At 63.6% G+C, this 57671-nt stretch carries 49 protein-coding genes, 1 pseudogene and 1 riboswitch (2 of these 51 only partly in view); of the genes and pseudogenes, 21 read left to right on the forward strand and 29 right to left on the reverse strand.

Annotated features, from left to right (window positions below; genetic code table 11):
- Positions 1 to 158 carry the 5' portion of an alpha/beta hydrolase gene (locus ACBG85_RS05405; protein ID WP_338927678.1) on the reverse strand. It extends 781 nt beyond the left edge of the window, so the window shows 158 of its 939 coding nt (coding positions 1–158); the start codon lies at positions 156 to 158; its stop codon lies off the left edge, out of view.
- Between the two features lie 58 nt (positions 159 to 216).
- On the opposite strand from ACBG85_RS05405, the gene ACBG85_RS05410 reads away from it, so the two are divergent.
- From ACBG85_RS05410 to ACBG85_RS05430, 5 genes are all read left to right on the forward strand, one after another.
- Complete coding sequence (locus ACBG85_RS05410; RefSeq protein WP_082920542.1) at positions 217 to 825, forward strand: TetR/AcrR family transcriptional regulator; 609 nt, start codon at positions 217 to 219, stop codon at positions 823 to 825.
- Between the two features lie 6 nt (positions 826 to 831).
- Positions 832 to 979, forward strand: a riboswitch (cobalamin riboswitch).
- A gap of 115 nt (positions 980 to 1094) precedes the next feature.
- On the forward strand, positions 1095 to 2102 hold the full coding sequence (locus ACBG85_RS05415) for an iron ABC transporter permease (RefSeq protein WP_064074161.1): 1008 nt from the start codon (positions 1095 to 1097) through the stop codon (positions 2100 to 2102).
- Complete coding sequence (locus ACBG85_RS05420; protein ID WP_081557424.1) at positions 2099 to 2917, forward strand: ABC transporter ATP-binding protein; 819 nt, start codon at positions 2099 to 2101, stop codon at positions 2915 to 2917. Before ACBG85_RS05415 ends, ACBG85_RS05420 begins: the two co-directional genes overlap by 4 nt.
- Positions 2914 to 3975, forward strand: a complete 1062-nt coding sequence (locus ACBG85_RS05425; RefSeq protein WP_083058421.1) for an ABC transporter substrate-binding protein — start codon at positions 2914 to 2916, stop codon at positions 3973 to 3975. Before ACBG85_RS05420 ends, ACBG85_RS05425 begins: the two co-directional genes overlap by 4 nt.
- Positions 3972 to 4673 (forward strand): (2Fe-2S) ferredoxin domain-containing protein, encoded by a 702-nt coding sequence (locus ACBG85_RS05430; protein ID WP_338927679.1) that lies wholly within the window; start codon positions 3972 to 3974, stop codon positions 4671 to 4673. Before ACBG85_RS05425 ends, ACBG85_RS05430 begins: the two co-directional genes overlap by 4 nt.
- A 330-nt stretch (positions 4674 to 5003) precedes the next feature.
- Here ACBG85_RS05430 and ACBG85_RS05435 read toward each other — a convergent pair whose 3' ends face one another.
- The 5 genes from ACBG85_RS05435 to ACBG85_RS05455 all read right to left on the reverse strand — a co-directional run bounded on the left by ACBG85_RS05435 (position 5004) and on the right by ACBG85_RS05455 (position 10614).
- Positions 5004 to 6449 (reverse strand): aldehyde dehydrogenase, encoded by a 1446-nt coding sequence (locus tag ACBG85_RS05435; protein WP_003945530.1) that lies wholly within the window; start codon positions 6447 to 6449, stop codon positions 5004 to 5006.
- Positions 6450 to 6453: 4 nt separating this feature from the next.
- Positions 6454 to 7623 carry a hypothetical protein gene (locus ACBG85_RS05440; RefSeq protein ID WP_058039148.1) on the reverse strand — a complete coding sequence of 390 codons (1170 nt, stop codon included), beginning with the start codon at positions 7621 to 7623 and terminating at the stop codon, positions 6454 to 6456.
- A gap of 1 nt (position 7624) precedes the next feature.
- The gene (locus ACBG85_RS05445; protein WP_172827105.1) at positions 7625 to 8818 is read right to left on the reverse strand and encodes a phosphotransferase family protein; all 1194 of its coding nucleotides are present in this window, start codon (positions 8816 to 8818) and stop codon (positions 7625 to 7627) included.
- Positions 8819 to 8951: 133 nt separating this feature from the next.
- Positions 8952 to 9839 carry an ROK family protein gene (locus tag ACBG85_RS05450; RefSeq protein WP_007734524.1) on the reverse strand — a complete coding sequence of 296 codons (888 nt, stop codon included), beginning with the start codon at positions 9837 to 9839 and terminating at the stop codon, positions 8952 to 8954.
- Between the two features lie 4 nt (positions 9840 to 9843).
- Positions 9844 to 10614, reverse strand: coding sequence for a bifunctional 2-polyprenyl-6-hydroxyphenol methylase/3-demethylubiquinol 3-O-methyltransferase UbiG (locus ACBG85_RS05455; protein ID WP_003945692.1), 771 nt, complete (start codon positions 10612 to 10614; stop codon positions 9844 to 9846).
- A gap of 173 nt (positions 10615 to 10787) precedes the next feature.
- Between ACBG85_RS05455 and ACBG85_RS05460 the strand changes: the two genes are divergently transcribed.
- Positions 10788 to 12002 (forward strand): glycosyltransferase family 4 protein, encoded by a 1215-nt coding sequence (locus ACBG85_RS05460; protein ID WP_058039147.1) that lies wholly within the window; start codon positions 10788 to 10790, stop codon positions 12000 to 12002.
- Here the strand turns inward: ACBG85_RS05460 and ACBG85_RS05465 are convergent.
- Positions 11949 to 13688 carry a hypothetical protein gene (locus ACBG85_RS05465; protein ID WP_209448368.1) on the reverse strand — a complete coding sequence of 580 codons (1740 nt, stop codon included), beginning with the start codon at positions 13686 to 13688 and terminating at the stop codon, positions 11949 to 11951. The two genes, ACBG85_RS05460 and ACBG85_RS05465, sit on opposite strands and share 54 nt — an antisense overlap.
- Positions 13689 to 13721: 33 nt before the next feature.
- On the opposite strand from ACBG85_RS05465, the gene ACBG85_RS05470 reads away from it, so the two are divergent.
- Positions 13722 to 14948 carry a lipopolysaccharide biosynthesis protein gene (locus ACBG85_RS05470; protein WP_007734534.1) on the forward strand — a complete coding sequence of 409 codons (1227 nt, stop codon included), beginning with the start codon at positions 13722 to 13724 and terminating at the stop codon, positions 14946 to 14948.
- Here the strand turns inward: ACBG85_RS05470 and ACBG85_RS05475 are convergent.
- The gene (locus ACBG85_RS05475) at positions 14929 to 15885 is read right to left on the reverse strand and encodes an ABC transporter substrate-binding protein (protein WP_058039145.1); all 957 of its coding nucleotides are present in this window, start codon (positions 15883 to 15885) and stop codon (positions 14929 to 14931) included. The genes ACBG85_RS05470 and ACBG85_RS05475 overlap by 20 nt on opposite strands.
- Before the next feature lie 169 nt (positions 15886 to 16054).
- Positions 16055 to 17188: a DUF3068 domain-containing protein gene (locus ACBG85_RS05480; protein WP_209448369.1), complete on the reverse strand. Its 1134-nt coding sequence runs from the start codon at positions 17186 to 17188 to the stop codon at positions 16055 to 16057.
- Positions 17189 to 17404: 216 nt separating this feature from the next.
- On the opposite strand from ACBG85_RS05480, the pseudogene ACBG85_RS05485 reads away from it, so the two are divergent.
- Positions 17405 to 18454 (forward strand): annotated as a pseudogene (locus tag ACBG85_RS05485) (acyltransferase family protein); the annotation flags it as partial.
- 23 nt (positions 18455 to 18477) lie between these two features.
- On the opposite strand, the gene ACBG85_RS05490 reads toward ACBG85_RS05485, so the two are convergent.
- From ACBG85_RS05490 to ACBG85_RS05505, 4 genes are all read right to left on the reverse strand, one after another.
- Positions 18478 to 22812, reverse strand: coding sequence for an alpha-(1->3)-arabinofuranosyltransferase (locus ACBG85_RS05490; RefSeq protein ID WP_165638670.1), 4335 nt, complete (start codon positions 22810 to 22812; stop codon positions 18478 to 18480).
- Positions 22813 to 22855: 43 nt separating this feature from the next.
- The gene (locus tag ACBG85_RS05495; RefSeq protein ID WP_003945488.1) at positions 22856 to 23029 is read right to left on the reverse strand and encodes a DUF2613 domain-containing protein; all 174 of its coding nucleotides are present in this window, start codon (positions 23027 to 23029) and stop codon (positions 22856 to 22858) included.
- Positions 23030 to 23158: 129 nt separating this feature from the next.
- Positions 23159 to 24247, reverse strand: coding sequence for an isochorismate synthase (locus ACBG85_RS05500; protein WP_338927680.1), 1089 nt, complete (start codon positions 24245 to 24247; stop codon positions 23159 to 23161).
- A gap of 45 nt (positions 24248 to 24292) precedes the next feature.
- Positions 24293 to 24760, reverse strand: coding sequence for a universal stress protein (locus ACBG85_RS05505; RefSeq protein ID WP_003945900.1), 468 nt, complete (start codon positions 24758 to 24760; stop codon positions 24293 to 24295).
- A gap of 101 nt (positions 24761 to 24861) precedes the next feature.
- On the opposite strand from ACBG85_RS05505, the gene ACBG85_RS05510 reads away from it, so the two are divergent.
- Positions 24862 to 26040 (forward strand): glycoside hydrolase family 3 N-terminal domain-containing protein, encoded by a 1179-nt coding sequence (locus ACBG85_RS05510; RefSeq protein WP_058039141.1) that lies wholly within the window; start codon positions 24862 to 24864, stop codon positions 26038 to 26040.
- Between the two features lie 72 nt (positions 26041 to 26112).
- On the forward strand, positions 26113 to 26712 hold the full coding sequence (locus ACBG85_RS05515; RefSeq protein WP_003945885.1) for a TetR/AcrR family transcriptional regulator: 600 nt from the start codon (positions 26113 to 26115) through the stop codon (positions 26710 to 26712).
- 100 nt (positions 26713 to 26812) lie between these two features.
- On the opposite strand, the gene ACBG85_RS05520 is transcribed toward ACBG85_RS05515, so the two are convergent.
- On the reverse strand, positions 26813 to 27676 hold the full coding sequence (locus tag ACBG85_RS05520; protein ID WP_063314950.1) for a MaoC/PaaZ C-terminal domain-containing protein: 864 nt from the start codon (positions 27674 to 27676) through the stop codon (positions 26813 to 26815).
- Positions 27676 to 29022, reverse strand: a complete 1347-nt coding sequence (locus ACBG85_RS05525) for a 3-oxoacyl-ACP reductase (RefSeq protein WP_003945596.1) — start codon at positions 29020 to 29022, stop codon at positions 27676 to 27678. Before ACBG85_RS05525 ends, ACBG85_RS05520 begins: the two co-directional genes overlap by 1 nt.
- Positions 29023 to 29152: 130 nt before the next feature.
- Between ACBG85_RS05525 and ACBG85_RS05530 the strand changes: the two genes are divergently transcribed.
- Both ACBG85_RS05530 and ACBG85_RS05535 read left to right on the forward strand, forming a co-directional pair.
- On the forward strand, positions 29153 to 30508 hold the full coding sequence (locus ACBG85_RS05530) for an acetyl-CoA C-acetyltransferase (protein WP_003945465.1): 1356 nt from the start codon (positions 29153 to 29155) through the stop codon (positions 30506 to 30508).
- Between the two features lie 294 nt (positions 30509 to 30802).
- A complete protein-coding gene (locus ACBG85_RS05535) occupies positions 30803 to 33025 on the forward strand; it encodes a VanW family protein (protein ID WP_338927681.1) in 2223 nt (740 codons plus the stop codon).
- 4 nt (positions 33026 to 33029) lie between these two features.
- Here the strand turns inward: ACBG85_RS05535 and ACBG85_RS05540 are convergent, their stop codons facing one another.
- The 3 genes from ACBG85_RS05540 to ACBG85_RS05550 all read right to left on the reverse strand — a co-directional run bounded on the left by ACBG85_RS05540 (position 33030) and on the right by ACBG85_RS05550 (position 34829).
- Positions 33030 to 34013 (reverse strand): LLM class F420-dependent oxidoreductase, encoded by a 984-nt coding sequence (locus tag ACBG85_RS05540; RefSeq protein ID WP_218694785.1) that lies wholly within the window; start codon positions 34011 to 34013, stop codon positions 33030 to 33032.
- Positions 34014 to 34098: 85 nt separating this feature from the next.
- Positions 34099 to 34587 (reverse strand): hypothetical protein, encoded by a 489-nt coding sequence (locus ACBG85_RS05545; protein ID WP_218694783.1) that lies wholly within the window; start codon positions 34585 to 34587, stop codon positions 34099 to 34101.
- Positions 34584 to 34829, reverse strand: coding sequence for a helix-turn-helix transcriptional regulator (locus ACBG85_RS05550; RefSeq protein WP_054826520.1), 246 nt, complete (start codon positions 34827 to 34829; stop codon positions 34584 to 34586). The genes ACBG85_RS05545 and ACBG85_RS05550 overlap by 4 nt, the downstream gene beginning before the upstream one ends.
- A gap of 65 nt (positions 34830 to 34894) precedes the next feature.
- On the opposite strand from ACBG85_RS05550, the gene ACBG85_RS05555 reads away from it, so the two are divergent.
- Together ACBG85_RS05555 and ACBG85_RS05560 are read left to right on the forward strand one after the other, a co-directional pair.
- A complete protein-coding gene (locus tag ACBG85_RS05555; RefSeq protein ID WP_218694781.1) occupies positions 34895 to 35473 on the forward strand; it encodes a nucleotidyltransferase family protein in 579 nt (192 codons plus the stop codon).
- 878 nt (positions 35474 to 36351) lie between these two features.
- Positions 36352 to 36888, forward strand: a complete 537-nt coding sequence (locus ACBG85_RS05560) for a hypothetical protein (protein WP_054781872.1) — start codon at positions 36352 to 36354, stop codon at positions 36886 to 36888.
- 1434 nt (positions 36889 to 38322) lie between these two features.
- Here ACBG85_RS05560 and ACBG85_RS05565 read toward each other — a convergent pair.
- A complete protein-coding gene (locus ACBG85_RS05565; protein ID WP_081557432.1) occupies positions 38323 to 40335 on the reverse strand; it encodes a YhgE/Pip domain-containing protein in 2013 nt (670 codons plus the stop codon).
- A 5-nt stretch (positions 40336 to 40340) separates the two neighbouring features.
- Entirely contained in the window at positions 40341 to 41063 is a 723-nt protein-coding gene (locus ACBG85_RS05570; RefSeq protein WP_081557433.1) for an ATP-binding cassette domain-containing protein, read from the reverse strand.
- Positions 41064 to 41242: 179 nt separating this feature from the next.
- Between ACBG85_RS05570 and ACBG85_RS05575 the strand changes: the two genes are divergently transcribed.
- Positions 41243 to 41875, forward strand: coding sequence for a hypothetical protein (locus ACBG85_RS05575; RefSeq protein WP_230359540.1), 633 nt, complete (start codon positions 41243 to 41245; stop codon positions 41873 to 41875).
- Positions 41876 to 41960: 85 nt separating this feature from the next.
- On the opposite strand, the gene ACBG85_RS05580 is transcribed toward ACBG85_RS05575, so the two are convergent.
- From ACBG85_RS05580 to ACBG85_RS05595, 4 genes are all read right to left on the reverse strand, one after another.
- Entirely contained in the window at positions 41961 to 43796 is a 1836-nt protein-coding gene (locus tag ACBG85_RS05580; RefSeq protein ID WP_007734578.1) for an acyl-CoA dehydrogenase, read from the reverse strand.
- Between the two features lie 89 nt (positions 43797 to 43885).
- Entirely contained in the window at positions 43886 to 44518 is a 633-nt protein-coding gene (locus tag ACBG85_RS05585; RefSeq protein WP_063314945.1) for a bifunctional 2-polyprenyl-6-hydroxyphenol methylase/3-demethylubiquinol 3-O-methyltransferase UbiG, read from the reverse strand.
- A gap of 21 nt (positions 44519 to 44539) precedes the next feature.
- Positions 44540 to 47023, reverse strand: coding sequence for an FtsX-like permease family protein (locus ACBG85_RS05590; RefSeq protein ID WP_218694779.1), 2484 nt, complete (start codon positions 47021 to 47023; stop codon positions 44540 to 44542).
- Entirely contained in the window at positions 47023 to 47805 is a 783-nt protein-coding gene (locus ACBG85_RS05595; RefSeq protein WP_042452563.1) for an ABC transporter ATP-binding protein, read from the reverse strand. Before ACBG85_RS05595 ends, ACBG85_RS05590 begins: the two co-directional genes overlap by 1 nt.
- Positions 47806 to 47914: 109 nt before the next feature.
- Between ACBG85_RS05595 and ACBG85_RS05600 the strand changes: the two genes are divergently transcribed.
- The 4 genes from ACBG85_RS05600 (at position 47915) to murJ (ending at position 52698) form a co-directional block, all read left to right on the forward strand.
- The gene (locus ACBG85_RS05600) at positions 47915 to 49153 is read left to right on the forward strand and encodes a sensor histidine kinase (RefSeq protein ID WP_179090776.1); all 1239 of its coding nucleotides are present in this window, start codon (positions 47915 to 47917) and stop codon (positions 49151 to 49153) included.
- Positions 49141 to 49782, forward strand: a complete 642-nt coding sequence (locus tag ACBG85_RS05605; RefSeq protein ID WP_003945784.1) for a response regulator transcription factor — start codon at positions 49141 to 49143, stop codon at positions 49780 to 49782. Before ACBG85_RS05600 ends, ACBG85_RS05605 begins: the two co-directional genes overlap by 13 nt.
- A 161-nt stretch (positions 49783 to 49943) precedes the next feature.
- Positions 49944 to 50972 carry a beta-ketoacyl-ACP synthase III gene (locus ACBG85_RS05610; protein ID WP_003945837.1) on the forward strand — a complete coding sequence of 343 codons (1029 nt, stop codon included), beginning with the start codon at positions 49944 to 49946 and terminating at the stop codon, positions 50970 to 50972.
- A 97-nt stretch (positions 50973 to 51069) separates the two neighbouring features.
- On the forward strand, positions 51070 to 52698 hold the full coding sequence (gene murJ, locus ACBG85_RS05615; RefSeq protein WP_234550669.1) for a murein biosynthesis integral membrane protein MurJ: 1629 nt from the start codon (positions 51070 to 51072) through the stop codon (positions 52696 to 52698).
- On the opposite strand, the gene ACBG85_RS05620 is transcribed toward murJ, so the two are convergent.
- The 3 genes from ACBG85_RS05620 to ACBG85_RS05630 all read right to left on the reverse strand — a co-directional run bounded on the left by ACBG85_RS05620 (position 52684) and on the right by ACBG85_RS05630 (position 55954).
- Positions 52684 to 53838, reverse strand: a complete 1155-nt coding sequence (locus ACBG85_RS05620; protein WP_042452555.1) for an alkaline phosphatase family protein — start codon at positions 53836 to 53838, stop codon at positions 52684 to 52686. The two genes, murJ and ACBG85_RS05620, sit on opposite strands and share 15 nt — an antisense overlap.
- 135 nt (positions 53839 to 53973) lie before the next feature.
- Positions 53974 to 54747, reverse strand: coding sequence for a VOC family protein (locus ACBG85_RS05625; RefSeq protein ID WP_372026504.1), 774 nt, complete (start codon positions 54745 to 54747; stop codon positions 53974 to 53976).
- Positions 54748 to 55009: 262 nt separating this feature from the next.
- Positions 55010 to 55954, reverse strand: a complete 945-nt coding sequence (locus ACBG85_RS05630; protein ID WP_047269548.1) for an alpha/beta fold hydrolase — start codon at positions 55952 to 55954, stop codon at positions 55010 to 55012.
- Positions 55955 to 56098: 144 nt separating this feature from the next.
- Between ACBG85_RS05630 and ACBG85_RS05635 the strand changes: the two genes are divergently transcribed.
- Positions 56099 to 56311, forward strand: a complete 213-nt coding sequence (locus ACBG85_RS05635; protein WP_223304495.1) for a hypothetical protein — start codon at positions 56099 to 56101, stop codon at positions 56309 to 56311.
- Here the strand turns inward: ACBG85_RS05635 and ACBG85_RS05640 are convergent.
- A complete protein-coding gene (locus ACBG85_RS05640; protein ID WP_042452547.1) occupies positions 56293 to 57054 on the reverse strand; it encodes an SDR family NAD(P)-dependent oxidoreductase in 762 nt (253 codons plus the stop codon). The genes ACBG85_RS05635 and ACBG85_RS05640 overlap by 19 nt on opposite strands.
- Before the next feature lie 205 nt (positions 57055 to 57259).
- Here ACBG85_RS05640 and ACBG85_RS05645 point away from each other — a divergent pair, with 205 nt between their 5' ends.
- Positions 57260 to 57409 carry a hypothetical protein gene (locus tag ACBG85_RS05645; RefSeq protein WP_021343080.1) on the forward strand — a complete coding sequence of 50 codons (150 nt, stop codon included), beginning with the start codon at positions 57260 to 57262 and terminating at the stop codon, positions 57407 to 57409.
- 109 nt (positions 57410 to 57518) lie between these two features.
- Here the strand turns inward: ACBG85_RS05645 and ACBG85_RS05650 are convergent, their stop codons facing one another.
- Positions 57519 to 57671, reverse strand: partial view of a hypothetical protein gene (locus tag ACBG85_RS05650; RefSeq protein ID WP_218694775.1) — the end only. Its footprint extends 693 nt past the window's final position; the window shows 153 of its 846 coding nt (coding positions 694–846); its start codon lies beyond the right edge, outside the window; the stop codon is at positions 57519 to 57521.

Genomic DNA, 57671 nt, shown 5'->3' on the forward strand with positions numbered 1-57671 from the left:
GCGCCGTGGATGCCGAGAACACGAACCGGCGCGTCTGGAACCACGGCCCGTGCGACGTGGACGGTGTTGCCGTTCCACTCCCACCACGTCGTGGTCGGCGCCGGCATGTGGTCGGTGTACCGGTCGGGCATAAACTTCGAGTAATCGGCGCTGGTCACCTACACAATTCTCGGTATCGGTATCGGCGTCGCGGCTGACAACTCGCATCGGAGGACCGTGTCGACTCGACGGAAAAGGCCCTCCCAGCAGCGCTCGAGGGCTACCTACGACGCGATCCTGGAGGCAGCTACTCGCGTTTTCGCTTCGGAAGCCATGGCAGCGACCACCAACCGGATCGCTGACGAAGCAGGGGTGTCGGTGGGCTCGCTCTACCAGTATTTCGGCGACAAGTACGAGATCCTCTCGGAGTTGGCGAACCGTCACGTGAGTGCTGCGCGGGAGAGTTTTGCGCTCTGCCTTGCCGACATCGTCGAGCGTGAGCTCACCCCGGACGAGGCCGTCCGGATGTTGGTGGAGTGCGCGGTCGAAGTGAACAGTAAGCCGCGAGAGTTCTTTCACCTGCTCTACGATCAGGTTCCGCGTACGCGTGAGCTCATCGAGCAGGTCGAAGAAATGAATCGGCAACTGGTACTAGGCTTTTCGGAGTGCCTCCAGAGCCACGGTTTCAGTGCGGAGGATGCGTTGTTGACGTCGCGGCTGACCGTGACTGCCGTGGACAGTCAGGTGCATCGGGTTGTGCTGGAATCGGATTCACCCGAAGAACTTCGAGTGCGAACGGAAGCCGTCGTACGGCACGCGAGATCGATGATCGGGTCGCAACGTTGATCCGGTGTCGAGAATGGTGACCGCGGTCCGTTATGGTTCTGACGTCATCATCGAGGTAATGGGAAGTCGGTGCAATTCCGGCGCGGTCCCGCCACTGTGAGGTCGTCCCTGCGTCGACCGTAGCCAGATACCACCCTCGTTGACGTTGTGTCATGCCACGAGGATGGATCGGTCACACCATGAATGCTGTTGGCGGAGCTCTGTCTCCACCTACCCACCTGCCTGCGCCGAAGGCTGGTGCACCGCGAGGACGACTCGGTCCGGGTATCGTGCTGCCCGCTCTGGTGATCGTCACCGTGCTCTCTGCTGTGTGCGCGTTGGCGTTCGGATCCGAGATGCTCCCCGTGTCCACTGTGGTGGACGTGGTGCACTCGCGCTTCGGAGGCCCACCCGTCACGCGTTCCGAACTTGCGATCGTGTGGGGGATCAGAGCACCTCGGGTACTGCTCGGTCTGGCCGTCGGCGCTGGTCTTGCCGTCGCCGGCGCGGTGGTGCAAACCCTCGTCCGTAACGCTCTCGCCGATCCCCACCTGCTGGGAGTGTCGTCCGGCGCGAGTGTCGGTGCCACCGCCGTCATCACCACCGGACTGTTCGCCGGCGCGGGAGTGTGGGCGCTCAGTTTCGGCGCGATGATCGGGGCGTTGGGAGCTGCGATTCTCGTCTTCACCATCGCGACGCTGCAAGGCGGTATCACTCCACTGCGATTGGTTCTGACCGGCACCGTTACCGCATCCGCCCTGTCGGCGATCGCGAGTTTTCTGGTGCTGCGTACCAATGATTCCCAGGCCGCGCAGTCCGTATTGTTCTGGCTCCTGGGAAGTTTGGCCGGGGCATCCTGGGACAAGTTGTGGGCGCCGGTCATCGTTGTGTTCCTGCTGACGGCAGCGGTGTTCGCGCTGCACGGTTGGCTGGACGCGCTGGCGGCCGGACCGGACGTCGCGGCTTCGCTCGGTATTCCCATCCGAACCCTGCGAAACGTGCTGTTCGGCGTGCTGGCAGCGTTGGTCGGCACGATGGTTGCGGTGTCCGGCGCGATTGCCTTCGTAGGCTTGGTCATACCGCACGTCACACGCATGCTTGTCGGAGCCAGACATCGAGTGGTGTTGCCGGCGGCAGCGCTGATCGGCGCGTCGTTCCTCGTGTGGGTCGACGTCGTGGCGCGGACCTCGTTGCGGCCGACCGAGATCCCGCTGAGCGTGGTGACCGGGGTGATCGGTGCACCGCTGTTTCTCCTGCTTCTCGGCCGTCGGCGCTACCGATTCGGTGGCAGTTCGTGAGCGCCCGAGCCCTGGCGCTGACCGCGTCCGGAGTCGTTGTCCGCATCGACCGTCGAACCATCGTCAAAGGCGTCGACATCGCGGCCGACGCCGGCGCAGTGGTCGGCGTGGTTGGTCCGAACGGCTCGGGCAAGTCGACGTTCTTGCGTGCTCTCGCCGGTCTCGGGCCGATCGCCGGCGGTGACATTCGTGTCGGCGGCGACTCCGTGCACGCGATGCCCGCGCGGTCGCGGGCCAAAGCCATTTCCTTTGTGGCGCAGGAAGAGCAGAGTCCTGCCGATTTGTTGGTTCACGAGTACGTGAGTCTGGGCCGCACACCACATGCAAAGCCCTGGAGCGTCGGTGGAAAGCACGAGAATGCCGTCGTCGATCGTGCTCTGGGCGAGGTCGGAATGATCGAGCACCGGTTCTCTTCGATGGACACGCTTTCCGGCGGTGAGCGTCGGCGGGTGTTTCTCGCCCGAGGTCTCGCGCAGGACGCCGGCGTGCTCATCCTCGACGAGCCGACCAATCATCTCGACATCCGGCATCAACTCGAACTGCTCGATCTGGTCCGGTCGTTGGACCGGACGGTGATCATGGCACTGCACGACCTCGATTTGGCTGCGGCAGTGTGCGATCGGGTGCTCGTGCTCGCGGATGGAGTGGCCAGGGCGTTCGGACATCCATCCGACGTACTCACCACCTCGGTGGTGGCAACTGTCTTCGGCGTCGAGACTTTCGAGCTCGTGAACCCCGCGACAGGCCGTTCACACCTCGTATTCGAATCACGAAATTCTCAACTACAACAATCATTTTCGGAGAGTGCACTTTGATACATGTCAAGACCCGCGCGTCGTTCGGTGCGGTTGTAGCCGCGACAGCGTTGTTGGCCGTTTCCGGATGCTCGGCAACTGCACCGGTGGACGAAGCCGCGGACAAGACTTCGGTGACATTGGAGAACTGCGGAACGGAAAGCACTTTCCAGCTTCCGATCGAGAACGTCGTTGCGACAAGCAATGCGGCCAATATCGGCACCATTCTCCGAGTCGGCGGTTTGGATCGTCTCGCTGCCGTCGTGTTGAACACGAACAACGACGCGGTCATGGAGTCGATGTTCGGCCCTGGAATTGCGGATGTCCCACACCTGGACGGAACGATCACGATGGAGACGATTCTGGGTAAGCAGGCGGACCTGGTGGTCGGCTCCTACAGTGGCTTGTTCAAGGGAGCCTCCGGTGTGACGCCGGAATCGCTGCAGAGCAACAACATCGACTCATACGTGATCTCCGACAGTTGTCGGCAGAGCGCGGCAGCGGATTCCGCGCTCGGAACGATGGGGCCGTGGGATGCCCTCCGTGCGGACGTGACCAATTACGGAAAGCTGTTCGGTACCGAGGACACCGCCGCCGAGGCGCAGACCGAATTGGATTCGCGTTTGGCGCGTCTGGAGTCGGCGCCGGATGCCGCCGACAAGCCGAAGGTGCTGATCTATGACAGCGGTGAGGAAGATCTGTACACCAGTGGAGGCAACGGAGCCCCCAACGGAATCATCGACGCGGCCGGGGGAACCAATGTGTTCGCCGACGTCGACAACACCTGGTTCAAGGCGAGCTGGGAGACCGTCGCGAAGTCCGAACCCGACGTCATCGTGATCATGGACTACAAGAAGAGTGCCGACGAAGTACAGGGCAAGATCGACGCGATCAAGAGCCGAGAAGGCCTGCGTGACCTCGACGCAGTCAAGCAGAACCGTTTCGTCGTACTCCCGCTCGCCATGTTCACCAGTGGGTTCCCCAATATCTACGGCGCGGAACAGTTGCGCGCGAAGATCGAAGAGTTCGGGCTGGCTCCGTCGAGCAGCATCGACTGGACAACCGCGCCGTCGGCATGAGCAACAACCGGTGCTCGCGTCGGGTGATTGTCGTCTTACGGCCGACTGTCAGCGGCCTGGACGAGTCGGCCGCGCGACGGATGTTCGACGCTGTTCAGGCGGGCACCGACGCCGACGTTCGCGTTGCGTACCTCGATGTCTCCTCGCCGAGCCTTCACGAGGAACTCGATCGAGCCCATGTCGATGACGTCGACAAGGTCGTGTTGATTCCAGTTGCGGTGCCGAGGGATCGGTACCTGCTCACGTGGACAAGCAAGGCGGTTGCGAACTGGCGCGAAACCCGAATCGACGCCGAACTGGAAGTGACGCTCCACGAATCGGAAACGCTCGAAGGTGCGGTGGCCGGGCAGGTGATCGACGAACTCGACTCGGCGGGAAAGCCGATCACCGCGAGTCCGGCGTCGTATCGCAGTCCGGCGTGGTCCGTGATCGAGCAGCACGATAGGCATCTGTTGGTGTGCAAGGGCCCTCGCTGTATGGCGTACGGAGCAGGACCGCTTCACCGGGCCATGAGTGCGGCGGCCAAAGGCACTTCGGCAAAGGTGACCGGAACCGGTTGTCTGAGCCCGTGCAACCTGGGCCCGTTGGTGATCGCGAACCCCGGTGGCACCTGGTTCGGTCATGTGGACGCCGGTGACGCTGAAGCATTGGTCGCAGGTCAGGAGAATCAATTGGTGGATCACGTTCTGGACCGGTAGATATAGGTCGGCGAAACAGAGAACCCGCTGAGCGCGAAGTGCGCTCAGCGGGTTCTGTTGTCCTGTCTCAGGAACCGAAGGGAAGGGTTCCCGGCGGGATCTGGTATCCACTGCTGCCGACGGAGGCGCTGCCCCAGAGTGCGAGGAAAGCGTTGATGGCGTTGGTGAGCATATGAATGTCCTTTGTGAGATGACTGATTCGTTTTCGACGGTACCGGGTGGATCTGTGGATTCGCTGGGAGTTGGCACCCATTTCATGGGGCTGGCACCCGTTCCGGCAGGTCGGAACGGGTGCCAACTGTCAGCAAAGGGTGCCAACTCCCGGGTGGGTCAGCCCACGTAGCCGGGCGGCATGAGTACGGACTTGGTCTCGCAGAAGGCTTCGAGACCCTCAGGTCCGTTCTCGCGACCGATACCGGAGTTCTTGTAACCACCGAACGGTGATCCGGGATCGAAGGCGTACCAGTTGATCGCGTAGGTACCCGTGCGGATCTGCGCGGCAACTTCGAGTCCGTGATCGATGTCGGTGGTCCACACCGATCCGGCGAGGCCGTAATCCGAATCGTTGGCGATCTTGATGGCCTCGTCCTCGGAGTCGTACGGGATCACCGAGAGAACGGGTCCGAAGATCTCCTCGCGTGCGATGGTCATCGAGTTGTCCACGTCGGCGAAGATCGTCGGCTCGACATACCAGCCCTTGTCCAGGCCGGCGGGGCGTCCACCACCGAGTACGACGCGCGCGCCTTCTTCCTTACCCTTGGCGATGTAACCCTCGACGCGCTCGCGCTGCTTCTCGGAGATCAGCGGGCCGAGTTGTGCTGCGGGATCGGACGGATCGCCGACGGTCATGAAGCCTGCGGCGGTCTTCATTCCCTCGATGACCTCGTCGTAACGCGAACGGGGAGCGAGGATTCGGGTCTGAGCGACACAGGCCTGACCGGTGTTCATCAGGCCGGACATGACGAGCATCGGCATTCCGGCGGCGATGTCGGCGTCCTCGAGGATGATCGCGGCGGACTTGCCACCCAGTTCGAGGGAGCAGCGCTTGAGGTTCTGTGCGGCGATGGCACCGATCTTGCGGCCGACGGCACTGGATCCGGTGAACGTGATCTTGTCGATGCCCGCGTGAGAGACCAGGTATTCGCCGGTCTCGGCTCCGCCGGGGAGCACGGAGATGACGCCTTCGGGAACGCCTGCCTCGGTGAAGATCTCGGCGATCACGTGGACAGAGAGAGGGGATTCGGGTGCGGGCTTGAGCAGTACGGTGCAGCCGGCGAGCAGCGCGGGGGCCAGCTTGTTGATCGCCAGGAACAGCGGGACGTTCCAGGCCAGCACGGCGGCGACGACGCCGACGGGCTCACGGGTCACCTTGGTCTGCCCGAATGCGCCGGTGCGCTTCTCTTCCCACGCGAACTTGTCGGCCAGCTCGGCGTAGTAGCCCAGCGTCGCCATCGACGGGGTCTGCTGCATCATGCCGACCATGGCGGGCGGCTGGCCCATCTCGTTGGAGATGAGCTGGTTGATTTCCGCGCTGCGCTCTTCGATCAGCTTGGCGGCCTTGGCGAGGATCGCGCCGCGCTCGGCGGGGGTGGTGCGTGACCACGGTCCCTCGAACGCCGCGCGGGCTGCGGACACGGCCGCGTCGATGTCTGCCGGTGCTGCGATGGGACAGCTGCCGACGCGCTCCTCCGTTGCGGGAGAGAACACTTCGAGTACCTGGTCGGTGGCCGGGGCCACCCATGCTCCACCGATGTAGAGCTTGTCGTAGTCAGTCATCAATTCATTCCTCGGTGTTGTCGGTCGCCGCGAGGGCATACGCGTCGTCTGCCTGTGCGGTGTCGGTGAAACTGGTGAATCCGTATTTCTCGTGCGGTCCGATGGCGGCTACCTCGAAAAGGCCGGTGCCGGTGTTGGTGTTCGTGCCTTCGGTGAGAGTGAAGGACGCGAGATTGTCGACGGGGGAGAACATGCGTTGGAACGGTTCGATCTCGTGGACCTTGTGGCGGAGCCCTTGTACGACGAGTTCGCCCTGCCACATTCCGTGACGCCAGTCCTGTTCGAGTCCGTAGCCGGTGCCGATTCCGATGTAGTTGGCCAGCAACAGTTCGCAGGTGACGGTCAGGACTTCACCGCCTGGCCGGTGGAAGGTGATGGTTGCTCCGGTGACGTCGCGGGTGTCGGGGCAGAACGTCAGTTCGTGTTCGGGCCGGCCGAGCCATTCGTTGTCCCTGATTTCGTCCGGCCACACTCGCATGGCCTCTTCGACTATGCGCCTGCCCTGCTCGTCTTCCTGCATGATCACCGAGATCGTGAACTCGTCGAACTGCATGACCGCGTAGATCCAGAAGAAGTTCTGGATTCCGTCGACGGCGCGTCTGCCTTGCGGTTCGGCTTCACCGACCGGACGCACACCCCACGAGCGGTCGCGGTTTCCCCGCCACGTCTTCGGGTCGATCGCGAACTCCTCCCCGTCGACGGTGAGCGATCCGGTCCAGGTTCCGGTCTGCAGGAAGCGCGAGGTGTCGAACGTGACCCGTTCGAGTTGGCGACGAAAGTGCTTGGGCTCGAGCGCCGCCGGGATGGTGGCGTCGAAGGTGATGTCGAAGGAGAGATCGTATTCGCTGCCCGGTTCGAGGACGACGCGGAGCTTCTGCAGTCCTTCCAGCACTTCGATGCGCAAAGGTCCGACGGTGGTGTCGGTACGGTCGGCGCCCAGTGCCTTCGACATACGGGCAACGATGTGGTCGTCACCGCGGCGCAGTACCGCGAAGGCGTCCATGACGCCGAGGTTGGGGTACTGGCCGAGTCCGACGATGAGGAACACGTCGGGGGATTCGGTGGGGTAGCAGTTGAAGTAGTAGCGGTCGTAGAAGTTTCGATCCGAGGTGGCTACGTGACGGATCGGTTCGGCGATCTGGTGAACGGGGTAGTCGTCCATCGGTGACAGCATGTCAGGCCAACCTCTCCCAGTAGGTACCGTCGAGCATCGCGGCGAGCGAAGCGCGGTGCATGATCATGTCGTCAGGGTCTTCGGGTCGCTGCGACTGGCCGAAGGCTATGGCGCGGGCCTGGATTCGCCACATGATCACCGCCTGACGCAGTGCGGCATAGGTAACGTAGAACTCCAGATCGTGTGGGGTGTGGCCGGTGATCTCGGCGTAGGTCTGCGCGAGATCCGGCAGTCTCAGGAAGTCGGGAAGGCCGGGTAGGTTCGCCAGTCCGGCGATGTCCTCGAAGAACCTGTGCAGGAACGCCATCCAGCCCAGATCCATCTCTCGTGGGCCGAGAGTTGCCATTTCCCAGTCGAGTACGGCTACCGGCGCGAAGTCCTGGTACATGACGTTACCGATGCGCGAGTCGCCCCAACAGAGCACCGCCGGCGAATCGTCCGCGGGATTGTTCTCCTCGATCCAGTCGAGGGCACGTTCGATGAGCGGTGATCTGATCCCGTCGGAGACCACCCACTCGTAGTACGCGCGCTGCTCGGCGATGTGCGCCGTGAATGCTTCTCGTGCAGTCGTTCCCGAATTCGGGAGTCGGAGGAAGTCGAAACGCTCACCAGGTTTGTCGATGGCATGCAACTTAGCCAGGACGTCGACCGAGCTGCGCTGGAGGGTCTTTCGCTGCTCGGGGGACGCTTCGGTGACCCACGATCCGAAGTTGTACGGCATGACGTCTGGCGGCACGTCGCCGGAGATGCGTTCCATCACGAAGAACGGCGCACCCAACGCGTGCGGGTCGGATTCGGACCAGTACACCGCGGGCACAGGTACCGCCGAGTGCTCGCGCACCTGAGCCATGGTGCGGAACTGGGATTCGAGATCGTAGGCAGGAAAGACCGGCATGGTCGATTCCGTCGGTGCCACCCGAGCGACCAAGGGATGATGTTCGCCGTCCCAGGTGGCGTCGAAGAGGATGGTTTCGCTGGACATGCCGTTGGCTGCGGGCAAGGTGACGTCGGCGACGGTCACAGTGGATCCGCTCGGCACCTTGCCGGCCATCCACCGTTCCAGGCGCTCACGGAGGTCTTCGGTGTCGCGGAGGGAATCGCTCGGTCGGGCGACCTGGGCGTGATGCTCGGTTTCATCTGACGAAGAAGCAGTCGAGGCAACGTCAGATGAGGAAGCGTCTGGGCTCACGGTCACCTCCTTCCCGTAGGCGTCACGTGCGATGCCCGTAACGGTGTGAGTCAGAACACTAAAACACGTTACAGAAATTGGGAACAGGTGGCACCCGTTTAGTGGGACTCCCTGCGGATTTATCGGGGAAGAACGCGTGTCAGATAACGGCGGTGAGCGCGAGCAAGCCCGCACCGGTCAGAGTTCCGGCGCCACCCAGCTCGGCGGGAACGATCCGGAGCCCGGCGACGAACGACAAACGGGCATGTCGGGCAGCCGCGTCGAGCATCGGTTCCCACAGCGGTGTACCCGACTGGGCGAAACCGCCGCCGATCACCGCGAGGTCCACGTCCAGGAGGGCAGCCGCCGAGGCGATGGCGCCACCGAGCGCCGTGCCTGCACGGTGAAGCGCGTCCACGGCGATCGCGTCGCCGCTGCGTGCACCCTCGGCTAGTTCACGGCCGGTGTTCCCCGACCAGCCCTGGCTACGAGCCCATCGCACCGCGGACGGTCCACTTGCCACCGTCTCGAGGCAGCCGACGCCCCCGCAGCTGCACGGTTCGGCAGATCCTGGAACGACGATGTGGCCGATGTGACCGGCGTTCCCCGTGCGACCCCGAGCAATCTCACCGCCGAGAACGATTCCTCCGCCGATTCCCGTCGAGACGACCAGGCTCAGGAGGTTCGGGGTTCCGCGTCCGGCGCCGTGGTGGAACTCCGCCAATGCCGCTGCGGCTCCGTCCATTGCGAGGGCGGTTCCGGCATCGGGAAAGACGCTGCGGACGCCCGCTACGAGCTCGAATCCCTGTGCCCACTCGGTGATGTTGATGGGAGCGACGACGCCGGCGACGGTGTCCACCGGCCCGGCGCACGCGATGCCGACACCGTCGACCTCTCGGCCGTCTGCGACTCGTTCGAGCAGCGCCGCACAGGATCCCCACGGGTCGGTCTGCGGCGTCGGAACGCTGTCGAACACGGGAACGCGGCCGTCCTCGGACACGACCCCGGCAGCCATCTTGGTACCACCGATGTCGACTGCGAGGCGCATGTCGCTATCGCTTTTCGAGAACCACGACGAGGTTGCTCACCAGGAACTCCCGCAGACCGGGGACTCGGACCATCCACCACGCCCACGACGGGTGGTAGCGCGGGATCGCGGCGAGCAATGTGCCCTGGCTGGTTCCACGGGCCCAGCGTAAGCCGTCCGTGGCGCCGACTTTGAACAACGAGACCCCGAATCTGTTCTTCGGTTCGCGTCCGGTCTTGCGTAGGTACCGCTTGGCTGCGTACTCGCCCCCCAGCGCGTGCCACGGTCCGGTTTCGTGGCCGCCGAACGGACCCCACCACAGGGTGTACGAGAGAACCATCAAGCCGCCGGGCTTGGTCACGCGCAGCATTTCCTCGGCCATCAGCCAGGGCTCGCTGACGTGTTCGGCCACGTTGGAGGAGAAGCAGATGTCCACGGACGAGTCCAGGAACGGCAGTGCCAAACCGGATCCGCGCACCGCGCCGCCCACCGTCAGACCTGCTGCGTGCATCTCCGACGGATCGGGTTCGACGGGAATGTAGCGGGCACCTGCGGCCTGGAAGACCTCCGCGAAATAGCCCGGACCGCCGCCCACGTCGAGGACGGTGAGACCGTCGAGGGATCGTCCGGTGTGACCTTCGTGCAGGTCCGAGATCAATTCGACGGAGTCGCGCGCGAGCGCGCCGTAGAAGATGTCGGGCGCGGACTGCTCGTGGCGGAAGTCGCTGAGCAGGCCGAACGAGCGTTTCAGGGTTGCCCGTCGGCCGAAAATGCGGGTCACTGCGGGCTTGGTCACGGGTAGCAACTTTAGCCACTGGGGCACCCGGTCCACGAACACCGTCAGGAGCGCGGCAATACGGACGCTCGAACAGTTAGGGTGTTCGGCAGGGTTACCGGCCGGTCAGGCGGGGCATCCCGCAGGATCGCCCGAACCGGGGTGGCCACCGACCAACTCAGGGAGTAACGCACGTGCGCGAGGTTCTGTTGCTCTGCTGGCGCGATACCGGGCATCCCCAGGGCGGTGGAAGCGAGCGTTACCTCGAGCAGGTCGGATCCCAGTTGGCCGAGCGCGGTATCAAGGTGACGCTGCGGACGGCGTCGTATCCCGGGGCGCCCGCGTCGGAGGTTCGAGACGGCATCACGATCAGCCGGGCCGGTGGACGTTTCAGCGTGTACCCCCGCGCTCTGGCCGCCATTGCCGCCGGACGTCTGGGTTTCGGATCGCTCAAGGGCATTCGCCCCGACGCGGTGATCGACACTCAGAACGGCATCCCCTTCTTCTCCAAGACCGTGGCGGGTGCGCCGGTCACGCTTCTGGTCCATCACTGCCATCGTGAACAGTGGCCGGTGGCAGGCAAGCTCGTCGGCCGGATCGGCTGGTGGGTCGAATCGCGATTGTCACCGCGCACCCATCGACGTAGTCAGTATCTGACGGTGTCGCTTCCCTCAGCGGAAGAATTGGTGGACCTCGGTGTCGAGCGCGAACGAATTGCCGTGGTGCGTAACGGTGCCGATCGGCTCCCCGTCGGCGTCGACGCGGGTGGATCGATCACCAGGGCCGAGCGTCCCACCATCTCGGTTCTCTCACGGCTGGTGCCCCACAAGCAGATCGAGGACGCACTCGAAGCGGTCGCAGCCCTGCGGCCTACGCTTCCGGACATCCATCTCGACGTCATCGGTGGTGGTTGGTGGGAGCAGAACCTGCGCGATCGCGCCGCCGAGTTGGGGATCGGTGACGCCGTCTCGTTCTACGGCCACGTCGACGAGGCTCGCAAACACGAACTGCTGGCGCAATCGTGGATCCACCTCATGCCTTCGCGGAAGGAAGGGTGGGGCCTGGCGGTCATCGAGGCTGCGCAGCACGGTGTTCCGACGATCGGTTACCGCAGTTCGAAGGGTCTGACCGACTCGATCGTCGACGGAGTGACGGGCCTTCTGGTCGGGGGCGAGAACGCCGGCGAGGGCGACATCGCCGATCTGACGCAGGCTGCCGGCACTCTGCTCCGCGACCACGAACTCCGCATGGTGCTCGGTGAGAAAGCTCGCGTGTGGTCCGGTGAGTTCTCCTGGGAACAGACCGGCACCGGAGTGCTCGAGGTGCTGACCGCGCACAAGGACGGTCGGTGGGTCTCAGGACTGGCCGCGCCGCGCGAGTCGAATTCGGTTCTGGTTCAGTCCGACTGAGATCAGCGCGATCGCACCCATCAGGACCCACGCGAGATGCGCAGCGATGACGGCAGTTCGGGCACTGGTCGAGGCTTCCTGCGTGGCAATGTCTCCCGGTACTCGGAATAGCGCGAGATCGTTGTCGGCGAAGACCTGTTCCAAGCCGTCGAGCGTGGTTGCCGAGTTGCCGAGTTGACCTGGTGTCCCGCGCTCGATCAGTACCCATCCGACTCCGAGATCGGCCAACTGCGTAGGACTTCCGCCGGCCAGCAGTAGGTCCTCGACCCGAGTTGCCCGAGTCCCCTCGCCGCCGACAGCACCACCGGCAACCACCAGTTGGCCGGTCTGCAGCACGTCGAGGGGTAGGAAGCGTGGTGCTGGATCGAGTGCCGGCGCATCACCGCTGTAGGGGAAGGCGCGGAACATCCCGGCGGGAAGCACTGCAACGTCACCGGTTTCGTCTCGTAGTTGCTCGGCCACCACGGTCCAGGACCCGGGATAGTGCACGGGCTTCAACGCGCCGCCAACGCCCCACACCAGATCCGGTAGCGCCACGATTGTCACCACGACGGCGGCGATCGAGAATGTCGGGCGGGGAAGGGAGAACCGATTGCCCGCCCACATCACCGCGGCGGCGGCAGCGAGTGCGTAGAACGGTACGGCCAGCGCGACCCACTTCTGGGCGTCACGCAGTAGACCGGCGCCGGTGAACACCTCGACCGACCATCGGCCGACGTCGAGCCCCCACGGAGTAGCGCCCAGGGTCGGAGCGAACACCGCGAACAGGGCCAGTAGTCCGAGTCCACCGACAACAGGATTCCGGCGTCGGCGCCACAGAGCGGGCACACCGGCAAACACCACGACAAGCAGAAGAACTGTTCCGACCAACGCGAAGAGTGTTGTGCGCGTGGACGGTACCGCTGCCGAGTTCCAGATACCGCCGAGCCCGGCGAGGCTGCCGAGCGTCGCGAGTCCCGGTTCTGCTCGGGCGGCAAAGGCGGCGACTCCCGCTGGATCGGAACCGTCGCCTGCTGCTCCGGATACGAAGGTGGCGACCAACCACGGCGAGGCGGCGACGAGGAACAGCCCGATAGCGCCGCAGACACGCCGCATGGCCGAGGTTCGGCCTCCTGGGGTGGCTACCACCACCAGCGCGGCTGTCAGAGCGAGCAGAGCGCCGGTAGGTGTCAGACCCGCGTATGCCAGTGACGCGGCCAACGCCCACCAGGACCCGGGCGTGGCTCGGCGAACTCCGATTCCGGCACACACGATCCACGGCAGTGCGGCATAACCGGTCAGCAGGCTCCAATGTCCTTGTAACAGGCGCTCGGCCACGTAGGGGTTCCAGAGCATCACCGTCGACGCGACCAGTTGTGGACCGAGACCGGCCGTCGGCAGCAGGACGGCGACCATGCGCGCCGCACCCCAACCGGCGAGCCAGAGCGCCACGAGCAGGATGAACTTGACCACCAGTCCGCCGTCGATCACGGTGCTCAACGCTGCGATCAGCGCGTCCTGGGGAACGGCGCGGGCTGCGGCGTCGGTGAGTCCGAGGGCGGAGTCGGTCAAGTACGAGCGCGGCGTGCTGACGGCGTCGCGCAGCAGGAGGTAGCCGGGGCCGAGCAGCGGTCCGAGGATCAACAGTGCCAGCGCCAGGCTGTACGCCGCAGGCAGGTAACGGCGGTATCCGGCTTGCACTGTCATGACGCGCACGATACGTGGTGCATCATTACTGCCATGCCTCGCCAACCACTCGATCGCGCCGCCGCGGCCGGGGTCGGCATGGTTTTGGTGGGATCGATGACGGCCAATGTCGCGTCGTACCTGTTGGCATGGTTGGCCAGCCGATGGTTGGGTCCGGTCGGCTACGGCGAGTTCGCGAGTCTGCTTGCCGCCCAGTTGGTACTTGCGGTTCCGGCTTTGGCGTTGCAGACGGTGGTCGCCCGCGAGGCGGTGCGTGGCAAGAGCACAGATGCGTTGCGGTCGTTGGGGTATCGATGCACCGCGATCGTCGCCGTCCTCGCGGTGGCGCTCGCTCCGGCGATGGCGTGGCTGCTCGACACCGGAATCGTGGCGTCGTTCTCGGCATTGGTGACTGCGCCCATGTTGGTTCTACTGGCAACGGAGCAGGGGTTGTTGCAGGGTCACGGTCGGTTCGGCACTCTCAGTGCCGTGCTGGCCGGAGCCGGGGTGATGAAAGTCCTTCCGGCAGTGATCGTTCTGGCTTTCGGTGGCGGAGCAGGCGCGGCATTGGTCGCCGGCGCGGCCGGAACTGCGTTGCTGGTGGCGATAGTTCGAGTGGTCGACCGAACCGTCTCGGTGAGCGAGGACCGTCCGGTGCGTATCGGCGTCGTCTCCGTGCTCGCGGCGTCACAAGTCCAGCTTGCGTTGATCGCGTTGTCTTCGCTGGACCTGCTGATCGTCCGCGTCGTCCTCAGTGAGTACGACGCCGGTGTCTACGCACTCGGCGCCGTCGCGACGAAGGTGGCGTTCTGGCTGCCACAGGCAGTGGGCGTCGTGCTGTACCCGAAGATGGCGAATCCGGCGCACTCGGCGCAAGCGGTTCGCTCGGCGTTGGCGGTGCTCGTCGGCATCGGCGCCGTGTTGGTTCTGGGGGCGGCGGTTGCCGGCCCGCTGGTGCCGATGCTCGTGGGCGACGCGTACGCCGCCGTGGCTCCGATGCTGTGGGCCTTCGCCCTGCACGGTGCAGCGCTAGCGGTACTCCAGGGTGCCTTGCTGTCCGCAATCGCGTCAGAACGCACGCGAGTGGCCCTTCTGGCGTGGGCAGGACTGGTTGTGGAGGCGACGGTCATGCTGGTGTGGGCGAAGACGCCGGGAGAGTTGATCGGCGTTGCCGTGGTGGTTGCGTCGACGACGGCGTTGTCGGTGTCCGTCGCCGCAGTGCGAAGTGCCGACCGCGCCCGGCCGGCACCTCACACCGGCGTCAGTTCTCCAGACGCGTGAACAAATCGTCGAAGTAGTCGAGCGTACGCATCGCGGTGTAGACGGATCCGTAGTTGATGTTCCCGCCCGTGTAGACGACGTTGTCGCCTTGTACTGCGCGGATACGGTTCCACATCGCGCGGTCGTTGCTGACGGGATCCACGCCGGGCGCGGTGGTGACGATCATTCCGTCGGCCGAGTCGAGAGCAGTCACGAGGTTTTCGGTAGAGATCTCCTTCTGTCCCTCGACCGGCCACTGGAGTTGGACGCCGAGGTCTTCGGCCACCTGTGTGGAGATGCCCTTGCGGTTGACGCCGTTGACCTTCTGATTCACGTAGTTCAGCAGCACGATCTGCTTGCTCGCCAAGCTCGGGGCGTGGCGTTCCTTCAATCCGGCTGCCTTGTCCTCGTACGCTCCGATGACCTGACGGACGTCGGGGTTCTCGGTGCGATTCAGCCAACTCGCCAGCTGATCGATGTTCTCGCGCCACGGGCGCGTGAAGTCCATCGGAAGCACAGGCGCTGTCTGGCTCAACTGCTGTAGCGGCCACATGTCGGAGGCCTCACCGATGTCGGTGCAGATGATCAGGTCCGGTTCCAGCGCGAGAATTGCCTCGACGTTGACCGGTGCCTCGAACACCTGTGCCGTGGGATCGGCCGGAACCCACGGCTCGGCGGCGTCGAAGCTGTACGCGATGACCGGCAGGCCCATCGCAACGGCTGGTTCGAGGTCGAGTCGGGAGTCGATGGCGACGACGCGTTTCGGTGTCACCGGAATGTCGTAGGTTCCGAGCGAGGTCGTGACCGTGCGCATCCCGGCCGAATCGCCCTCGGTACCGGCGGACCTCGCGCAACCGGCGGCGAACAGCCCGGAGAATGCAGCCGTGCCGACAACAAATCTCCGTCGCGTCAGATCGCTGACACAGATGTGCGAACCCAGAACTGTTGATGCGGGCATGTGGCTCCTCGTGTTCGGGGTGGTCTGGACTTCCAGAAAACGCTAAGCCCGCAACCACGCGGAGGGAACGACCCGTTGCGCCAATCCGTACGCCGATCCGGCAACAAAGCCCCGAAACGCAGCAGAGCGCCCCTTCCGTGTGGAAGGGGCGCTCTGCTTACTGTCTGAATCAGTCCTTGCGCAGATCCGGACGCGGAATCACCTGAGTGTCGTCCGAGGTCCAGTCGTGCTCACCCGGAGCCGGCTCGGGCGAGCCCTGGCCGCTGGGATTCTGGTTCGTTCCGCCGTGTGCAGCGCGGGCCGGAGTTCCGCCCTTGCCGCCGCGAATGCCGAGGAAGATACCGGCGATCAGCGCGATGACACCGAGGACACCTGCCACGATCGGGACTGTGCGGCCGAACAGCGAGAGCTTGTCCATGCCGTCACGTGCCTGCTGGACCTGGTACTCGATGGTTGCTTCGTCGAAGGGCAGCGTGACCTTGAGAACCTCGACGTCGACCGAGTCCTTGTTGCGTCCGTAGTACTGGTGCAACTGCTCCTGGCCCTTGACGACGACGCCGGTCTTGGGCTCGACCCACAGGTCACGGACGTTGGTGTACCAACGCGTCATCGTGATCGGAGTAGCGCCACCGGGAACGCCCCAGGTGTCGGCGGGCAGGCTCAGCTTGTTGGTGGGGGAGTTGACGACCTTCGACAGGTCGACGGGATCGATCGTCTGCTGGAAGTGGTACACCTTCAGACCGTTGATCTCGGTCTCTTCGACGAAGTCGATGTCCTTCGTGGCGCGAGCGTTCAGGTCGAAGTAGGGGTAGCTCTTCTGTTCCGTGTTGAACGGGAACTTGTACTGCAGACCGTCGCGGGAAACTTCTTCGGCGGGCTGGTCGCTGGACGTCTGGACGGTTCCGACCGGATCGTTGGTCGGCATCGAGCTGACGCGATCGAGCGTGACGCGGTCCAGGGTTGCGGTCAGCAGTCCGGTGTCGCCCTGCTTGTCGGTACGACGGACGGTCTGGCCGGCTTCGACGGTGATGATGTCGGCGTCGGACGGGTCCTGCGTGGTGACGTAGCGCTGAGCGACGATCGGCACGTTGGTGTCGACCTGCGCCTTACCAGCGAGGAGGGCCGCCGAGTTGAGGACGCTACCGGTGCCTGTGGCGACGGTGGTCACCTCGAGGTCGAGTGGCGTCTTCTCCAGCTTGCCTACCGTGTAGGTAGGAATGAGGATGGCGATGGCCAAAAGGAAGGCACCGAGGCCCACCAGAATGCAAGGAAGTATCCGGCTCGGCCCTGAGCGTTCCGCCATGCTGTGACTCCTAACCCGTTAAGTCTTTCGAGGTTCCCCAACCGGCACAATATGAGCTGCGCAGATCGCATGGGGCCCCCGATGGACACCATGTGTGGCAGAACACTAACAGTCCACCGGCCCGGTTTGTCGCATGAGGGCATGAATTGGCCAGGCATTTTGTTGTGAGTCCCTGGTGGTTTCCCTCAATCGGCCTGGGGTGCACACTTATCCGTGATGATCAGTTCCACGAATTCCCCTCAGACGGTCCCGCCACAGGCTCGGGGCTTCGTTCCGGCTTTGGACGGTATGCGTGGATTGGCGGCGCTCGGTGTCCTCGTCACCCATGTCGCGTTCCAAACCGGTGAAGCGCAGTCCGGCGCGATCGGGCGCGCGTTCGGTCGACTCGATCTCGCCGTAGCGGTGTTCTTTGCCTTGTCCGGATTTCTCCTGTGGCGCCCCCACGCGGCAAAGGCCCGCGGAATCGGGCAACCGCAGCCGACGGTCCGATATTGGATCTCGCGTGCAACGCGAATCCTGCCGGCGTACTGGGTGGCGGTGGTGCTGATCCTGCTGTTCCTGCCCGGAGCCGGCGGGGGTTACCAGGTATGGCTGGCGAATCTCGGGTTGGCGCAGGTGTTCGTGCCGTTGACACTCACCGAGGGCCTCACGCAGATGTGGAGCCTGTCGGTCGAGGTTGCGTTCTATGTACTACTGCCGCTGTTCGCGTATCTGATGGTGCGACTACGCGGAAACTCGGCCCGGTTCCGGCTACCGCTTCTGCTCGGGGTGTCAGTGTTGGCGCTGACGTGGGCTTTCATTCCGATCCCGACTCCGGACGCCATTCACCACGACAACTGGCTGCCGGGCTACCTGCCGTGGTTCGGCGCAGGCATGGTGCTGGCCGAGCTGGCCGTGGGCCCGTCGACGTGGATGCATCGCCTCGCGCACCGGCGGGTGCTCCTGACTTTTGTTGCGTGTGTGGCCTTCGTTCTCTCGTGCACCGATCTGGCCGGGCCCGAAGGTCTGGTGCGGCCGGAGCCGTGGCAGTACGCGATCAAGATTGCACTCGGCGCGATCATCAGCTTCTCGTTGATCGCTCCACTGGTTCTGCGCGATCAATCGCAGCATCGATTCCTGGCGAGCCCGCTGGCGTTGGCAATCGGACGCTGGTCCTACGGGCTGTTCATCTGGCACCTGGCCGTACTGAACGCTGTGTTCCCCGTGTTCGGCATAGTTCCGTTCTCGGGCAGCTTCTTCTACGTCCTGGCCCTGACGGTCGTCCTGAGCGTCGCTGTGGCCTCGGCCAGTTACGCCTTGGTGGAGGAACCGGCGCGCGTCGCGGTCACGCGCTGGGAGAAGCGCCGCCATATCGGTGAACCGGCAAAGGGCAACGCGGCCAACCCGGTCACGACCAAGGCCACCAACATCGAGAACTGAATCGCGAACGAATCGCCCACATAGCCGCCCGGTGCCCGCCACGGTCCGGTCGAGAGCAGCGTGATGCCGATCATCGCGGCCACGCCGGCGGTGCCGACGAGAATGCGTGCGGTCCGAGCGGGGCCGAAGATTCGCAGCGCGGCAAGTCCGAGGATCGAGCACACAACTGCGATCGCCGCTCCCACTCCGCCGCCGATGACGGTGGCCGCCGCGAGCACGCCCACCCATCCTGCCGCGACGCTGCGCCACGGACGGGGTGGTGTGAGGGACTTGGGCTCTCGGCGCGTAGGGACAAGTGCCGCGAACAGCAGTGGGATCAGCAACACGAGCCCGCCGAATATGCCGAGGCGGTACCAACGGTCGCTGGGGAAGTCGATGGTGACGGTTCCCGCGGTGCCTGCCGGCACGATCCAGCCCTGCTGCCAACCGTTCACGACCACCGGCGTCAGCTCGGAACCGTCCGGCGCGGTGGCGATCCAACCGATGCTGGTGCTCTCGGGATTGACGATCAGCTGATCGGTGGACGAGTTCGTGACGGTGAGTTCCCGGTGATTCGCCGTCCACGAGGTCGATTCGAGCGGTGTATTCCGTTGCGCGGCTGAAGGACCGACCGCCGTCAGATCGAGGTTGTCGACCGAGAATGCCGGGCCTGGTTCGACGACCACTTCGGGCTGGCCCGCCGGCAACGTCGCCGACGCGTCCAGACCGCACACACGTGCCTCGACGGGTGCGCCGGTCCGGAGTTGCGTCGCCGTCGCCGTGATCGAGGTGGGGAATTGCTGTCCGGCAACCGAAATGGTCGGGCCATCGCCACAGGTGACGGTGACGGTGCGGTTGTCGAATGAGTCCGAGCCCTGCACTCCCGAACCGGCGATCGGGGTTCCGTCGGCACCGATGACGCCGACCTCGGCGAGGCCGGTGGGCTGCGCCTGGGCGAAGCCGAGCGCCGTCTGATCGAGGACCGGTTCCCAATCGGTGATGCTCAGGACGATCTTGTCGGTGACGAAGGGGGAGAGGGTAATTCGACTGGTTCGAGGCGTGTCGTCCGAGGGTTCGGGCAGCTCTCGCACCTGCGGCCCGTTGCCGAGATTCACCGCGACGCTGGTCGGCAGCGACGGCAGGGTGCCGAGTCCCCGGGTGATGTCCAGGCCGGTGACCAGGGTGGGCTCGGGAAGATTGAGAGTCAGCGTCGGTTTCGGGCCGCCCGGTTCTGTGGTGCTCTGCGGCGCCGACCACGTGGTGCGTGCGTCGCCGTCGGTGGCAGCGAAGGCAGATCCGCGTGTGTCGCCGATGTCGCTCGAACCCGAAGCCGTGATTCGGCCTGGGACGGCAAGCAGATCTTCGAGGGCGTTGCCCTGACGCGCTCGGACAGTCAGTGTCGGTGTAACGACTGTGTTTTCGGGCACCGTGAGCGTGCGCTGGAAGCGGCTCGGCTCTTCCGGTATCGCCATGAATGCATTGCTGCACCGCACGCGGTCGGTCGAGTCCGCGCACGCGTTGCGACCGGGGAACTCCTGGCTCAGATTCCAGGCGTTCACGGATGCGCCCGTCGGCGTATTCGGCAGGACCGTGTCGAAACGGATCGGTACGGTCTTCGGTGCGCTGCGATCGGAGAAGTCTTCGACGGAGAGTTCGCTGATGCCGAACTGTGTTCCAGGCGATCCGTTTTCGGTGTGAGTCGCTGTGATGCGTACCCACGGAGTGATGCCGCCCGGGATCGAGACGGTGATGGGCTCACCGGGACGCTCCACCTTCACCGCCGTGCTGCCGTTCGGTGTCGAGACTTCGAGCCATTTGACGGGAGCTCCGATTGCCGCGGCACTGGTGGTCAGATGAAGCAACCCACTGGAAATCGGTGTGTCGAAGTCGATCTGCAACCACTGGCCCAGGGCTCGTTCGATGCCGTTGCTGAACCAGCCGGTGGCGGGATCGCCGTCGACCGTCGATGCCGGACTGCTCGACGGTGAAGTGCCGCCCAGCTGGGTGGCATCCGAGGCGGCGCTGGAGACGGTGATCGAAGCTCCGCTCCAACGGCCTTCCACGAGAGGCGTGTTCGCAACCGGGTAGTCGGGCACCAGATTGTAGGTACGACGAGCGTCGTCAGGGGTGCGCAGGGCGGAACTGTGGTTGTCGACCTGACCGAAATCGGTTTCTCGATCGCGCGGTGTGTCGGTGACGGTGACAGAATCGACGGGCAGTCCCGCAGCTTCGGCGTCGGCGGCAAGAATCATCGGCCCGGTCCCCGGAACCAGCCCGCTTTCGTGAAGTCGCACAGACGATTCCGGCCCACCTTGTACACGCGGAACCTGGTTCAGGTCGACGGAGTACGGGCCGCTGACCGCCGGGGTGCCGTCGGGCGGGGTGACCTCGAAGATCTCGATGGCTGGGTAACCGGGACGCAGATCGCTGTCCGCGACCAGCCCTTCGATCGGTTCGGGGCTATCGTCTTCACCGAAGTGGGCGACTCGCTTGATCCCCGGCGAGCCTTCGACCGCCTGGTGCACGAGTATCGGCCTGGCCGAGCGCGACGTTTCGCCGTCGAGGTCGTTGCGCATCACCAGGTAGTGGATGCCCTGCCCCAGCAAGGTCTGTGCGAGGCCGTCCGACGGACGTCCGTCGGCGATGAGACGTTGCACCGAATCGAGCGCTCGGATGGCGCCGGGAGGGGTCAGCGGGACCGAGTCACGCACCGCCCACGGCGTACTCGCCAACGCCTGAAGCGGTTCGTCGCGCGTCAGACCCCACACCTGGCTGCCGAAGGGCGCTCCCGGGACGACCAGGGCACGTTCGGCTTCCGATCCGGGGGAGGTGTTGTCCTCGAGCCACTGCGCCGCCTCGTTCCAGTACGAGGGGACGTCCGGATACGCACCGCGGGGAGCGAGCTTTCCCGTCCAGGCCAAGGCGGTCGAGAGGGTGAGGGCAACGAGGATCAGGCTGGTCAGTGCGACCATCGGTTCGCGCTCGGGATGGGCGAACGCGCGGCGCCATCGGGCGAGTGGAACCGATCCCGGCAGTGGCACTTTGGCCAGCAGGTGTGCGAGTCCGAGCACCAGCGGCAGACGGACCAACGGCTCGAGCTTGTGGACGTTGCGCAGCGGCGCGCCTGCCGAGTCGAGGAACAGGCGCACCGACTCCGACACCGGCGAGCTGAGTTCACCCAAGTAACCCGCGGCCAGGCCGGTGATACCGACGAACAGGATGAGCGTCAGCCGGCCGCGAGCAGGCATGGACCGCATGCAGAGCCCGGCGAGGCCGGCGGCGGCAACCAGGCCGGTGGCGACGACTGCTGCGGGTTGGGTGACCAGGACGGCGCCGGCAATGCGTTCGGGGGAGACGAACGGGGTCCAACTGTCCGTGCCGCGAAGTATCTCGGCGAGCGATGCCCACTGAGTGGTGACACCGGCGGACTCGATGTAGTCGAGAAACGGTGGGCTGATCTTGCCGAGCAGAAGTAGCGGCACGATCCACCAGAGGGTGCCGAGAGCGACGAACAGCGCCCACCACGCGGTGAACGTCAGCCATGTTCGGTTGGGTTTGTGCGAGAGCCACCAGATGATCGCGACCAGGCAGGCCGCGGCGGTGGCGACGGCGTTGATCGAACCCATGAGTGCGACGGCAAGTGCGGATTGTGCGGCCAACCGCCTCAACCCCCGTGAGTGGTCAGGGAGTCCAGGGACTCCTTTTCCACGCACAGGGCCGAAGGCCAAAACCACCGGCAACAACACCCACGGCGCCAACATCATCGGAAGGGTTTCCGAGGAAATCGAACCGAGCGTGGTCAGCACGCGGGGAGAAAGAACAAAGGCAACCGCTGCAATCACGCGCGAACTACGGCTGCCGATGCCGAGAGCCTCGGCAACTCGGATGATGCCCCAGAAACCTGCGATCAGAAGCAGCGCCCACCAGATGCGCTGGGTGACCCACGGCGGAACGTTCGCCAACTCGCCGAGCGCGAAGAACGGCCCGTGCGGAAAGAAATATCCGTAGGCCTGGTTTTGAACCTGGCCGAGCGGGGCCTGACTACTCCACTGATGCGAGGCGCGTTCGAGAAAACCGAACGGATTCTGCGTCAGGTCGTACTTGGTGTCAGCGGTGATCAGACCCGGCGATTGCAGAAAAGTGAGAAGAAACGCTACGACGGAGGCGCCGAACAGCCACCGCTTCGACAGGGGCTCTGCCGACGGGGCGGTGTCTACCGAAGACACCGCTGCGTCGGCGGAAGAACGGGAACTCGCGAGGCCTGCGCTCTCAGCGGCTGCCGTACTCAACCTGGTTCAGCACGGAAGAATCTGCGTTTCCGCTGCGGTCGATCTCGGGACGAGTGTTGTCCGACGCGGCGGCCGTGACACCGAAGATGACGCCGGCACCCAGAACGGCACCGATGACAGCGCTGGCCACACCGGGGACAAGGAACTTCGTCATCGCGGATCTCCCAATTGGTCGTTAGTCGGTCGTTCGCGGTCGGACGGACTTACCGGCCCGTACGAACTGCTCGGGTCAAGGTATCACCCGCACTCGAGAATCCGGACGATTACCCTCGTGACGTGCTGGTCAGTCGAGGGTTTCGGCACCAAGCGCGGTCAACAGAGTGCGCAGTTTCGTGGACGTCTCGTCGAGTTCGTCCTGCGGATCCGATTCGGCGACGATTCCGCCACCCGCGCTGGCCCAGGCAGTGAAGCCGTCTGCACCGATCTCGGCGCAGCGGATGGCAACCACCCAATCGCCGTCACCGGCCTCGTCGCACCATCCCACGGCGCCGCCGTAGAAACGCCGAGGTTCCTCGGTCTCGCGGATGACCTTCAGTGCCGCGTCAGTGGGTGTTCCGCACAGCGCGGGCGTCGGATGCAGCGCGATGGCGAGGTCGAGCGCAGTAGTGTCGTTTCGCAGCGTGCCGCGGATCGGGCTGGCCAAGTGCCAGACCTCGTGAGTATTGGTCAGTTCGGGAGTTGCCGGCACCGACAGATCACTGCACATCGGTTGCAGGACCTCGCGGATCCACGACGTCACGAAGGCGTGCTCGGCCAGATTCTTCGTCGAATGCAGAAGGCTTTCGCCTGCCTCGCGGTCTTGATCGGCGTCGGCGGATCGCTTGGTGGTCCCGGCCAACGGGCGACACGTCACGACGCGCCCGCGTCGACTGACCAATACTTCGGGCGTCGCGCCGACCAGGCTGTGGCCCTCGAATTCGGCTCCCGCAGCAGAGAGGTCGACGGCAAAGGTGTTGGCGACGGGATTGAGCGCCGCCATGCGTGCGGCGAGCGCGGTTGGGGAGATCGGGGTCTGCGTGCGAAGTTCCACAGTGCGAGCCGCGACAACCTTGTCGATCTCTCCACTGCGGAGGCGTCCGATCAACTTTTCCACTCGACGAAGATGCTCCGACGACGACGGGATCTCCCGGTCAACCCGGGTCGTGGGCAGGGCCTGGGGATCGCGCGGTTGCCACGGCCGCGACGCGATCGTCGCCTCGGCGGGTTCGTACAACGCCGTTGCGGCAGCGGGGTCGAAGGGGAGCGCTCCGACGATCAGCTTTGTCGTACCTGCCGACAGAGCGTTGGTGGCCGCGTCGGAGCTGTCGAAGCTGCGTTGTACGCCGCGGGTGACCACGCTGTGATCGGGGCGCGAGAGAACAAAACCGTCCATGGTGCTTTCGACACTAGTCGGCCACGGATCAGGAATGCGCGAAGGTCACTTCCCCGGAGGGACGATCAACACCGGCCGATGACTGTGACGCAGAACATGATCCGCGACGCTGCTCTGCAGTAGCGACCGCAAACCCGTAGTGCCTCGGGTGCCGGTCACGATGATGTCGACGTCCAATTCGTCTGCGGTTTCGCAGATTGCAGACCAGATCGCGGAGCGGCACTCGGCGCTTCTACCTTCGACGGTCAGGCCCGCGGCCTCGGCCAGTGCGACACCCTCGGCGAGGGTGACTTTGGCGTCGGTGTACGCGATGTCCTCGACGTCGTCGTCGGGAACCCACTCCGGTTGCATCACCCCGGACAGGCCGGACATGCGAGCGGCCTGGCGAACCATGGGCTCCCAGGCAGTGACGAGAACAGCACGATTGGCGGAGAGGAAACGCCCCGCATAGTCGACTGCACGCTTGGCGTTGTCGGAACCGTCGTACGCGATGAGCATCAGACCTTGTGGCATCACGACCTCCTCGTCAGCGGGGGAATCGGTTCTCTTCCAGGCTACCGTCCCGATGTGCCCGTGAGGGAGTGTATGGGTACCGGGTCCGTTACGGTCGAGGTATGCGGATCAAGTTTCTGAAGGCTGCAACGACCATTGCATTGTGCGGAGGGTTGGTTGCGGGATGCTCGGGCGAAAACGGGACCGCCGATCCGGTTTCGAGCGCCCCGACCAGCACCAGCACCGAGATCACGTCGACGCCTGCGGCATCGAGCTCCGCACCCGTCGCCGCGTCGTGCGGTAGTGACCTTCTAGCCTCGCTGTCCTTGCGTCAGAAACTTGCCCAGCTGCTCAACGTCGGCGTCACCGGGACCGACGACGCGTTGTCGATAGTGCAGAACGAGGAGATCGGCGGCATATTCGTCGGAAGTTGGACCGATCAGTCGATGCTCACCAATCGCGAAGTGCCGCAGGTTGCTTCGGCGTCGAAGTTGCCGTTGATGGTGACGATCGACGAAGAAGGTGGACGGGTTTCGCGCGTCGCGGACATCCTCGGGCCCGATCCGTCGGCCAGGGAAACGGCGCAGACCATGACAGTGGAACAGACGTACCAGATGGCACTCGAGCGTGGACGCGGTTTGAAGGATCTCGGGATCACCGTCAACTACGCACCCGACGTCGACGTCAGCAGCCAACCCGACGACTCCGTGATCGGGGACCGCTCGTACTCCGACGACCCCCAGACCGTGGTTGCCTACGCCGGTGCGTACGCGCAGGGGATGCGCGACGCCGGAATCTTCCCGGTGATCAAGCACTTTCCGGGGCACGGCAGCGCGTCGGGTGACTCGCACCGCGGTGAGGTGACCACGCCGCCGCTACAGGATCTGATCGCGTCGGACCTGATTCCCTTCCGCGAGCTGTCGGGAACCGGAGTCGGCGTCATGATGGGTCACCTCGAGGTTCCCGGTCTGACCGAGCCCGGTACCCCTGCCAGCATCAGCCCCGCCGCCGTCGCGTTGCTTCGCGACGGAGTGGGTTACGGCGCAGCGCCGTTCACCGGCCCGGTGTTCACCGACGACCTCAGCGGCATGCAGGCGATCACCGACCGATACGATATTGCCGACGCGGTTCAGGCTGCGCTGGTGGCTGGAGTCGATCAGGCATTGTGGCTGACCACCGACGACGTTCCGCGGGTTCTCGACCATCTCGAGCAGGCCGTCGCGTCGGGTGAGCTTCCGCAGACGCGGGTCGATCAGGCCGTGGTCACAGTTGCCGCTGCCAAAGGTGCCGTGACCTGCTGAGTCGAAGTCAGGATTCGACGCGCAATCTTACCGTAGAGTAAGATCGACATTTACCCTGTGGTTGGAGGAAGCATGGCCGGCGGTACCAAGCGACTGCCACGCGCAGTGCGTGAGCAGCAGATGCTCGACGCGGCTGTGGACGTGTTCTCCGACAGGGGATTTCACGAAACTTCGATGGACACCATCGCGGCCAAGGCCGAGATCTCGAAGCCGATGCTGTACCTGTACTACGGCTCGAAGGAAGAGCTGTTCGCGGCGTGCATTCATCGTGAAGGACTCCGCTTCCTCGAAGCGCTCGCCCCGGCCGGCGCGCCGAACCTGACTCCGCGTGAACAATTGCGCGCCGCTCTCGAGGGCTTCCTCGGGTTCGTGGGCGCAAACCGCAAGTCGTGGATGGTGCTCTACCGTCAGGCCGTCGGGCAGCAGGCTTTTGCGGGAACCGTGCAGTCCAGCCGCGATCGGTTGATCGAGTTGACCGCGCATCTACTCGAGTCCAGCACCAAGGATCCTGATGCCGCGCACGATTACGGGATCATCGCCATCGCGCTCGTCGGCGCCGGTGAGGCAGTAGCCGACCGAGTCGCCGGTGGGGAAATCGAAGTGGATGCCGCAGCGGATCTACTCGAATCCCTCGCGTGGCGCGGTCTGTCGGGCAAGAAGAAGTCCGAATAGCTCTCAAACCAATCTGAGCGAACGTACCTTTCAGCGCATCCAAGGCGCCGAAAGGTACGTTCGCTCAATTGGGGCGGGTGGGAACCCGACAAAACTCAGGTCAGCGCAGCGTCGCAGTGACGTGCGGGTAACCCTTCTTCGGGTGGCGCAGTGACAGATCCCAGCCGTCGTCGGTGCGATCAGCGTAGGCATTCAGCGTCGCCGGTAGCAGAATCGGCTTGCCGAAACGCACGCGGTAGGTGACCTTGTCCGCGACGGACCCCTCGACGGTCCGCAGAACTGCCGCGGCACTCCACATTCCGTGAGCAATGGTCTTCGGGAAACCGAAAGCCTTCGCGCCCAGAGACGAGACGTGAATCGGATTGCGATCGCCGGAGACAGCGGCGTACTTGCTGATCGTGGTCTGGTCGACGCGGATGGTGCTCATCGGCATCGGCGGGACCTCGTCGGCCTTGGGCTCCGGACCGGGCTGGCCGGACAGGGAGGTCTTCTGCTGGTTCAGGAAGCTCGAGGTCTGTCGCCAGACCAGTTCCCGTCCCACCCGAATTTCGGTGATCACGTCGATCAGCAGGCCCTTGCGGTGCTCACGCAGGTTCTCGGCATGCACCGAGAGGTCAAGCGGTTCGCTGACGGAGATGGGCCGCAGTGATTCGATGACGTTCTCGGCGTGAACGGAGCCGACGGCGGCGAAGGGGAAGTCCTTCGACACCATCAGCTTCATCACGGTCGGGAAGGCCAAGGTGAAGGGGTACGTGATCGGCAGAGTGTCGCCGAACCGCAGTCCGGTCACGCGGCAGTACGCCGCCAGATTGTCGGTGTCGACCTTCAGTCCGGTGAGGGTGAAGGTCTGCTGTGGCACCGAGCGCGAGTTGGACTTGTTCCACGGCAACAATCCCAGTACCGCGCGGGAGTAGATGTCGAGGGTCTTCGGCTGCTCGGTGAGCGCGACGGTCTTTGTTGCCATCATGCGCCCAGGAGGCTCTGGCCGCAGACGCGAACGACCTGTCCCGTAACGGCATTGGAGGCCGGGCTGGCGAAGTATGCGACGGTCTCGGCGACGTCGACGGTCTCGCCGCCCTGCAGGAGCGAGCTCATGCGGCGGCCGGCTTCGCGGGTGGCGAAGGGGATGGCTGCGGTCATGGCGGTCTCGATGAAGCCCGGTGCGACGGCGTTGATGGTGATGTTCTTCTTCGCCAGGACGGGAGCTTCGGCGTGTACGAGGCCGATGACGCCGGCCTTGGAGGTGCCGTAGTTGGTCTGGCCGCGGTTGCCCGCGATGCCGGCGATGGAGGAGACGTCGACGACGCGGCCGCCTTCCTTGAGGGCGCCCTTCTCGACGAGGTGCTCGGTGATCTTCTGCGGTGCAAGAAGATTGACGTTCATGACCATGTTCCAGCGGCCCTCGTCCATGTTGGCGAGGGTCTTGTCGCGGGTGATGCCGGCGTTGTGGACGATGATGTCCGCTCCACCGTGACGCTCGAGGAGGTGAGCTGCGAGGACCTCGGCTGCGTCGGCTGCCGTGACGTCGAGGGCCAGGGACGTGCCGCCGACCTTGTTCGCGGTCTCGGACAGCGCTTCGCCGGCGGCCGGGATGTCAGCGCAGACGACGTGCGCGCCGTCGCGGGCCAGGACCTCGGCGATGGTGGCGCCGATACCGCGGGCTGCGCCGGTGACGACGGCAACCTTGCCTTCGAGCGGCTTGTCCCAGCTTGCGGGCGCGACGGAATCTTCAGCGCCGACGACGATGACCTGGCCGTCGACGAAGGCGGACTTTGCCGAAAGGAGAAAGCGCAGAGTCGATTCCACGCCGGAGAGTCCGGTGGATGCCTTGGGGGAGACGTAGACCAGCTGAGCGGTGGAGCCGCGCTTGATCTCCTTGCCGACGCTGCGGGTGAAGCCTTCCAGAGCGCGCTGCGCGACATGCTCGTCGACGCTCGACGTTTCTTCCGGCGTCGTGCCGAGAACGACGACGCGAGCCGACGGTGCGAGGTTGCGGATTACGGGCTGGAAGAACTCGAACAGCTGCTCGAGCTCGCTGACCTGAGTGATTCCGGTGGCGTCGAACACGAGTCCGCCGAAGCTGCTGTCGTGTGCCTGAGCCGCCGGGTAGTCGGAGAGCAGTACGCGAAGTGGTTCTGCGAGTCGACCCTTGCCGCCGATGAGGACAGGTCCGGCGAGTGCGGGTTCCCCTGCTTTGTAGCGACGCAGGTTCTCGGGCCTGGGCAGGCCGGCCTTCGACGCGATGAATGCGCCGGGGGCGGACGAGAGGAACTGTGAATAGAGGTCGGGAGCTCCCTTGCTGGCTGCCACGGTCCTACCTTCTGTTGTGTTTCGGGTTGTCTCTCACCGGGCAATCGAAAGAATGCGGCGATAGACAAGTAACTTACTACTGAGTAAGAATAGTCTTCAACAGGTAATCGCACCATCCTTGGAGACGCAAGTGACAAGCAAAGCCCGTTCAAATGCAAAGCCCGCCGCACCGCGCACTGCACCGGCCGCAGCCGCTGCAAATTCTGCAGGTCAGCGCCGTCCGGTTGCGATCGTCGGCGGAAATCGCATTCCGTTCGCACGCTCGGACAAGGCGTACGCACAGGCGTCCAACCAGGACATGTTCACTGCGACGCTCGACGGTCTGGTGAGCCGATTCAATCTGCAGGGCGAGAAGCTCGGCATGGTCGTCGGCGGTGCGGTGCTCAAGCACAGCCGTGATTTCAATCTCATTCGCGAGTCCGTTCTCGGCAGCGCGCTGAGCCCGTACACGTCGGCGTACGACCTTCAGCAGGCGTGCGGCACGGGACTGCAGTCGATCATCGCCGTCGGCGACGCCATTTCGGCCGGCCGCATCGATTCGGGCATCGGCGGCGGCACGGACACCACGTCCGACGCCCCGATCGGCGTCAACGATCAGGCGCGCGAGTTCCTGCTCTCCCTCAATCGCGCGAAGTCCACGGGCGACCGCATCAAGCTGCTCGGCAACGTCCGTGCGGGCATGCTCGGCCTGGAGATTCCGCGCAACGGCGAGCCTCGCACCGGCAAGTCGATGGGTGACCACGCTGCGATCACTGCCAAGGAATTCGGCATCAAGCGCGAGGACCAGGACGAACTTGCCGCTGCCAGCCACAAGAACATGGCAGCTGCCTACGACCGCGGCTTCTTCGACGACCTCGTCACCCCGTTCCTCGGCCTGACCCGCGACGACAACCTCCGTCCCGGTTCGACCGTCGAGAAGCTGTCGACGCTCAAGCCCGTCTTCGGTACCAAGCTCGGCGACGCGACGATGACGGCAGGCAACTCGACGCCGCTCACCGACGGCGCTTCTGCAGTGCTCCTCTCCACCGACGAGTGGGCAGCCGAGCGCAATCTTCCGGTTCTGGCGCACCTCGTCGATTCCGAAACCGCTGCCGTCGACTACGTCCACGGCAAAGACGGGTTGCTCATGGCTCCCACGTACGCGATCCCGCGTTTGCTGGCCCGCAACGGTCTGACCTTGCAGGACTTCGATTACTACGAGATCCACGAAGCCTTCGCTTCGGTGGTTCTCGCAACCCTGCAGGCCTTCGAGTCGGACGAGTACTGCAAGGAACGCCTCGGCCTCGACGGCGCATTGGGATCGATCGACCGAAGCAAGCTCAATGTCAACGGATCGTCCTTGGCTGCAGGTCACCCGTTCGCGGCGACCGGCGGACGTATTGTGGCTTCCCTCGCAAAGATGCTCGCGGAGAAGGGTTCGGGCCGCGGCCTGATCTCGATCTGTGCGGCCGGTGGCCAGGGTGTCACGGCGATCATCGAGCGGTAACCGCTCCACAATCTCCCCATGCGACTGAAAACTGCGCTCACCTGCAGTGATCGTCGCGAGGGGATGCGTAATCGGGGATCCGGCCACGAGGGGTGGCCGGATCCCCGAACTCTTTGCAAACTTTTTCGCGCAGGCGTGTAACGCTGCAGAATAGCTACCGATATTCATGACAGCCCCGTGTTGCTGCCTGACCCCCGACCTGGCAGCAGCGCGGGGCTCTCGTATGTCCGGATATCCTGTATTGAGTTGTCGGTGAGCGCCGCAGCGACGGTTGATGCAGCGAGGAGCCAACAGGTGAGTGACGAAGAGGGTCCGTCCGTCGAGAAGACGAACAGCGAGGACTCGTCCCTCCCGGAACAGGAACTCGAGTCGGTCGAGGAACCTCAGGCGGTCGAAGAGACCGAGTCGGTCGAGGAACCCCAGTCGGTCGAGGAACCCAAGGCCCCTGAGGACACCGAGGCCGTTGTCGAGGCTGAATCAGTAGAACCTGAACCAGCCGAAGCACCAAGACCTGTCGACGAAGAAGCAAGCGATTCCACGGAAGCGACAGTCGACGAATCGGCAAACGAGGTCACCACCGTCATCCCTGTCGTCCCAGCGGAGGACGCACCGTCGACGGAAGTAGTCAACTCGGCTCCGGCGACAGAAGCCATCGACGAGCAGACAGAGCAGTTCGAGCCCCCGGCAGTGGTGGTTCCCCCGAAGCCGCCGCGTCCCGAGTTCGTGCAGCAGTACGACACCCAGCAACTCGAACCCATCCAGCAGCAGTACGAGCCTGTTGTCCGAGAACCAGAGGTAGTTGCACCCCCGGCGCCGCAACAACCGGTGGTGCCCGCTTCGCAGTCTTCCCGCAAGTGGGTCAAACCGGCGATAGCAGTCGGCGCCATCTTTGCCGTCGCAGCGATTGCCTACGGAGTGGACATCTTCACCTCGTCCGGGAAGACACCACGCGGCACTCAGGTCGCCGGGGTGGACATCGGTGATCTCACGCCCGCCGACGCGGAAGCCACGCTGCGCGCCCAACTCGGCCCGAGGCTCGTCGAACCGGTAGCGGTACATGCAGGCGGCGTCGACTCCGAGATCGTTCCCGCGTCTGCGGGTGTGGACGTCGACTGGTCGGCGACGCTGTCGGGCGTGAACGCTCAGCCCATCAACCCGATCACCCGCATCACGTCGTTCTTCGGCTCCCGCGAGGTGCCCGTGGTGTCGGCAATCGACCAGGGTGCGTTGGATGCGTCGATGGCGCAGCTCGCGGCGAACAGCGATCGTGCGCCCGTCGAAGGTGCAGTCGTGTTCGAGAACGGGAAGGCGACTGGTGTTTCGCCCGCTGCCGGTCAGGCGCTCGAAACGCAGCAGGCGGGTTCGACCTTCGCCGCTGAATGGTCCGATGGTGGCGTCGTCGATCTTCCGGTCGACGAGGTTCCGGTGACGGTCACTCAGGCCGGTGTCGATCGTGCGCTGCAGGAGATCGCTATTCCAGCTGTCTCGGGTGACGTCGTGGTCAACGGCCGTGACGGCAAGGTCGCGACACTCGGCGTCGATCAGATCGGCGAGGTTCTGACCTTCACACCCGACGGCTCGGGTGGGCTGACTCCGCAGTACAACACGGATGCTGCGATCAAGATTCTGACTCCGCAGTTGGCGTCGACGGAAGTACAACCCAAGGACGCGTCGTTCACCTTCGCCGGTGGCAAACCGTCGGTTGTGCCCGGTGTCGTCGGTGATCTGATCAACTGGCCGGACACGGTCAAGGAACTTCCGGTTCTGTTGGGCAGCACGGCTTCTCGGGCAACGCCCGCCGTTTACGGACCGGTCCCGCCGGCGTTGACCACCGAAGCCGCGGAGGCCCTCGGCATCAACGAGGTGATCGGCGAATTCACTACCGGTGGTTTCGAATACGCGTCTGGTGTGAACATCGGCCTGGCCGCGTCGGAGATCGACGGGGCCGTGATCAAGCCCGGGGATACGTTCTCGCTCAACGAGTACACGGGCCCGCGCGGTGCGGCGCAGGGATACATCGAGTCGGGGATCATCAACAACGGTCGCCCGGACAAGGCTGTCGGCGGCGGTATCAGCCAGCTCGCGACGACGCTCTACAACGCGACGTATTTCGCAGGTATGGACGACGTCGCGCACACCGAGCACAGTTACTACATCTCGCGGTACCCCGAGGCTCGTGAGGCGACCATCTTCGATGGTGCGATCGACCTGCAGTTCCGTAATCCGGCGAAGACCGGCGTGATGATCGAGACGATTGCGACGTCGTCGAACATCACCGTTCGGATCTGGGGAACCAAAACTGTCGATGTCACGTCGACGACCGGCCCGCGGACGTCGCCGACGTCGCCGAACACCGTGACCTTGCCGGAGGGGCCTGGCTGTGTGGCTTCGAGCGGTGCGCCCGGGTTCACGGTCAGCGACACTCGCGTGATCACCGACCACGCGAGTGGCGCCGAGATTTCCTCGAACACCCGGACCGTCAAGTACGACCCGGTGCCGATCGTGAAGTGCGAGTAGGGAACTACTTGCCGACGAGTGGGCCGAGGGTGCGGCCCGCGAGGTCGACGATGCCTGGCTCTTCGCCGTTGGTGATCAGGTTGATCACGACGCCGTCGATGCCCTGGTCGAGGATGCGCGTCTGAACCTGCTCGGCGACGTCGTCCGGGCTGCCGACGAAATGGCGTTCGGTGGCCTTGGCGACCACGTCTTCCGGCGCCGTGGTGATGTCGAGGCCACGCTCCGCGAGAAACGTTCGCTGATGGGCGCGAGCCTTGTCGCCGTCCTCGTCGATCATCATGAACGTGAGGAAGCTGGTCTCGAGGGTTGCGGGATCGCGACCGGCTTCGTCGCAGCGTGCCGCAAGTGCTTCCATCTTGCGCGGCAGTTCCGACGGGTCGCAGATGATGTTGAGGTGATCCGCGAAGCGAGCGGCGAGGCCGAACGTCTTTTTCTCACCGCCACCGCCGAGCAGGATCGGCAGGTCGTCGCGAACGCGAGGCTCGTTGATGGCGTCCTTGACGTGGTACCACTTGCCGTCGAAGGTGGGGCGATCACCGCGGAGCATCGGCGCGATGATCTGCAGTGCTTCGTCGAGTTTCTGGAAGCGCTCGGTGAACGTTCCGAACTCGTATCCGAACGAATTGTGTTCGAGTTCGAACCAACCGGCGCCGATGCCCAGGATGGCCCGACCGCCGCTCACCACGTCGAGGGTGGTGACGGTCTTGGCGAGCATGGGCGGATTGCGGTAGGTGTTTCCCGTGACCAGTGCAGACAACTGGATGGTCTCGGTGGCCGTCGCCAGCGCGGAGAGCGCCGAGTAGGCCTCGAGCATCGGGGCGTCCGGCGCTCCGATTCCGGGGAGTTGGTAGAAGTGATCCATCACGAATGCAGTGTCGAAGCCTGCGGCTTCGGCTTCGCGGGCCTGCGCTATGACGGTGGGGAAGAGGTCCTTGACCGGACCGCCGTAGCTGAAGTTGGGCATCTGGTATCCGAGGCGAGTGCTCACCGTTTCGACGTTACTCGCGATCGGTTGACCTGGCACGATTTTACCAACTCTATGGATTCCGTTGTGCTGGGCAGACTTCCGGAATTCAGAGAAGTTCTTCGGCCGCGTCGCGTCGCTTGGCGCGCTGCTGGTGAAGTTTGACGACTGCGATTGCGATGCCACCGCCGATGATGGCGCCTACCAGCGCGCCGACCCAGGTTGACGATTCTTCGTACGAATCGAATTCGAGACGGGCCATGATTCCGACCGCGGCCACGAGGTAGAGCGCGATGCTGATCACCACGCGAGGGCGGCCGTAGGTGGACAGCAGGTACACGTCCACATCGCGGCGCTTCGCATAGATGATCGTGATCAACGAGCCGAACAACGCAACGATCAGCAGCGCGAGCGAGATCCACGCCCCTGTTCGGCCGGCGATCCAGGGCAGAATCGCCGAGCTGACGAATATTGCCCAGAAGACACTCTGGAGTCCCACCGCCGAGGCTTCGTTCCAGACGTCGCGCTGACGCTCGTCCTTGTAGAAGTCGTCGTCCAGATCGCCGACGAACCGCATTGCCTTCATCATGGTGCTCATGCCGTCTCCTCTGGAATTTCTGTGGTGAGTTCCGATTCGGGTAAGGGGAAGAGCGCTTCGACGGTGGTCCCCAGCGTCAGGGCCAGGCGAAGTGCCAGGTAGACACTCGGTGCATAGTCACCGCGTTCGACGGAGACGATGCTCTGTCTGCTCACCTGACCTGCCGTGGCCAGTTGCGCCTGGGTGAGGCCGGCGAGGCGTCGGTGCTCCCGCACGTTGTTGTCGCCGGCCTTTCCAGTCATGCAAAAAGTAAAGAATACTTGTCACTAGATGTCAAGTTTGCTTGTCATATGAGAGGCTGAAGAGCATGCGTGAACGATTTCTCGAGATCGCCCTGGCCAATCCGGTGGTCGCAACGATCGTGGATCGTGCGCCGAAGCTGGGATTGCCGGAGTGGTACCTGACGGCGGGTGGGCTCTTCCAAACCGTCTGGAATCACATCGACGGCCGTGATCTCGGCGCCGGAATCAAGGACTACGACCTGTTCTACTTCGACGCCGGCGATCTGAGCTACGACGCGGAGGGCCGTGTGATTCGTTCGGCGGCAGAACTGTTCGCCGATGTGGATGCCGATGTCGAAGTACGCAACGAAGCCCGCGTGCACCTGTGGTACGAGCAGCATTTCGGGATTCCCGGCGTTCCGTTCACCAGTTGCCGCGACGCTGTCGACCACTTCGCTTCCACAACTTGCTGTTTCGGGATCACCAAGGGATCGGATGGGACCTTGGACGTGTATGCCCCGCATGGATACGACGATCTTTTCGACATGATCGTCCGCCCCAACCCGGTGCTGGCGCCGCGAGAGGTTTACGAGGCCAAGGCAGCACGGTGGCGCAGGGAATGGCCTGCGCTGACCGTGGAGCCTTGGCCGGAGACCCTCGCCTAGACTTCGATCGGCGGATGCAGCCTGTCCATGGTCCATTGCCGATTTCGGCGTGAGAGGCGTGTCTTCCCTGGTCGCAGTGCGTCCGCCACGGCCACGAACTGTGGCCGATCCGTGTCGACCCTGCTGTCTCGTCCGTCCGTGCATGGAGACAACCGGCCGGATTCAACGCATCCAGCTGTAGTTCTGGTAGTTGAACCCCCGCAAGACCTTGCGCCTTTCGGAATCGTCTGCGCTAATTTCACGAACTTTCAGTGTGCTGCGACGTTCATCCATGATTGTCTGGGTCCCCTCATGGTGAAAATCTCTTCCGATATTTGGTGGATTGTTTCTAATACTTTACGTCTAATTCTTTAGTGCTAATAAGGTTTCTCCAATGTGAATAGCAATCATCACTAACAAATGAACATTCTACGGTGAAAGTGTGGTTTGTCTATGTGACTTTTCGTGCAACGTGCGATATATCGGAATATTTTCTGCTCGACGACTGTCGTGGCTTTTCAAACTTCTCGACTATTTGGATTGTCGGTTTAAACGCTTTGCATTCGATGCTCGAAATTTCATTGAGAAAAATATCGAGGTTGGACGAAAAATTTCTAGAACCTGTTCCCGGATGGACAAAATGTGAGTACAGTGACTCACGTCACCAGAGCTTCGGGTCCTGTTCAATGCGAGCTCTCACCAGGGCATTCCCTTTTAGGGAAAGCTGTAGCCCTGCGAGCAGGGGCATAAATGCGAAGTTGGCGATAGCCCCGAAGATAGCAGGTCGGTTGGTGATAAGAGATGGTCAGAACAGATCGGGTTGGAGCGTTAAGGACTCCGCGCTCTCGCCTATGAATTGAACGCCTGGGGGTCTATCAATTCAACCGAAGGAAGAACTCGTGAAGTTGACTGCCAAGAATTCCGTCAGAGGTGTCCTGCTCGGTACCGCAGCCGGTGCGATGGTGCTCGCCGGAACCGGTATTGCATCCGCTGCCACCGTCGGCGCTGCTGGCTCCGCCGTAACTCTTTCCGCATCCTCTGCGTATCAGGTATGTGGCAATTTCTACGTCGGCCCGGACGCCCACGTGGCGGGCGTGCCTTCTGGTGCCAAAGCGGTAGTGGGCGCCCAGGTCACTGGCAAGCTATACAGCTCATCCTCCAGCACGACTCCGATCACGACCTTCACCGCCACAACGAATGCCGCGGGTGGATGGTGCATGCAGGGTGACTCGGCGATGGCTAGCACCGTGACGAGCGGTGGTGAGGTCAGGATGTCCACCGACACTCCGACCGTGTTGGACGGCACAACAACTCGCACAGGGCAGTGGTCGGGCGGCGGGGCGGACGCCGTCATCGATGCAGGGGAGTTCCTCCTCCATGGCAATGCGTTCATCTTTTCGGATAGGGCCTCGAAGGTGAACTTCTACTACCAGTAAGTCGATCGGCTGCAAGGTTGATCGTAAGAACCTGGACGGGTTGGAGTGCGGGTCTCCGTGCTCCAACCCGTTCGCCGTATGACGCCGTGTTGCGAGTTCGGGTGTGTGTTTCGGCAATTGTGACAATGGGCGCGGGTGTCGCCAGGGAGATGGCGAATGCTGCTTCGGCTGTGACGAATGCAGGCCTGTCTCTGCGGCTTTGTCTCGCAGCCTGCTCGATGTAATTCGGTCGTCCGGCACGGATTGGACGGCATCGGTATCGTCTCGAAGTCATGGCTTATGGGCAATCGCCGTAAGGTTGGCTCGCAATCAATTCTTGTGCCACCGAATAGTGTTCGTGAAGCCGTGATCGGGAAGTTGGCTGCGCGACCTGAATCCGTGATTCGGGTGGCTTTCTGATCCTGCAAGCGGTTCCATCTCGCTTTCGGTGCAAAATTTCTAGTCCTAAAGATTTAATGAACCGAACTATAGTACTAGGACTTTAGTGCTAACTAAATGAATTCCATCTATGGCAAGAAAAATTCCTAGAACGAGTTCCTAATTTGCAAATTTTGGGTACAGTTGTCGGCACCACGAGGAGTTGCGGGCTTCCCCAAAACCTCGCTTGGCAACCACTGTTGTGCCGGATAAACCGACCTGGCCCCGCGCCACAGTCAGAGCAATTACCTACTGGAAACGGAGTAACAAATGTTAGGTCAGTTCATGGCCCTCCTGCGGGCATTTATCCCGTCCTTTGCAACATCGTTAGGCGACGGGCTTGATGGATTGAACGCCATCTCGCTCGACATGTCCGCGAGTGGAGGAGAGGGCTGATGGGATCCGTGCAGCAAGGTACCGCGTCGCTGGGGCAGACCGTAGAACAGATGCTTCCGATGTTATTTACATATCTGATGGATATCCCGCTCCAACTGTCATTCGGTTACCCCCGGTGACCCTGTTCAATCTGAGGAGAAACTAGATGTCGCTCAACGCAATGAGCACGGACCTGGCTGAACTTGCAACCATGACGTTCTACGCCCTTAGGTTTCCGCTTCAACAATTCCTTGTCGGACTCTCGTAAAGAAGGGTGAACTCATGTCGTCTGATTTCTGGACCGGAAGTGTCAAGAACACGCTAGCGTTTTACGGGCTGACGTTGGTCGGGTTGTGGACCGCATCAATGGAAGGCGGCGGGTGGGCAAGCCTCGATCGATGAGCGCGAAATAGAATATTCGACGTGAGCTGATCGGCAGCTCCGACGATATCTGAGATAGCCGAATGCAGACCCTGTCGTAAAGGTTCCTGGCAGGGTCTGCATCACGTGCGAGGCAGCTTCAAAACATGATCGTCCGCCCCTCCCGGTGCTGGCGCCGCGAGAGGTTTACGAGGCCAAGGCAGCACGGTGGCGCAGGGAATGGCCTGCGCTGACCGTGGAGCCTTGGCCGGAGACCCTGACCTAGACTTCGATCGGCGGATGCAGCCTGTCCATGGTCCATTGCCGATTTCGGCGTGCAGCAAGTGAACTGGCGCCGAGTGAGGCGACGAGAAGGCCGCCGAGGACGGCGATCGAGACCCACAGTCTCGAGTCGATACCGCCGACGGTGAGTTGTCGTAGCCCGTTCACCGCGTAGGTCATCGGGTCGAAGGGGTGGATGATCTGGAACGGTTTCGCGGTGGTTTCGACGGGATAGATGCCGCCGGCCGAAACCAGTTGCAGCATCAGGAACGCCAGGGTGATGACGCGTCCGACGGAGACTCCGAAGATGGCGTTGAATGCCTGGATCAACGCCATGTACGTGGCAGTGATGAGCATCAGGAATCCGACGGTGCCGAGGGCGTGTGTGGGGTGCAGGCCGACGGCGAAGTGCACGACCAGGTACATCACGATCACCTGGCAGATGCCGATGAGCAATGCCGGCCAGTACGAGGCGAGGACCACTCGCAGCGCGCCGAGTCCGTTTGCGATGGGCCGGTTCTGGAGCGGCTTGAGCAGCATCCAGGTGATGATGCCGCCCACGAACAGCGCGAGAGGCAGGAAGAACGGAGCAAAACCGGTTCCGAACGTGCTTGCCCGGTTCTCGTACGTCTCCTGTAGTTCGACCGGGCTGGAGAGGGTTTGAGCGGTTGCGGTTCGCTGCTGATCGCTCCAACTGGGGACCTGACCGGCGCCCTCGGTGAGTTTGGTCGCGAGTTCGGCAGACCCGGCACGGAGTTGCTCGGTGCCGTCTGCGAGTTTGGCTGCACCATCGGAGAGTTGAACGCTTCCGTCGGTGAGTTGAACCAGTCCACTACTGAGGGTTTGAGCGCCGTCGTTGACTTGCTGACCGCCGTCACGCAGCTGTACCAGGCCGTTGCGGAGTTCACCACCGCCGTTGGCCGCGGCGCTGAGCCCGGCTCGGAAGGTGCTCGACGGATCGTCGAGTTGGTAGGCGAGTTGTTGTGCACCGCTCTTGAGTTCGCCCAGTTGGCCCATGGTCGCTTCACCGAAACCCTGAGTGCGCAGCATGTCCTGGGCAGGCTCGAGGGCATTGGCGATCTGTTGGCTGACGGGATCCGGGTTCAGTCGAAGGCTGGCCACTGCCTGCCCGACCAGCTGTGCGACGTCTGCTTGTGTGTTCCCGAGGACACTCAGTTGGTCGACGACCTGGGTGACGCCACCACTGAGTTGGCTTGCGCCGTCGCCAAGTTGGACGGCTCCGAGATCGAGCTGCCCCAGACCGTCGGTCAGTGCGAGGACGCCGTCCGTGGCGGTGTTGATACCGGTCGAGAGTTGCGCTGTACCGCCGGCAAGAGTGGCTGCACCGTCACGTGCGGTAACCATGTTGTCGGCCAGAGTTTTCGAGCCCGACGCCAATTCGCCGGCTCCGGCGTTGGCAGTGTTCACTCCGGCCGAGAGCTGGAGCGCTCCGTCGGCGGCCTGCTTCAAACCAGCACCCGCATCGGTCAATCCGACCAGAACTGTTTCGACGGACTGCGCGCCGATCTTGTCGCTGACCTGACTGAGGACCTGCTGGGCGGCGTTTTGGCCGATGATGGTGCCGAGGTAGTTGTTGACGTCGTTGAAGGTGAACTGCAACTGAGCTTTGTGGGGGTCCTTGGTCGTCGGGGAGGCGACGGCCTCGCTGAAATTCTCAGGCAATGTGAGAGAGAAGTAGTACGTGCCGTCCGAGACTCCCTGAGCGGCTTCCTGCTGCGAGACCAGGTGGAGATCGAGCTCACCGGAATCGAGCAGCGCTTGGCTTACCTCGTCGCCCGCGTTGAGCTCCTGACCCTGCACCATCGCGCCGCGGTCGGTGTTGACCAGCGCGACGGGGACCTTGTTGACCTCACCGAACGGATTCCAGAATGCCCACAGGTACATCGCGCCGTACAGCAGTGGCATCAAGATGATGGTGACGAGTGCGATCCTGGGCATCGCGCCGCGGGAGAACCGCTTGAGTTCGGTTCCGAGAGACATTCCAGCGAGCATCGCGGTTACCTCGCCCCTTCTTGGTCGGGATTGGTGACTTCTTGGAGCAGGGTGACGGCATCGATGGGTGATCCGTCTGGCAGCGGGTTGACGGTCGACGCGATGATGGTCTGGTAGCTCCCCATCTCGACGAGTCGCTCGACGAGGTATGCGCGTTCGGAGTCGCGCCGCACCTGTTCGAGATCGTCGACGACAAGCAGGGCCGGCTTTTTCGTGTTCGCGACGGCGATACGCAGCAGGATCGCCTCGAGTTCCCCGAGATCGCTGACGTACCGGCCGAGCGCAGGTAACGGATGATCGCCGAAGACGGGAGCGCACACCGCTTCGAGTTCGCGGTCTCCGGCGCGTCCGATGAGCTTGTACCAGGGCGCATCCCAGCGAATTTGTTCGGTGATCAGATCGCGGACGGTGACGGATTCGGCAAGCTCGTCGATGTCCTCGAACCCGGCGACCCCGGCGATCTCGAAGATCTCGCGGGGACGCGTTCGACCGAAGACGGTCAGTGAGCCGGAACTGGCTTTCATTCGTCCGCTGAGTGTCAGAAGTAAGGACGTACGTCCTGAACCGGCCGAGCCTTCGAGGATGGTCACACCGCCCGCACGAATCTCGAGATTGACGGGTCCGAACACCGGCCCCCATGGGCCGTCGAGCGCCAAGTCCGTGGCGGTCAATGCCAGGTCAGGGGCGTAATCGGGTTGTGCGTGCTCTGGTGCGACCACGATGATCACCTGTCTGTTGATCTACTCGGCCTGCGAAAGAACCGAGTGCTGGTTCAGTGGACGTTCGTGCTCACCCAATCACATCGGTAGCGGGCGAGCGGTCCCATGAATGGGATGTGTCGGACACGTTCGACAACTTGAAGACCGAACGGTATGTATTCTGTTGGAAACGGAACGGGGGAGTCGAGGTGCCGGTTCGTAGACGCGGTATGTGTGCGTTACTGGTCATGGCCACCCTGTCGGTTGTCTCCTGTGCCGGCGAGCGCGAGTCGCCCCCGTTCGTGTCGAGCGAGAGGCTTTTCGAGTTCACCGGTCGCAATGTCGGACCCGTGACCGTTCCGCCCTTGCCTTCCGATCGGCACGAGTCCGAAGCAGCGCCGTACGGAGCCATCACCCTGTCCGGTGGGTGGAGCGGCGCAGCCAATGTCTCGCTGCCCGGATCCGTCACGTGTTTCGAGCACAACTGGGCGGATTCGCTGCCCGCCGGTCACCGCCAGTGGGCCTACGAGGTGCACACCAGTTCCTTTTACGAGTACGACGGCGGCGGCGAGTATCCGGGACGTGATTTCCAGTTGCAGGTCTACGTGAACGAAAAACCGGAACCAGGTCAGCACGGGTCGGCGATCATGAAGTTCTCGGATCAGAGCGGACAGTTCGTGTCCTTCGGGGGCGGTGACGACAAGTCCATCGAAATCGTCAGTTCTCCGGACCGCAGGCGCGTGGCGCTTTCCCTGGTGGGAAGGGCGGCACGGCCCGGCGAACAACCGACGACGTCCGTACTGTCCGCACAGATCAGTTGTCCGACCGTCGAGCGCAGATGACCTCGGATTCCATGGACTGCTGAGCATGAAAATGCCGGCCCCGAAACGTTCTCGGGACCGGCACTTTTCATGAATCAGGAACGAATCAGAATGCTGCTTCGTCGATCTCCATGATGTCGTTCTCGGTGTTCGCGATGATCTCGCGTGAAGCGGTGAGCTCGGGCAGGACGTTCTTGGCGAAGAAGGAAGCGATGGCGACCTTGCCCTCGTAGAAGCCCTTGTCCTTGTCGGAAGCGCCGTTGTCGAGTGCTGCGAGAGCGATCTCGGACTGGCGGAGCAGCTGCCAGCCGATGAGCAGGTCGCCGACGGACATCAGGAAGCGGACGGAGCCGAGGCCGACCTTGTACAGCTCGGTGGGCTGCTCCTGAGCTCCCATGAGGAAGCCGGTGAGCGTGGCGGCCATGGCCTGGACGTCTTCGAGTGCGGTGGCGAGCAGTGCGCGCTCCGCCTTCAGACGACCGTTGCCGGCTTCGCTGTCGATGAAGGTCTTGATCTGTCCGGCAACGTGAGCGAGCGCGACGCCGCGGTCACGAGCGATCTTGCGGAAGAAGAAGTCCTGAGCCTGGATGGCCGTCGTGCCTTCGTACAGCGAGTCGATCTTGGAGTCGCGGATGTACTGCTCGATCGGGTAGTCCTGCAGGAAGCCGGAGCCACCGAGGGTCTGCAGGCTGTCCGTCAGGTACTGGTACGCACGCTCGGAGCCGACGCCCTTGACGATCGGGAGCAGCAGGTCGTTGACGCGGAACGCGGTGTCCTTGTCTGCGCCCGAGACGAGCTGGGCGACAACCTCGTCCTGGTGAGCTGCGGTGTAGAGGTACACCGCGCGCAGGCCTTCGGCGTATGCCTTCTGCATTGCCAGGCTACGACGCACGTCGGGGTGGTGCGTGATGGTCACGCGCGGTGCTGCCTTGTTGGTCATCTGGGTCAGGTCTGCGCCCTGCACGCGCTGCTTGGCGTAATCGAGAGCGTTGAGGTAACCGGTGGAGAGGGTGGCGATTGCCTTGGTGCCGACCATCATTCGAGCGTGCTCGATGACGTCGAACATCTGGGCGATGCCGTTGTGGACCTCGCCGACCAGCCAGCCCTGTGCGGGGATGCCGTGTCCGCCGAAGGTGACCTCACACGTGGCGGAGACCTTCAGGCCCATCTTGTGCTCGACGTTGGTGACGAAGACACCGTTACGCTCGCCGAACTCTTCGGTCTCGAAGTTGAAGTGCGTCTTCGGGACGAAGAACAGGCTCAGGCCCTTGGTGCCCGGTCCGGCGCCTTCGGGGCGAGCGAGAACGAGGTGGAAGATGTTCTCGAACAGGTCGTCCGAGTCGGCCGAGGTGATGAAGCGCTTGACGCCCTCGATGTGCCAGGAGCCGTCGTCCTGCTTGATCGCCTTGGTGCGTCCGGCACCGACGTCGGAGCCGGCGTCGGGCTCGGTGAGGACCATCGTGGCGCCCCATCCGCGTTCGACGATGGTGGCTGCCCACTTCTTCTGCTCTTCGGTGCCGTTGTTGAACAGCACGTCCGCGAAGGCGGGTCCGGCCTGGTACATGTGCGCTGCAGGCTGTGCGCCCAGGATCAGCTCACCGATGGCCCACACGACGGAGCGGGGAACCGGCACGCCGCCGACCTCCTCGCTCAATCCCATGCGGTACCACTCGGCATCCCACAGAGCCTTGAACGACTTCTTGAAGGATTCCGGAAGTGCAACGGTGTGCGTCTCGGGATCGAAGACAGGGGGGTTGCGGTCCGCATCGGCGAAAGATTCGCCAAGCGGTCCCTCGGCCAGGCGTGCGACCTCTGCCAGCATGTTGCGGACAGTGTCGGCATCCAGGTCGCCCCAAGCGCCTTCGCTCAGTGGCTTCTCCAGTCCGAGAACCTCGAAGAGGTTGAACTCCAGGTCCCGAACGTTGCTCTTGTAATGGCCCATGTCTTCTGCTTCTCCCAGTGAGGTGGTGCGGTCCAGCACTCCTAGTACCGCCCGAAGTTTATTACTCGTCGGTAACTTAATACATGTTACTAGCCGTTCTTTGCATTGCCAACACCGGATTTGCGTCCGATGACAAGCGCGTCGACCGCGATTCCCGTTTCGGTGTGCCTGTGGGGATTTCCGGCGATCTCGAACTCGAGCTTTCCGCGGAACTCCTGCATCAATTCTTCTGGTGTGTAAAGGATTTCGGGATCTTGTGGCCCGCCGACGCCGTAGTCGATGTTGCTTCGGTCGTGACCCAAAATCATGAGGATTCCGTCAGGTTTCAGAGAATTTATGGCACGGTTCACAACCAGGGTGCGTTGTGGTGCGGGCAGATGAAGGTAAAGAAGCAGGGCCAAGTCGTATCCCTGCTCGTTCCTCGAGGCGTAATCCGCGACGGTGACGTCGCCGTATCGGTAGTCGAGCCGGTCGAGAACCGATCGGGGTGAGCGGGCCGCGATCGTGCGGGCTTTCTCGATCGCGACGGCCGAGTAGTCGATGCCGGTGACCTCCCAACCGCGAGTCGCGAGCCACAACGCGTTACGACCCTCGCCGCACGCCAGGTCCAGTGCCTGGCCGTGGGGGAGGGCCGTCGCGTATTCCACCAGCAATTCGTTGGGAGGAGCGCCCCAGACGAGCTCGGTTTCTTCGTACTTCTTGTCCCAGGCCGCCGCATCCATAGATGACGACGGTAGTGCCACTCAGTGGTTACGCACTCCGTCCATCGGGTTCTTGCGTAGAGCGGCGCGCGTCGGGAGCGCGATGGAGACAAATCCCAGAACAGCGGTCACCGCGACGATGGAACCGTAAATCGCCGGTGAAATCGCCGGGATCGGCTGCCCGGACACCGCTACGGCAATGCCCATCAGAGGCGGCAGGGCGATCAGTGATCCGACCACGACGGCGATTCCCACCACCATCAACGACTCGATGCGCATCATTGCTCGGACCTGCCTCGTCCGCGAGCCCACCAGTTGAAGGAGCGCGAACTCGCGGGAACGCTCGGCAGTGGCGGCGACCAGGGTGTTCACGACTGCGACTGCGAGATAGCCGAGCAGGACGAGGACGGCGAGGATGCTGACCCACGACTGCATACGACGCTGATCTTCGCCCGCGGCCCCGAACTGGTCCTGGTTCATCGCGGCGATCGAGGGGAACGAGCGCAACGACTGCTGGACTTCGGCCGACCGTCCGGGTTCGGCAGCAACCAGAACGGTGTCGATCAGAGCGTCGGTGGAGTGCTGACGCAAAGTCTCGATCGGCATGGTCACGTCCCCGAATCCGAGGCCGCGACCATATTTTGCGACGACCATGGGATGTACCAGTGTTCCGTCACCCAGATAGAGGTCGACGCGCTGGCCTACCTTGGCTCCGAGGGTGAAGGCGCCGTCTTCGCTCACGGCAACGGTATCGCCCGTCAGAGCGCTGAGGTCGCCCTCGGTCACCGCGAGATCGAGGGTCGCGTCGGCGCTGGCGGCGTCGATGCCCTGGGCCGCGATCGCGCTGTCGGCTGAGCCGCCTTCCTCACCGCTGGGTACCGGGAGGACTTGACTGCGGACCACCGGGTTTGCCGCACTCACTCCGGGCACCGATGCGATCGACTCGAGGAGCGAGGGAGCGATACCGGCTGGTGCGCCGACGATCAGGTCGGCGGTGACGCCCTTGATCGACTGGTTGGTCGCCTCGGCGGCGACGGTGCTCTGGCTGAAGAACTGCACCGAGCCGAGCGCGATTGCGAGAGCCAACGGAACAACCGCCGACGAGAGCCGTCTCGAATTGGATTCGGCGTTGGCGGCAGCGAGAACTTTGGACGCCGACCCACTGCGGCGCAGCGGACCGCCGATCACCTTGATGATGCCGCGCACCAACAAGGGGCCGAGCAGCGCGACCGAGAAGATCAACAACAGTGCGCTCGAACCGGCTCCAGCGGCCGCCACGCTGCCGGGCAGGAAAGCAGGGAGGACGCAGGCGCTGAGGCCGGCGGCGCCGAAGATCAGCCCGGTGACGATGCGTCCGCGGCTCAGTTTCGCCGGGCCGCTTTCGGATTCGCGAAGCGCTTCGACGGGGTCGAGCTTCGCCGGTCGTCGTGCCGCGATCGCCGCTGCCGCGCGGGCAGTGAGTACGCAGATCAGGAAAGCTGCGATCGCCGGAAGCGGGCTGTAGGCCAGCGCGAAATCGGTGGGCATGACCCCGGCGTCGGCGAACTGTGCGCCCAGCACTCGGGCGAGCAGGTATCCGGGCACCGCGCCGAGAGCTGCCGCCGCAGCAGCAACGAGCAGCACTTCACGTCCGATCATGACGTGCACTTGCCGCGTGGTGGCCCCGATTGCCCGCAACAGAGCGAACTCTCGGCGCCTGGCGTTGATCGAGAGCGACAGCGTGCTGGAAACGACGAACATACTGACCATCAACGCGAGACCGGCAAACGACGCGCAGAGCACGATCAACTGCGTCCGCGCAGCACCGGCGTCGAGGAATTCGATGCCTCCGCGTGCAGTGCCGGTCGAGACCTCCGCACCGGTTCCGGCGAGTGCATCGCGGGCGAGAGCGGCAGCATCCACGCCTTCGGGAGCGATCAATCCGACTGCGGTGACAGCGTTCTGGTGCGGCCACAACCGTTCGGCCTCTGCGTCGTCGAGGAAGACGAGTGCCGGACGGTCGGGTGACGGCACCGAAGCCGAATCAGCTGTGCCGACGACGGTGTACTCGTCCGTTACCGCGCCGTGAGCCAGCGTGATTCGCTCGCCGAGCGCGGCGCCCGTGGTCGAGACCACCTCGTCGCGGCTCTGCGGAGCGCGCCCCTCGGTGAGCGAGTACGGCGCCAATTGTGCTGTGTTCCAAGGATGTGCATCGAGTACGACGCCCTCGGCCGTGCTGACGGGGACGGAGATGTCGGGAACCACGGTGACATCGAGTGCGTCGAGCTTGCGGACCGTATCGCCGGCGAGGAGAACTCGCTCGGCAAAGGGCTGATCGGCGTCTTCCTTGACCTCGAGCGCCTGTGGTGCACTCACGATGGCGTCGGCACCGGCGTAGAGATGTGGTGAGACACCGCCTCGCACTCCCGATTCCAGCAGCACACCCAGACCGCAGGTGAGGAGCGCTGCGCAGAATACGGAGACGAACACGGCGACGAAACCGGAGCGATGCGCTTTCAGGTGCGCAAAGGTGTGCGCTTTCATCATCACCAGTCCCCGAGGTGTGTCATGCGCTCGGCGATCTGCTGCGGGGTCGGGCGGTCGATGTGCCCGACAAGTTTCCCGTCGGCGAGGAACAGCACACGATCGGCGTACGACGCGGCCACCGGGTCGTGCGTGACCATGACGATGGTCTGATCGAACTCGGCAGCCGTCCGGCGCAACAACTCCAGAACCTGCTTGGCGCTGCGGGAGTCGAGGGCGCCGGTCGGTTCGTCGGCAAAGAGTGCGTCGGGGTGAGTGACGAGGGCGCGCGCGATGGCGACGCGTTGCTGCTGACCGCCGGACAACTCGGAGGGTTTGCGCTTTCGGTGTGATCCGAGTCCGACGGATTCGAGGACGAAGGTCAGGTACTGCTTGTCGGCTCGTCGCCCGGCGAGGAGTAGGGGGAGCGTGACGTTCTGCTCGACGTCGAGAGCGCCGAGCAGGTTGTAGGCCTGGAAGACGAAACCGATGTGATCGCGACGGAAGATGCTGCGGGCCTTCGGCTTCAGTTGTGAAATTTCGGTGTCGCCCAGCCACACCGATCCGCTGCTCGGTCGGTCGAGCCCGGCGGCGCAGTGCAGGAAAGTGCTCTTGCCCGAGCCGGATGGGCCCATCACTGCGGTGAAGGTGCTGCGCGGCAGAGTGAGGCTGACGTTGTCGAGGGCGGTCACGGCGCCGCGGCCGTTGCCGTAGACCTTGCTGACCCCTTCTAGTCGCACGGCAGATGTTCGAGCTCCCGTGGCACCAGGGGCCGGCGAGGCGAGGACCGAGTGTCGATTCTTCATGGGAAGAACGCTATGGAGATTCGGCATTCGTCGACATCCAGCAGAGTCCCGAATCAATGGTGTAGCCAGCTGTAGTGGATCGTGCGGTGTGGTGCGGCATGCTGGGGCAGTGAAGAAGAGAACCAGGGCTGCGGTGTACGTGCTCGTCGAGGGTGCGGCAGCTGTTGTTTCCCTGTTCTTGCTGATGGTCGGTCTCATTCTGTTGTCGCTCTCGATTCTGATCGTCGGCTGGTTGCTGTTGCCGTCGTACGTGCGAGTGCTCCGGTGGTGGGCCGGCCTGGCTCGCAAACGCACCGCTGCGTACACCGGACGCCCTGTTCTGCAGCGATACCCACCGATGCCCAGCAATCCGACATTCGGGGACTGGAGCCGGTTCCTCACCGATCAGTCGACGAGGCGCGACGCGGCCTGGTTGTCGATTCATGGTCTGGGTGCTTTCGTCGCGGCGATGCTGACCATTGCTCTGCCACTCGGTGCGCTCAATGCGATTGCCGTCCCGCTGTACTGGCAGCAGATGCCCGCGGGCGAACCCGTCAACAACCCGTACCCCGTGACGTCGTGGCTGGGCGCTGCCGGAATGCCGTTGATCGGCATCCTGTACTTCCTGATCGCGTGGTGGTTGATCCCCGCGATGGCGAAATGGATCAGCTGGTCGACCACGACTTTGCTTGCGCCGGATACGCGTTCGGACCTCTCGAAGCGCGTCACCGCCCTGACGGCCAGCCGCGCTGCGGCGCTCGACGCGCATTCGGCCGAACTCAAGCGCATCGAGCGGGATCTGCACGACGGAGCGCAGAACCGTCTGGTCGCGGTGGTGATGATGTTGGGGATGGCCGAGCGGTCGTTGCAGAACAATCCGGACCAGGCTCTGCCACAACTGCATCGGGCCCAAGATGCGGCCACCGAGGCGTTGAGCGAACTCCGGACGTTGGTGCACGACATCTACCCGCCGATCCTCGACGAGTTGGGTCTGGAGGGCGCGATCTCGGCGCTCGCCGGGCGCTCCGCCGTGCCCTGCGTACTCGAGATCGACGAGCTCCGCCGTGCCCCGGCTGCCGTCGAGGCTGCTGCGTACTTCGTCGTCGCCGAGGCCTTGACCAACGTCGCAAAACACAGCGGAGCCCGCAGGGTCACCGTCACGGCACGGACGGAGACGTCGGACGACTCGTCGGGTGAGACGATGCTCATCGACGTGATCGACGACGGTCACGGCGGCGCGAACGAACGCCCGGGCGGCGGCGTGGCGGGTATTCGACGCCGGGTCGAGGCTTTCGAAGGAACCGCAGTATTGGAGAGCCCGGAGGGTGGACCGACAACGATGAGGGTGGAACTACCGTGCGGATTCTGATTGCCGAGGACGACGCTCTCCTGCGAGAGGGGCTGGCACTGCTGCTCCGCGGAGAGGGCTTCGAGGTGTCTGCTGTCTCCGACGCCGCGCAGTTCCTCACGGTGTTCGAGGAGACCGCCCCCGATGCCGCGGTGCTCGACGTCCGGATGCCTCCTACTTTCACCAACGAGGGACTTCGAGCGGCGATCGAGGTGCGCAAGCTTCGCCCGGGCTTTCCCGTCCTGGTCCTTTCCGCGTACGTCGAGGATCGCTACGCCGGTGAATTGTTGGCAGGAGGCGCCGGCGGGGTCGGGTACCTGCTCAAGGAACGAGTCGGGAAGGTAGCCGAGTTCGTCGACGCATTGAACCGGGTCGTCGACGGTGGAACCGTGATGGATCCCGAGGTCGTATCCCAACTGATGAGCCGTCGACGCGCCGACGATCCGATCAGATCGCTGACGCCACGCGAGTCCGAGGTTCTCGGACTGATGGCGGAGGGGTTGGGAAATCAGGAAATCGCCAGGAAACTGGTCGTCAGCGACACCGCTGTGAGCAAGCACATAGGAAATATCTTCGCAAAACTCGGCCTGTCGGCTTCCGAAAGCGGGCATCGTCGTGTTTTGGCAGTTCTAGCTCATTTGCGCGCCTGATCGTGGATCTGGACTACATACCTGACCGAAGCGTAATGTGAGCCAGCCTCATGTTGTTGCCGTGATCGAACGGTGACCTGAGAGGCAGGGGCTTATGTCCTGTACGTAACGTGTGATGTCGAATGCGCGTCATCACCAGAAACCAACGAGGAGATCGATCAATGGGTAAGCCGATTGCCAGTGTGGCCGGAGGTCGGCAGTCCGTCCTTCTCGGGCTCGGCGTTCACCGCCCGGAGCGAGTCGTGACCAACGACGAGATCTGCGAGCTGATCGATTCCACCGACGAGTGGATCCAGACGCGATCGGGTATCAAGTCGCGCCGGTTCTCCGGCGAAGGTGAAGGCATCCTCGCGATGTCGATCAGCGCTGCCCGTAAAGCACTGGACGTCAGCGGCATTGCACCCGAGCAGATCGGCGCCGTGATCATCGCGACGTCGACGTGGGACCTGCAGACTCCCCAGGCTGCGTCCATCGTCGCCCACGAGCTCGGCATCAAGGGTCCGGCTGCATTCGACGTCGCGGCAGGCTGCGCCGGTTTCTGTACCGCTCTTGCAGTGGCCAGCGATCTCGTTCGCGGTGGCACGGTTGATCACGTACTCGTCGTCGGCGTCGAGTTGATGAGCGAGGCCACCGAGCCCACCGATCGCAGCGTTCGCTTCATCTTCGGTGACGGCGCAGGCGCAGTTGTCGTCGGCCCGAGCGACACCGTCGGAATCGGCCCGGTCGAGTGGGGTTCGGACGGCAGCCAGTCCGACGCCATCGTTCAGGAGCCCAGCTGGCTCGACTACACCAAGAACCCGACCGGACCTCGGCCGTGGATCAAGATGGCCGGCACCGCGGTGTTCCGCTGGGCTGCCTTCGAGATGGGCAAGGTCGCCACTCGCACCCTGGAGAAGTCGGGGCTGGGTATCGAGGACATCGACGCTTTTGTGCCGCACCAGGCAAACCAGCGCATCAACGAGGTCATCGCTCGCAGCATGAAGCTGCCCGAGGGCTTCCCCGTCTCCAACGACATCGCCGAGACGGGCAACACGTCCGCGGCCTCGATCCCGCTCGCCATGGAGCAGATGCTGCGCGACGGCCAGTGCAAGCCGGGCGACAAGGCATTGCTTCTCGCCTTCGGTGCGGGTCTGTCCTTCGCCGGTCAGGTTGTCGTCATGCCGCCGTTGGCTGGAGCAGAATCCGCCTGATTTTTCCTTACGGAAGGGCGCCTCGAACCCACGGTTCGGGGCGCCCTTCCGTTTCCGTCCGGATCGTCGAACATCTGCGATGTGGCACTCTGGCGAGATGGTCGAGAACGTGGGGGAGTCCGAACGGGAGTCCGAACGTAATGGTGTGACGGGCGGCAGCTTGGCGAAGATGGGCGGGCAAGTGGCGCTCGCCAGCACGGTCAGTCGGATCACCGGCTTCGTCCGCACCCTTGCCCTTGCCGCGGTCCTGGGCATCGCCCTGGTCAGTGATGCGTACAACGCGGCCAACAGCTTCCCGAACATGGTCTATCAGCTCCTCCTCGGCGGGATTCTCGCCAGCGTCCTGCTTCCGTATCTGACGCGGCAACGGAGCCGTGGGCGGACGCTCGAACGAGAGCAGACGCAGCGCGTTCTCACCGTCGGAGCGCTGGCTCTTGCGCTCGTGACGGTAGTGGCCGTGGTGTGCGCGCCGCCTCTGGTCTCGGCCGTGATCGATGATCCGGCTCAACGAGAGCTCACGACGCTCTTCGCGTACTTGCTTCTTCCGGAGATCTTCTTCTACGGCGTCACGGCGATGATGACGGCTGTGCTCAGCGTTCGATCGGTGTTCGGCGCGCCGGCCTGGGCACCGGTGATCAACAACGTCGTCCTTCTGGTGACGGTCGCGGTCTTCCTGTGTATCCCGGGACCGGTGGCTCTGACTCCCGAGTCGATGACCACCGCGCAGGTTCTGGTGATCGGTATCGGCACTCTGCTCGGGATCGTGGCGCAAACCGCCGTCGTTGCTCGAGCGCTGCACCGCAACGGGTTTCGGTGGCGCCTTCGCGTGCGCGTCGTACCGCACACCTGGCGACCGGTGCGCGTCGGGGCGCCGTTGCTCGGCTGGGTACTTGTGTACGTCGTTGCCGGCCAGATCGGTGTGTGGGTGACGATGAAGGTCACTCTCTCCCGTCACGTCTACTCGATGTACACGCACGCGGATCTGCTGTTTCAAGTGGCGTACGGCATTCTCGGTGTGTCGTTGTTGACGGTGCTGATGCCGCGGATCGCCAGGTCGGTTGCTGCGGGTGACGACGTCGGCGTCGTATCCGATCTCGGCCGGGGAGCCCGGTATTCAGTGGTGGCGCTGATTCCGGTCACTGTGGCGCTCATGGTGTTCGGCCCCTCGTTGACCACCTTGATCTTCTTCGGCCGGGTCGACGGCAGCAGTGCCCGGTTGATCGGGACGGCCGTTGCGGTCAGTGCATTCGGGCTGGTGCCCTTTGCGATGGTCATGCTTCAGCTGCGAGTGTTCTACGCCGACAACAACACCCGAACTCCCGCGGTGATCGCCCTGGTGATGGTGGTCGCCAAGACTGTGCTCGTCCTTCTTGCGTCACTGTCGGCGAGTGACGAAAGGCTGGTCCTGGCCGTCTGTGCCGCCGGCTCGTTCTCCTACGTGTGTGGAGCGGTACTCGGCCACATCCTTCTTCGAAAGCGATACGGGCTGTTGGGATTCCGTCGCGTGCAGGCCACCGTCGGAAGGATTTCGGCGGCGGCAATTCTGGCAGGTGGTTGTGCGCTCGCTTTGGTGGTGGCGGTTCAGAACCGAGTTCCCGAGCCCAGGCTTGCTGCTGTTATTTCATTGTCGGCGGGTGCGGCCATCGGTGCCGTCGTCCTGTTGGGTGCATGCAAGGTCGTCGGTGTTCCCGAGATTCGCCGGGCGCGAACCCTACTGCTGTCCTGAGGACAAGAGCGGTACCAGCAGTTCGTCCGGAGTGAGGGCGCCGTGCTGTCCACGGAGGCCGGACAGTCCCGATTCGACAGATCGACGTACGACGGCCACGTCCCCGGACGCAATGGCGATGACATCACCGATCCGGCCGTGATACTCGGAATGCACTGCAGGCCCGAACAATCCTGCGACTATGCCCTCGGACCTCGTCCCGATCCACATGCGGTCACCCAGTTCGGCGCGCCAGCGGTCCGCAACATCTTGTGCAGCGCCTTCTCGGGTGTGGATGTGACGACATCTAGGTTCACCGGCAAGAGCGAGTACATCTTTGGACAGAATCGGAGTGTTGTCGAAGTCGATCTTGTTCTCGTCCGACACGTCGACCATTCCGTGGTCTGCCGTCACCAGCAATCTCACGTCCGGGCCGAGAGCCGCGGCGAGTTGCTCGACCAGTCGATCGACCAGCATCAGTTGGAAGATCCACGGCTCGGACTCGGGTCCGTAGACGTGGCCGAGTGCATCGATCTCGCTGATGTAGCAGTACGTGAACGTGCGGTCGGCAGATTTCGACGCCGCCACGGTGCGAGCGAGGAGGTCTCCGTATGCCTGGATTCCGGCGAACTGGGCACCGCGCATCCCGGCACGGGTGAGGCCGCTGCCGTCGAACTTCGACGGTACGACGGTTGTAACGGTGATGCCGGCTGCGGCGGCGCGATCGAACGTCGTTGCCTGCGGCTGCAGGGTCTCCGGGACGATGGAGTCGGTCTGAGATTCCTTCTTGCCCGCGCTGTGCCAACCCAGCCAGTTGAACACCGAATCGGCTTCTTCGACGTAGGACTGGTAGCCGGTGATGCCGTGCGCTCCCGAAGGCAGACCGGTCCCCAGTGAGACGATGCTGGTGGCCGTCGTCGTGGGGAAGCCTGCCCGGATGGGCGTTCCGATCAGTGAATTCAGGAATGGTGCATGTTCGGCGTTGCGGGCGAGCAAATTCGCGCCCATCCCGTCTACCAGCAGAATTACGGTCTTCTTGCTGGGCTGTAGATCGAGACGGTTCGCTTCGCCGCTCACTCCGAGAGAAGCGAGTACCGACGGCGCAAGCGTCGACAGAGTCGGCTGCGAGTACACATCGAGGAGAGGGGCGGGGGCGGGCATCCCATGAGATTAGGCGTTGGACGCAGAAAACTGCATACCTTCTGGGCGAGTGTTCAAATCTGTGCGGTCAAATCCGGACTTTCCAGATGATCAGCGCGCAGAGACCGCGGACCGGTGCGGCCTCCGCGCGGAGAGTCATTCCATGATCGTGGAGATCTGGAACTTGGCACCTAGTGGATCGGCCACCGACGCGAGACGACCGAAGGGCGTGTCCTCGGGATCGCGCAAGACGCTGCCGCCGAATTCGACGACCTTGGCGACGGCCGCATCGGTGTCGTCCGCCCCGAAGTACACCTGCCAGAACGACGGCGCCTCTGCCGGGAGGAACGAGCTGGCATCCATCAAACCGGCGACGACGGTGTCGCCCTGCTTGGCCTGTGAGTACCGGAACTCGTCGCTGTCACCGATCGACTCGTAAGTCCAGCCGAACACGTCGGTGTAGAACGGCAGGACCGCGGCGTAGTTCTTGGACAAGGTCTCGTGCCAGACCGGCGCTCCGGCCTCGCCGACCAAACCGAAGCCGTGATGCTGATCTGCCTGCCAGATGCCGACGACGGCACCGGCCGGATCGCCCACGATCGCCATGCTGCCCTGAGGACCGACCTGCATCGACGGCATCATGATCGTTCCGCCCGCGGCTTGGGCCTTGGACGCCGACGCTGCCGCATCAGTCGAGGAGATGTAGGTGGTCCACACGTTGCCGTAGGGGTTTCCCTCCTGCTGGGGTCCGAGCCCGGCGATGGGCTGCCCGTCTTTGCTGAAGATCGCGTAGCCGCCGTACTGCGGGTCGTCGTTTGCGTCAGCCTGCCAGCCGAACACGTTGGTGTAGAAGGATTTGGCAACCTCGGTGTCGGAGCTGGTGAGGTCGATCCAACAGGGTGTTCCGTCGAGCGCTGTGCGTGCGGGCATCTGAAAACTCTCCTTAACCGAAACGGATACACAAGCAGGGGACGCGGAAATGCTTGGCCGAGGAAGGCCTGAATCTCACGCTACGCGCGTACCCCGACACATTCCCAGGGTTCGAGAGCTTTGGGGTATGTGTCCGTTTCGCGTTCCCCGGTGGGCCGGACCTGCCAACGTAGACGACCGCCGAATCGTTCTTGATACTCCGAAGTTGATGGGGCACTTGCTCGATCGGCAAGGGCGTTCCACCGGGGAGTGTTGGTACGTGTCAGCTCCTGATCAGCCCCGTGCGATCGAGCCACGCGAGCGCATGACGGGTGAACTCGTCCGGAATCTCCAATTGTGGGGTGTGACCGGTGTCGCCGAGAATGATGGTGGTCCAGTGTGGATGTGCAGCAGCGGCTGCCCGTGCGGCCTCGACTGGGACAAGCCGATCGCGATCGCCGTGCATCAGGAGCGTCGGAGTCGTGATCTCTCGCAATGTCTTTCGATAGGAGGCAGGACGGGCGAGGGTCATCAGCAGTGACCGTGCTGCCTGAAGGAATTCGGCATCCTGGGTAGGTTCGTTGCGGCGAATCGCCGTCAAGGCAGCGCCCGCGTCGAGGACCGCGGGGTCGGCTCGCGTCGGATCGGCAAAACACAATCTGGTCATCTGAGCGGCCAACTGCCGGTCTGACATCTTTCGGCGTCCGAAGCCGAGAACCTGCTCACCGACGTACGGCATCGAGTAGAGCGCGAATTGGGCGGCGACGGTCAGATCGGGAAGTTGGACGGGCAGGGGGAGCGCCGGATCCACCAGGACCAGGCCGGCGACTGATTCGGGACTGGCATGGGTCGACATTGCCGAGACCATTCCGCCCATGGAATTGCCGAACAGGACGGCGGGCTCACCCACCACTGTGTCGAGAAAGCGATTCAGAAGTACTGCGTTGGCGTCGACGCCGGTGTGTCGCCCACGGGCAGAGGTGAGTCCGAATCCGGCGAGGTCAAGTGCGTACACGCGCGTGCGCGCCGCCAGCGCCGGTGCGACCCGCACCCAGTTCAGGTGCGAGCCGCCCAGACCGTGAACGAGCACGATGGGCGGCGCTCCGCTGGGACCGCCGAAGTCGATCCAGTGAACGTCACCGCCGAGATCGGTGATGTTGCTTGTCCCGCCCCACGGGTGTGTGAGGGTGCTTCCGTCGACGAGTTGGGCCGAAACAGCGGATTCCATACCTGCCAGGATGCACCGAGGTGTCGTCGTAGTCACGCACTCGTTCCGGTTCGAAATCCGAATATGTGTCATCGATCACGGATTCTCAGGAAGCTCAGGAAACGGGCAAAACGGAATTTGACTGGTGTTCAGCACTTTTCGCGGTTGTCATCGCTGTCCGGCGGCCGTGGCGCGCGTCCGGCGGAGGTCGGTTCGGGCATACTGAAAACCATGTGGTGGATGGTCGGGCTCATAGTGCTGGCCGCGTTGGTTTTGGCATCCGTTCTGGTCGGTTTCGTTTTCCGCCGCCCGATCGCCGAAGCCAAGTCGGCGGTGCTTGCCTTCGACGACGCCAGCTCTCAGCCCCAGCGCGACTGACCACCGTCGAGCGGAATTGTTGCTCCAGTCAGATACGCGGCATCCGGGCCGACCAGGAAAGCCACCGCGGTTCCGATGTCCGTTTCGCAGTCGCCGATCCTCCGTAGCGGAATCCCGGCAACAAAGGCGGCAGCCTCCTCCGGGCGTGCATCTGCCCACCGCTGCAGCCCCGGCGACGACGCGTGGGGAGCAACCGCGTTGACCCGGATCCCGTCGACGCCCCATTCGCATGCTGCCGCGCGACTGAGGGCTCGGACGGATTCCTTCACGGCCGCGTAGCCGCCGTAGCCGGCAGCGTCCCAGCGGACGGCCACGGAGCTGACCATGTTGATGATTGCCCCGCCGCCGCGCTCCTTCATGAACGGGTAACAGGCCTGCATGGTTCGCAGAGTCGCGACGGGGCCGGACGTCAATCCGTCGGCAAGGCGCTCCGGAGTGAGGTCGAGGACGTTGCCGAGCGGGTTGAGGCTGGCGTTGTTGATCAGAATGTCGACGCCGCCGAACAGTTCCACCGTTCGCGCCACGGCTCCGGTGATGGAATCCGCGTCGGCGATATCCATGAGCACCGGTTCGGCACGGCCTCCGCGTTCGGCGATCTCGTTACATGTGACGACGAGTTTCGACTCAGTGCGGCCCGCGACCGCGACGGAAGCGCCCTCCTTGGCGAGCGCAAACGCAACTCCCTGGCCGACGCCTTGCCCTGCGCCAGTGATCAGGGCCACTTTTCCATCCAACTTGCCCACTGCTGTTCTCCTGCTCGTCATTCAACGGTTCCCGAAGCGTTGTCCGAATCGCGCATTGTTACTCGTGGGTTCCCGCTGGATGAGATGTGAGTTACGTCCCACTCAGCGGCACCGCTTCAAATTTCGGTCGTCTTACGTATATTGTGAGCGCCGTTACATACCGGGCGCGCGGACCGCGTACACATTCCATGATGAGGAGCTAGACATGGCATACACCAGCAGCATTGCAGCCAACGCAACCACCGGACCGCTCACGGACCTGGCCAAGGTTCTCGGCCCGATCGCCGGCATCGTTAGCGGCATCGCAGCCGTCGCCACGATTGCTGCACTCTTCGGTGGCAACAGCGCTTCCTGATCTGCTTCTGCAGTCAGATTTCCTCCGGCTCGCATTCTGAAGATATTGCCTTCGTGGATGCGGGCCGGAGGTTTGCCTGCAGATGAATACCTGTGTCTTGCAGGCACATTCATTTTTGTGATACGTCGATCTTTGCCGGCACATCCACACCTTCTTCGTGGACCTGGGGCCCGAAGTTCGGCAGCGGAGAGAAGTCGAGTGCCGCCTCCGAACCGCGGTAATGGCGGAAGTAGAAGAGGGATCGGTCGGGCCGCACCAGGCT

This window comes from Rhodococcus sp. NyZ502 (assembly GCF_041464245.1).
Lineage (GTDB): Bacteria > Actinomycetota > Actinomycetes > Mycobacteriales > Mycobacteriaceae > Rhodococcus_F > Rhodococcus_F qingshengii.

Bases quoted from the DNA above. Each gene is read 5' to 3' on its own strand.
- ACBG85_RS05430 (WP_338927679.1), top strand. From the start codon at position 3,972: ATGAGCAACAACCGGTGCTCGCGTCGGGTGATTGTCGTCTTACGGCCG.
- ACBG85_RS05435 (WP_003945530.1), bottom strand. From the start codon at position 6,449: ATGACTGACTACGACAAGCTCTACATCGGTGGAGCATGGGTGGCCCCG.
- ACBG85_RS05440 (WP_058039148.1), bottom strand. From the start codon at position 7,623: ATGCTGTCACCGATGGACGACTACCCCGTTCACCAGATCGCCGAACCG.
- ACBG85_RS05450 (WP_007734524.1), bottom strand. From the start codon at position 9,839: ATGCGCCTCGCAGTCGACATCGGTGGTACCAAGATGGCTGCCGGGGTC.
- ACBG85_RS05465 (WP_209448368.1), bottom strand. From the start codon at position 13,688: ATGACAGTGCAAGCCGGATACCGCCGTTACCTGCCTGCGGCGTACAGC.
- ACBG85_RS05470 (WP_007734534.1), top strand. From the start codon at position 13,722: ATGCCTCGCCAACCACTCGATCGCGCCGCCGCGGCCGGGGTCGGCATG.
- ACBG85_RS05475 (WP_058039145.1), bottom strand. From the start codon at position 15,885: ATGCCCGCATCAACAGTTCTGGGTTCGCACATCTGTGTCAGCGATCTG.
- ACBG85_RS05480 (WP_209448369.1), bottom strand. From the start codon at position 17,188: ATGGCGGAACGCTCAGGGCCGAGCCGGATACTTCCTTGCATTCTGGTG.
- ACBG85_RS05495 (WP_003945488.1), bottom strand. From the start codon at position 23,029: ATGACGAAGTTCCTTGTCCCCGGTGTGGCCAGCGCTGTCATCGGTGCC.
- ACBG85_RS05500 (WP_338927680.1), bottom strand. From the start codon at position 24,247: ATGGACGGTTTTGTTCTCTCGCGCCCCGATCACAGCGTGGTCACCCGC.
- ACBG85_RS05505 (WP_003945900.1), bottom strand. From the start codon at position 24,760: ATGCCACAAGGTCTGATGCTCATCGCGTACGACGGTTCCGACAACGCC.
- ACBG85_RS05510 (WP_058039141.1), top strand. From the start codon at position 24,862: ATGCGGATCAAGTTTCTGAAGGCTGCAACGACCATTGCATTGTGCGGA.
- ACBG85_RS05515 (WP_003945885.1), top strand. From the start codon at position 26,113: ATGGCCGGCGGTACCAAGCGACTGCCACGCGCAGTGCGTGAGCAGCAG.
- ACBG85_RS05520 (WP_063314950.1), bottom strand. From the start codon at position 27,676: ATGGCAACAAAGACCGTCGCGCTCACCGAGCAGCCGAAGACCCTCGAC.
- ACBG85_RS05545 (WP_218694783.1), bottom strand. From the start codon at position 34,587: ATGAGCACCATGATGAAGGCAATGCGGTTCGTCGGCGATCTGGACGAC.
- ACBG85_RS05550 (WP_054826520.1), bottom strand. From the start codon at position 34,829: ATGACTGGAAAGGCCGGCGACAACAACGTGCGGGAGCACCGACGCCTC.
- ACBG85_RS05555 (WP_218694781.1), top strand. From the start codon at position 34,895: ATGCGTGAACGATTTCTCGAGATCGCCCTGGCCAATCCGGTGGTCGCA.
- ACBG85_RS05565 (WP_081557432.1), bottom strand. From the start codon at position 40,335: ATGCTCGCTGGAATGTCTCTCGGAACCGAACTCAAGCGGTTCTCCCGC.
- ACBG85_RS05580 (WP_007734578.1), bottom strand. From the start codon at position 43,796: ATGGGCCATTACAAGAGCAACGTTCGGGACCTGGAGTTCAACCTCTTC.
- ACBG85_RS05585 (WP_063314945.1), bottom strand. From the start codon at position 44,518: ATGGATGCGGCGGCCTGGGACAAGAAGTACGAAGAAACCGAGCTCGTC.
- ACBG85_RS05590 (WP_218694779.1), bottom strand. From the start codon at position 47,023: ATGATGAAAGCGCACACCTTTGCGCACCTGAAAGCGCATCGCTCCGGT.
- ACBG85_RS05595 (WP_042452563.1), bottom strand. From the start codon at position 47,805: ATGAAGAATCGACACTCGGTCCTCGCCTCGCCGGCCCCTGGTGCCACG.
- ACBG85_RS05610 (WP_003945837.1), top strand. From the start codon at position 49,944: ATGGGTAAGCCGATTGCCAGTGTGGCCGGAGGTCGGCAGTCCGTCCTT.
- murJ (WP_234550669.1), top strand. From the start codon at position 51,070: ATGGTCGAGAACGTGGGGGAGTCCGAACGGGAGTCCGAACGTAATGGT.
- ACBG85_RS05620 (WP_042452555.1), bottom strand. From the start codon at position 53,838: ATGCCCGCCCCCGCCCCTCTCCTCGATGTGTACTCGCAGCCGACTCTG.
- ACBG85_RS05625 (WP_372026504.1), bottom strand. From the start codon at position 54,747: ATGCCCGCACGCACAGCGCTCGACGGAACACCCTGTTGGATCGACCTC.
- ACBG85_RS05630 (WP_047269548.1), bottom strand. From the start codon at position 55,954: ATGGAATCCGCTGTTTCGGCCCAACTCGTCGACGGAAGCACCCTCACA.
- ACBG85_RS05645 (WP_021343080.1), top strand. From the start codon at position 57,260: ATGGCATACACCAGCAGCATTGCAGCCAACGCAACCACCGGACCGCTC.